Genomic DNA, 54,559 nt, shown 5'->3' with positions numbered 1-54,559 from the left:
CTGATGCCGTCGACGTGGATGCCGCGGCCGGCCACGTCGGTGGCGACCATCACGCGGATCTTGCCTTCGCGGAAGCCTTCCAGGGTCTTGATCCGCTTGTGCTGCGGCACGTCGCCGGACATCTGCGCGGCGCTGACGCCGTCACGGATCAGCTTCTCCTCGATGCGGCGCACCTCGTCGCGGCGGTTGGCGAACACCATCACCCGCTGCCAGTCGTTCTGCGTCACCAGGTTGTACAGCAGCTTGTACTTGTCCTTGCTGGACACGGCGTAGACGTGCTGTTCGACGGTATCGCTGGCGACGTTCTCCGGCTCGATCTCGACAATGGCCGGGTTCACCGTCCACTGCCGGGCCAGGTTCATTACGTCCTCGGTAAAGGTGGCGGAGAACAGCAGGGTCTGGCGATCGCCCTTCATCGGGGTCTGGCGGATGATCTGGCGGACTTGCGGGATGAAGCCCATGTCGAGCATGCGGTCGGCTTCGTCCAGCACCATCACCTCGACCATGTCGAGGTGCACTTCGCCGCGCTGGTTGAAGTCCAGCAGGCGGCCGGGAGTGGCGACCAGAATGTCGCAGTAGCGCGACTCGAGCTGCTTGAGCTGCTTGTCGAAGTCCATGCCGCCGACGAACTGCATGACGTTGAGGCCGGTGTACTTGGTCAGTGCCTCGGCGTCCTTGGCGATCTGCACCACCAGCTCACGGGTCGGCGCGATGATCAACGCGCGCGGCTCGCCCATGTAGCGCTCTTTCGGCGCCTGGGTCTGCAGCAGCTGGGTGATGGTGGAGATGAGGAAGGCGGCGGTCTTGCCGGTACCGGTCTGGGCGCGGCCGATGGCGTCTTTGCCCTTCAGGGTGTGGCCGAGGACCTGGGCCTGGATCGGCGTGCAATAGGGGAAGCCAAGGTCGTGGATGGCGTGCATCAGCTCTGGCGCCAGGCGGAAATCATGGAAGCGGGTCTTGCCTTCCTGCGGTTCGACCACGAAGTCTTCCAGCTTCCAGGTGTCCACCGGTTTGGCCGGGCGCTCGCGGCGCGGCTTGTCGGCGCGTGGCTTCTTGGCCTCGCGCGGCGCGTTGGATTCGGCATCCGCCTTTGCTTGCATATTGCGCGGGGCGCTCGGTTTGGCGGGGGCGCTGGGAGTGCTGGCGGGAGTGACGCTGGCGGGCTGTTCGGCTTCGCCCTTGCTGAAAATTTTCTTGAGTGCTTTGAGCACGGCCGTCTCGTATTGGTCAAGGAATGAACGGCCGCCAGTGTAAAGCAAGAAGCCCGCGCGGCGAAATGCTGCGCGGGCAGCGGCCGGTCAATTGGGCAGGTTGGCCAGGAGCAGGTCGCGCACATTGCTGCCCATGATCGCGGCGATATCGGCGTCGCTGAAGCCGGCGCGCTGCAGGCCCTCGGTGATCTGCGCCAGGCCGGTGCTGTCGAAGGGTGCGTGCACCGTGCCGTTGAAGTCCGACCCCAGGGCCACATGAGCGACGCCGACCTTGTCCGCGGCATAGCGGATAGCGCGAACGATGGCGCCGACCGAGGTCTCGCAAACGGCGGCGTCCCAGTAGCCGATGCCGATCACCCCGCCGGTGGCGGCGATGCGTTGCAGGTGGTCATCGGTGAGGTTGCGTGGGCCGGGGCAGGTGCCGGCGACGCCGGTGTGCGACACCAGCACGGGGCGCGTGGCTATGGCCAGCACATCGTCGATCAGCGATTTGGAGGCGTGGGCCAGGTCGATCAGCATGCGCTTCTCCTCCAGGCGGGCGATCACCTGGCGGCCCAGCGGAGTCAGGCCGCCCTTTTCCAGGCCGTGGGCCGAGCCGCCCACCTCGTTGTCGAAGAAGTGGGTCAAGCCGGCGATGCGGAAACCGGCGTCGTACAGGCGGTCGAGGTTTTCCAGTTTGCCCTCGATGGGCTGCAGGCCCTCGGTGGCCAGCACGGTGGCCAGGCGCTGCGGGTCGCGGTGCCAGGCCTGCAGGTAGGCATTCAACTCGCTGCGGTTGTGCACCACAATCAGGCGGCCATCGCTGGCCGCTGCCGCCTGCTTCAGCTTGTCGGCCTGGTACAGGGCGCGGGCCAGCAGGCTGCTCCAGGTCTCCCGCGGCCAGCGCTGAGCCATGGCCAGCAGGGTGATGTTGTCGCTGTCGGCGCCGTTGCTCTCGTAGTTGATGCCGCGTGGGGTCTTGGTGACGGTGGAGAACACCTGCAGGCCGACGCTGCCTTCGAGCAGGCGCGGCAGATCCGAATGGCCGTAGTCGTGGCGCTCCAGCAGGTCGCGCTGCCAGAGCAGGGCGTCGTCGTGCAGGTCGGCGACGAACAGGGTCTGGTGCAGCTTTTCAGCGGTGTCGCTGGCGGGGTAGGGCGCGGGCGTGGCCACGCTGTTTGCCTGACGGTCGAGCAGGGTAGGGATGGTGAAGAAGATACCCGCCCCAACCGGCACGAGGATCAGCAGGACGAGCAGCAGCTTGCGCATGGGAGCATCCGATCATTGTTGTTATGCGCCGGACTCTAACAAGACGCGCCAGCGGGTGGCGATGGGCTGGCGGTTTCGCTGGGGGATTTGGCGAGGCAGCCTGCTCAGCCGAACAGGCGATTGCGGCCCTGCTGCTTGGCCTTGTACAGAGCCGCGTCGGCCCGCGCGATCAGGCTTTCCAGGCCGTCCTTGTCCTGCATCTGGGCCATGCCGATGGACACCGTGACGCCAGGCAGGATGCCTACCGGCGAATAGAACGAGCTGATCTGCTCCAGGCTCTGGCGCAGGCGCTCGCCAATGGTGCGCGACTCGTTGGCGTCCAGTTCCGGCAGGAGAATGACGAACTCCTCGCCGCCATAACGCACCATGCTGTCCTTCGGCCGCAGCTGGTTGCGCAGGGTATGCGCCACCAGGCACAGGGCGTAGTCGCCGGCCAGATGGCCATGCTGGTCGTTGTACGCCTTGAAGTGGTCGACATCGAGCATGAGCATGCTCATCGGCTGGTTGCTGAAGGCGCAGCGGGTGCTTTCGCGCTCGTAGACGTGTTCCAGCCAGCGGCGGTTGAAGCAGCCGGTGAGGATGTCGACGTTGGCGTTCTGCTCGCTGTCGAGAATGATCCGGTTGCCCTTGCGTACCCGGTCGCAGAGCAGTTCCAGCAGGTTCTGCATCAGTTCCGGCGACTGGTCGAACAGCTTGATCAGCGACTCTCGGTGCAGGCGCAGGACCAGCGACGGCTGGGTGGCAACCACATAGGCGGAGGGGCAGTCGTTGTCGATGAAGCTGATTTCGCCGGCACAATCACCCGGGGTCAGGGTGCTCACGGCCTGGTTGTCGAGGGAGCCGAGGTAGACCTTCAGCTCACCTTCAAGCAGCAAATAGAGATGTTGATTGCGATTGAACGGCGACAGCAGGATCTCGCTGGCCTCCAATTCGCAAGCACGAAATTCCTGCAGCAGCTGTTTCAGGCTGCTGGCAGCGACGTTCTGGAACAGTCGTAATTGGCTGATCTGCTGGAGATCCTGCTGCCAGTTGGCGTTTTTCATCGCAAGAATGAATAACCTGTCTGGCTGCTGCGGGTGGGCATCGCTAAACACTCCCTGTCGTAGGGCGAACACCTAGGAGTGACCTTATGCTCCGCAATATTACCTACGCAATGCTCGGACTAGAGCGGTCCGACCAGCGGTCGCAAGCGGTGGACGGGGTTACCCCGCCCCGGCGGCTGCTTGACCTTTCGACGCCCACTTAGCGCGTTGCCGGAACTTCTCGACGGAGCCTTGACGCGTTTATCCGACTTTCAGCACCTGTTTCAGCCAGGCGCCGATGTCCTGGATTTCCTCCGCCATCACTTCGTGGCCCATCGGATACTCCCGCCAGGCAACTGGCACGCCCTGGGCCTTTAGTGCGTCGTGGGCGGTGCGGCCCATGAACGAGGGCACCACGTCGTCGTGGCTGCCGTGCAGGCACAGTACCGGCAGCTGGCGGCGCGCAGCGTCCACCTGCAGCTCCTCGGGGAAGGTTGGGGCGTAGGTGGACAGCGCCAGCAACCCGCCCAGCGGGCCCTGCCAGCGCAGGAAGGCGGTGTGATAGACCACTGCGCCGCCCTGGGAGAAACCGGCCAGGACGATCCGCGCCGGGTCGATGCCGCTGTCGCGCTGGGCTTCGATCAGTGAGATCACCGTCTGCGCCGAGGTTTCCATCTGTTCCTTGTCGATCGCCCGTGCCGGGCTCATGGCCAGAATGTCGTACCAGCTGGGCATGGCCCAGCCGCCGTTGATGGTGACCGGCCGTGTAGGCGCCTGCGGCAGCACGAAGCGCGTGGCAGGCAGTTGCTGCTGCAGCATCTTCGCCACCGGCTCAAAGTCGTAACGGTCGGCGCCCAGGCCGTGTAACCAGATGACGCAGGAATCGGCCGCGATTGCGGGCTCCAGTAGCAGGGCTTCTTGCATGTTTGCTCCATTGTGGTGCGCGTGGGCATTTTTGGTGCGCCATGCTTTTTTCGGTTCGTTGAATCACTTAATAAGATGTCGCAACGGCAAAAGTTTGCCTCTTGACCTGCAATCAATACCGTCCGGTCACGGAATTGGTACGCACCTTGCTGTAAGAAGCGGGTCCGGCGGGGGCCGTTCTAGAGCGGGAAGCCGGACAAATCTGCTGCGTCTCTTTCCCGTAAGACCTACGGAGATGAAAGGGTCATTCGCCGGTCTGCGGATCGGCATCTAGACTCCCTTCAGGTTCGCACCCCGGTTGATCCTGCCATGGTGGCGGGATCGAACGTGCCTCACAAGGGTACGGCGGCAGGACCGAGACTCGACCAAACAAGAACACTTGGAGGTTTTGATGAAGATGGTGAAATCCACCCTGGCAGTACTGACCACGGCTGCGGTGCTCGGTGTGAGCGGTTTCGCTCATGCAGGTGCGACCCTGGATGCGGTGAAGAAGAAAGGCTACGTGCAGTGCGGTATCAGCGATGGTTTGCCCGGTTTCTCCTACGCCGACGCCAAGGGTAACTACCTGGGTATCGACGTGGATATCTGCCGTGCCGTGGCTGCCGCCGTATTCGGTGACGCCTCCAAAGTGAAATTTAGCCCACTGACCGCCAAGGAGCGCTTCACCGCGCTGCAATCCGGCGAAGTCGACGTGCTGTCGCGCAACACCACCTGGACCAGCTCGCGTGATGCAGCCATGGGCCTGAACTTCACCGGCGTGACCTACTACGACGGTCAAGGCTTCCTGGTGAACAAGAAGCTCGGCGTTTCCAGCGCCAAAGAACTGGACGGCGCCACCGTGTGCATCCAGGCCGGTACCACCACCGAGCTGAACCTGGCCGACTACTTCCGCGCCAACGGCCTGAAGTACACCCCCATTACCTATGACACCTCCGACGAGAGCGCCAAGTCGCTGGAGTCCGGCCGTTGCGACGTGCTGACCTCCGACCAGTCGCAGCTGTACGCCCAGCGCATCAAGCTGGCCGCGCCGGACGATTACGTCGTACTGCCGGAAGTTATCTCCAAGGAGCCGCTCGGCCCGTCCGTACGTCAGGGTGACGAGGAGTGGTTCGACATCGTGCGCTGGAGCCTGTACGCACAGCTCAACGCCGAGGAACTGGGCGTGACTTCCGCCAACGTGGAAGAAATGGCCAAGACCACCAAGAACCCGGACATCGCTCGCCTGTTGGGCGCAGAGGGTGATTTCGGCAAGGATCTAAAGCTGCCGAAGGACTGGGCCGTACAGATCGTCAAGCAAGTCGGTAACTACGCCGAAATCTTCGATCGCAACGTCGGTGCCGGCAGCGAGCTGAAGATCGAGCGTGGTCTCAATGCCCTGTGGAACAAGGGTGGCATGCAGTACGCACCGCCGGTGCGCTGATCCCCTTTGCCATCGCCCCCTCGTGGGGCGATGGTGTTCCTGATTTCGTGAACTCCGCGCCGCAATCCACGGGCGCGGAGTTTGTATGAGGGCCGCTATGCAAAATCCCGCCAATATTTCGCGCCCACGCGGGTCGGTCTGGACCGATCCACAGGTGCGCGGCTGGCTATTCCAGATCATCGCAGTCATCGCCGTCGTGGCGATCGGCTGGTACCTGTTCCACAACACCCAGCACAACCTGGCCCAGCGCGGCATCCTGTCGGGCTTCGGCTTCCTGGAGCAGAGCGCCGGCTTCGGCATCTCCCAGCATCTGATCGATTACACGGAGAGCGACAGCTACGGCCGCGTCTTCGTCATCGGCCTGCTCAATACCCTGCTGGTCGCCGGCATCGGCATCGTGTTCGCCACCATCCTCGGCTTCATCCTCGGCGTGGCGCGACTGTCGCCCAACTGGATGATCAGCAAGCTGGCCACCGTTTATATCGAGACCTTCCGCAACATCCCGCCGTTGCTGCAGATCTTCTTCTGGTATTTCGCCGTGTTCCTGCCGCTGCCCGGCCCAAGGCAGAGCGTCAGCCTCGGTGACACCTTCTTTCTCAGCAACCGCGGTCTGAACATGCCGTCGCCAGCGATGGCCGAAGGCTTCTGGCCCTTCCTCATCGCCGTGGTCGTGGCGCTGGTCGCCGTCTGGTTCCTCGCCCGATGGGCGCGCCAGCGCTTCGAGGCCACGGGCAAGGGCTTCCCGACCCTGATTGTCAGCCTGGTCCTGATAGTGGGGCTGCCGAGCCTGGCCTCGCTGGTGTTCGGTGATCCCTTCCACTGGACGGTGCCGGAGCTCAAGGGCTTCAACTTCCGTGGAGGCTGGGTGCTGATTCCCGAACTGATGGCACTGACCCTGGCGCTGACCGTGTACACCGCGGCCTTCATCGCCGAAATCGTGCGCTCCGGGATCAAGGCGGTCAGCCACGGTCAGACCGAGGCGGCCCGGTCCCTGGGCCTGCCGGCCGGCAAGACCCTGCGTCTGGTGATCGTGCCGCAGGCACTGCGGGTGATCATTCCGCCACTGACCAGCCAGTACCTGAACATCGTGAAGAACTCGTCGCTGGCGGCCGGCATCGGCTACCCGGACATGGTCTCGCTGTTCGCCGGTACGACCCTGAATCAGACCGGCCAGGCCATCGAGGTCATCGCCATCACCATGAGTGTGTACCTGGCCATCAGCATCAGCATCTCGATACTGATGAACTGGTACAACAAGCGCATCGCGCTGATCGAGCGGTAAGGAGAAGCGCATGGAAGTTCATCAGTTTCGCCCCAGCCTGCCGCCGCCCCGCATGAGCGTGGGGGTGGTCGGTTGGCTGCGGTCCAATCTGTTCTCCAGCTGGTTCAACACCCTGTTGACCCTGCTGGCCATCTACTTGGTCTGGCTGATCGTGCCGCCGCTGCTGAAGTGGGCGGTGTTCCAGGCCGACTGGACCGGCACTACCCGTGCCGACTGCACCAGCGAGGGCGCCTGCTGGGTGTTCATCAAGGAGCGCTTCAGCCAGTTCATGTACGGCTTCTACCCGGAAGAGCTGCGCTGGCGCGTGGATCTGACCGTATGGCTGGCGGTGATCGGCGCGGCGCCGTTGTTCATCCCGGCGATGCCGCGCAAGGCCAGCTACGGGCTGCTGTTCCTGGTCGTCTACCCGCTGCTGGCTTTCTGGCTGCTGCACGGTGGCTTCCTCGGCCTGACCGAGGTGGAGACCAGCCAGTGGGGTGGCCTGATGCTGACCCTGGTGATCGCCGCCGTCGGTATCGCCGGCGCGCTGCCGCTGGGCATCTTGCTGGCCCTCGGCCGGCGCTCGAAGATGCCGGCGATCCGCGTGATCTGCGTGACCTTCATCGAGTTCTGGCGCGGCGTGCCGCTGATCACCGTGCTGTTCATGTCCTCGGTGATGCTGCCGCTGTTCCTGCCCGAAGGCCTGTCCTTCGACAAGCTGCTGCGCGCCCTGATCGGGGTGATCCTGTTCCAGTCTGCCTATATCGCCGAAGTGGTGCGTGGCGGCCTGCAGGCCATCCCCAAGGGACAGTACGAGGCGGCCGCGGCGATGGGCCTGGGCTACTGGCGGACCATGGGGCTGGTGATCCTGCCGCAGGCGCTCAAGCTGGTGATCCCGGGCATCGTCAACACCTTCATCGCCCTGTTCAAGGACACCAGCCTGGTGATCATCATCGGCCTGTTCGACCTGCTCAACAGCATCAAGCAGGCGACCACCGATCCGGCCTGGCTGGGCATGGCTACCGAGGGCTACGTGTTCGCCGCCCTGGTGTTCTGGATTTTCTGTTTCGGCATGTCCCGCTACTCCATGCGTTTGGAGCGCAAGCTGGACACCGGCCACAAGCGTTAGGAGTCATAGACCATGACCGAAGTTAAGAAAGAAACCGCTGCCGAGCCGATCATTCAGCTGCAAGGCGTGAACAAGTGGTACGGCCAGTTCCACGTGCTCAAGGACATCAACCTCAACGTGCAGCAGGGCGAGCGTATCGTCCTCTGCGGCCCGTCGGGTTCCGGCAAGTCCACCACCATCCGCTGCATCAACCGCCTGGAAGAGCACCAGCAGGGGCGCATCGTCGTCGATGGTACCGAGCTGACCAGCGACATCAAGCACATCGAGGCGATCCGCAGCGAAGTGGGCATGGTGTTCCAGCACTTCAACCTGTTCCCGCACCTGACCGTGCTGCAGAACTGCACCCTGGCGCCGATGTGGGTACGCAAGATGCCCAAGCGCAAGGCCGAAGAGATCGCCATGCACTTCCTCGAGCGCGTGCGTATTCCCGAGCAGGCGCACAAGTATCCGGGCCAGCTCTCCGGCGGCCAGCAGCAGCGCGTAGCCATCGCCCGCGCCCTGTGCATGAAGCCCAAGATCATGCTGTTCGACGAGCCGACCTCGGCCCTCGACCCGGAAATGGTCAAGGAGGTGCTGGATACCATGGTTGGCCTGGCCCAGGACGGCATGACCATGCTCTGCGTGACTCACGAGATGGGCTTTGCCCGCACCGTGGCTGATCGGGTGATCTTCATGGACCGCGGCGAGATCGTCGAACAGAACGAGCCCAATGCGTTCTTCGACAACCCGCAGAACGAGCGGACCAAGCTGTTCCTCGGCCAGATCCTGCACTGATCCGTGTCGCGCTAAAAAGAAAGGAGCCCTCGGGCTCCTTTTTCTTTGTCCGCTATTCGGCGAGCGTCTGGCGCAGGCGCTTGCGGAAGGCGCCGGGCGTCTCGCCGCACAGCTGCTTGAACAGCTTGGCGAAGGTGGCGCGGTCGGCGTAGCCGACCTGGGCGGCGACCTGTTCCAGCGAGCGCGCCGGATTACGCAGGGCGCTCTGCGCGGCGCTGATGCGCAGGCGCTGCAGGTAGTCGTTGGGCGTCAGGCCGGTGGCCGCCTTGAAGCGCCGCAGCAGGGTGCGCGTAGAGCAATTGGCGCGCTCGGCCAGCAGCGGCAGGTCGATGGCCTGGGCATGGTGCTGCTGCAGCCAGCGCAACAGCGGGGCGATCAGCGGATCGTCCTGCCCGGCCATCGGCAGCAGTGGGGCGAAGCGTCTCTGTCCGCTGCGCTCGCGCTCCACCACCAGGGCGCCGGCCACGCGCTGGGCCAGCCAGTCGCCACCATGCACGGCGATCAGGTGCAGGCACAGGTCGAGGCCGGCCTGGGCGCCGCCGGAGCAGAAGCGGTTGTCGTCTTCGGTGAACAGCTGGTCGATCTGCAGGCGCACCCTGGGGAAGCGCTGGCGGAAGTTGTCCGCCAGGGCCCAGTGGGTCGTGGCGCGGCGGCCGTCCAGCTGGCCTGCGGCGGCCAGCAGGCAGGCACTGCTGCACAGGCTGGCCAGTTGCTGGTGCTGTGGTCGGGCGGCCAGCCAGGCGAGCAAGGTGGCGTTGTGTTCCAGCGTTCGATCGAGTGCGCTGCCGGTGGCGGGGATCAGCAACAGGTCGGCCTGCTCGGCCAGGCGCAGGTCGCCATCCACGCGCAGCTGCGCATAACCCAGCTGCACCGGCTGGCCATCGGCGCTGACCCGCTGCAGCTCGAACAACTGCTCGCCGGCCAACTGGTTGGCCAGGCGGAAGGCGTCGTCGGCCATGCTCAGGCTGGAGAGCGCGGTCTGTGCGCAGGTGTAGAGGGCGATACGGATCATATGGCGATTATTGACACAAAGTTGTCTTTATCGCCAATCGCCGGTTGCAGTCTGCGCGACCATACTCTGCCCATCACAACCCGGAGCAGCGTTGCCATGGCCCACCCCAATGCCGAACTGATCGACCGTTTCTATCAGGCCTTCCAGCGCCAGGATGCCGAGGCCATGGCCGCCTGCTACGCGGACAATGTCGAGTTCTCCGACCCGGTATTCCGTGACCTCAAGGGCCGAGACGCCGGCGACATGTGGCGCATGCTCTGCGCCCGCGCCAAGCAGTTTTCCCTGACCTACGAAGTGCTCGAAGCGGACGACCAGCAGGGCCGCGCGCGTTGGGTGGCGACCTACCTGTTCAGTCAGACCGGGCGCATGGTGGAGAACCATATCGAGGCCAGCTTCCGCTTCGAGGGCGGCAATATCGTCGAGCATCGCGACCGCTTCGACCTGTGGCGCTGGTCCCGCCAGGCGCTGGGCGCCAAGGGTGTTTTGCTCGGCTGGCTGGCGCCGGTACAGAACGCCATCCGCAAGCAGGCCATGGGCGGGCTGCGCGCCTGGCAGGCCGGGCGCTGACTGGCGTAAGCTCGGCGGCCCCGCACTGCGCTGCCGAGCCATGACCGATACTCCTTCACCCAAGCCCTGGTCCGTCTACCTGGTGCGTGCCGAGAACGGCGCGCTGTACTGCGGCATCAGCGACGATCCGCGGCGGCGCTTCGAACAGCACCGCAGCGGCAAGGGCGCACGCTTCTTCCACTCCAGCCCGGCGCAGGCGCTGGTGTACATCGAGCGCTGCAAGGACAAGAGCGCTGCGCTGCGTCGCGAGCGAGCGATCAAGGCACTGGCCAAGACCGCCAAGGAGCGCCTGGTTGCCGCCTTCATCATGGAAGAAGCTGATAGCGCCCTATCAGTCTGAGTGGGTAGGCCGGCGCCGACCGTGGAGTTAAGCTGGCTCATCACATAGACACGGAGCCCGTCATGCACGAGTTGATCCTGCACCACTATCCGACCTCGCCGTTCGCCGAAAAGGGCCGCCTGCTGCTGGGCTTCAAGCAGTTGTCCTGGCGCTCGGTGATGATTCCGGCGGTGATGCCCAAGCCCGATCTGCTGGCCCTTACCGGCGGTTACCGCAAGACCCCGGTGCTGCAGATCGGCGCCGACATCTATTGCGACACCGCGCTGATCGCCCGTCGCCTGGAGGCCGAGAAGAGTGTTCCGGCGCTGTTCCCGGAGGGCCAGGAATTCGTCGTCGCCAGCTTCGCCCAGTGGGTCGACTCGGTGGTGTTCCAGCATGCGGTGAGCCTGGTGTTCCAGCCCGAATCCGTGGCACTGCGCTTCGCCAAGCTGCCGCCAGAGGCGGTCAAGGCCTTTATCGCCGACCGCGCCGGACTGTTCAGTGGCGGCACTGCGACCCGCATCCCGGCCGACGTGGCCAAGCATAACTGGCCGGGCATCATGGCCCGCGTCGAGCAGCAACTGGCGCGTGAGGAGGGTGATTTCCTGTTCGGCGAGCCGTCGCTGGCCGACTTCTCCCTGGCCCACTGCCTGTGGTTCCTCAAGGGCACCCCGGTCACCGCGCCGCTGGTCGACGCCTACCCAAATGTCAGTGCCTGGCTCGGCCGTGTACTCGGCTTCGGCCACGGTGCGGCCAGCGAGCTGAGTTCCGCCGAGGCCATCGAGATCGCCCGTGCAGCCACCCCGGCGGCTCTGCCGGATGAGCAGTTCGCCGAGCCCAACGGCTTCCAGGCTGGCCAGCGGGTGAAGATCGCCGCCACCGACTATGGTGTCGATCCGGTGGAGGGCGAGCTGTTGTTCGCCGGCGCCGAGGAGCTGATCCTGCGCCGCGAGGACGAGCGCGCGGGCGTGGTGCATGTGCACTTCCCGCGCCTGGGCTTCCGTATCGAAGCGCTCTGACTGCGCGGCAATTAAAAGCCCGGCATTGGCCGGGCTTTTTCATGGGCGGCGATTAGTCCTTGCGCCGTTTCAACTGATCCTTCAGCTGCGTCGGCACCTGGCGAATGATCAGCATGTCGCGCGCCTCGTCGTACTCGATCTTCGAGCCCAGCAGGTGGGCCTCGAAGCTGATCGACAGGCCCTCGGCGCGGCCGGTGAAGCGGCGGAACTGGTTGAGGGTGCGCTTGTCCGCCGGGAATTCCGGGGCCATGCCGTAATCCTTGTTGCGGATGTGCTCGAAGAAGGCGCGCGGGCGGTCCTCGTCGATCAGTCCGGAAAGCTCGTCGAGGGTGATCGGCTCGCCGATCTTGGCCTGACTGGTGGCGTAGTCGACCAGTGTCTCGGTCTTGGCGCGGGCCTGCTCCTCGGCCATGTCCTCACTCTCGACGAAGTCGCTGAAGGCCTTGAGCAGGGTGCGGGTCTCGCTCGGCGCATCGACGCCTTCCTGGCAGCCGATGAAGTCGCGGAAATAGTCCGAGACCTTCTTGCCGTTCTTACCCTTGATGAACGAGATGTACTGCTTGGAGTTGGCGTTGTTGCGCCACTCGGAGATGTTGATGCGCGCGGCCAGGTGCAGCTGGCTCAGGTCCAGGTGCTTGGCCGGTGCCACGTCCAGCGCCTCGGTCACAGTCACGCCTTCGCTGTGGTGCAGCAGGGCGATGGCCAGGTAGTCGGTCATGCCCTGCTGGTAGTGGGCCAGCAGCACGTGGCCGCCGGTGGACAGGTTGGACTCCTCCATCAGCTTCTGCAGCTGCTCCACGGCCTGGCGGCTGAAGGCGGTGAAGTCGCGCTCGCCATCCAGGTAGGCCTTCAGCCAGCCGCTGAACGGGTAGGCGCCGGATTCCTCGTGGAACAGGCCCCAGGCCTTGCCCTGCTTGGCGTTGTAGCTCTCGTTGAGATCAGCCAGCAGATTCTCCATGGCCTGCGACGCGGCGAGCTCGGAGTCGCGTGCGTGCAGCACGGCCGGCGAGCCGTCGGGCTTCTTGTCGATCAGGTGGACGATGCAGTGGCGGATCGGCATGGGTATCGGTCTTCGGTGGTTCGGAACAGGGCGAGGAGTCTACCCGACAACGGCCCGTGGCGGGTCTCTGGCCAGTCGGGTGATGGCTTAGTGCCGCTATCTTCGGTGATCCACCGCAATATTTCGGATAAAAGTCGCTACCCCGCTTCGCTTCCCAGGAAATGTACGTCTACTGTTTTTTCGTCCACACGACGCAGTAAAGGGACGGCCCGCGGCGGCGCCACAAGCGCCGCCGCATCCATTTGCTCCAAATACGGATTGGAGAAAGACCCATGCATTACAAGAAAAAGCTGCTGTTTGCTTCTCTTCTGGCCTCCGCGGCCGCCCCGGCGCTCGCCGCCGGACCTCAGGATCTCTCGCAAGTCTTCGACAAACTCTGGAGCCCGACTCGCCTCGGCCCGCTGGAGTGCCGCGCCGGCCTCCTCAACAGCTCACCGCTGTTGCTGCCGCGCTGCATGCAGGCGGAAAACACCCAGCAGCACCTGCAGATGCTGCACGACGTGGCCCTGGCCAACGGCGGCAATCGTGCCGCCGGCCTGCCGGGTTACGACGGCTCGCTGAACTATGTGAAGGAAACCCTGGAGCGCGCCGGATACCGGGTCACGCTGCAGGCCTTCCCGTTCAGCGCCTTCTACCCGCAAGGGCCGGGCACGCTGCAGGCCGTGGCGCCGAGCCCGGAAACCTTCGAATGGGAGGTGGACTTCACCTACCTGTCGCAGACCGATGCCGGTGATGTCACCAGCACCGTGGTGCCGGTGGACATCGCACTCGGTGCCGGCAACACGTCCAGCAGCGGCTGCGAGGAGGCCGACTTCACCGGCTTCCCGGCGGGCTCCATCGCCCTGCTGCAACGCGGTAGCTGCAACTTCGCGATCAAGGCCGAGAACGCTGCCAACGCCGGCGCCGTCGGCGTGGTGGTGTTCAACCAGGGCGACACCGAGGACCGCAAGGGTCTGATCAACGCCACCCTGGGCGACGCCTATGCCGGTGGCATTCCGGTGCTGTTCACCACCTATGACGTGGGTGTTGGCCTGGCCCAGACGGCCGAGCTTCAGCTGCGCATGGTCACCGACGTGGTGCGCGAGCGCACCCAGACCCAGAACCTGGTGGCCGAATCGAAGCATGGCAACCCGAACAACGTGGTGATGGCCGGTGCGCACCTGGACTCGGTATTCGAGGGTGCGGGCATCAACGACAACGGTTCGGGCAGCGCGGCGCTGCTGGAGCTGGCCGTGCAGCTGCGCAAGGTGCGGCCGACCAACAAGCTGCGCTTCGCCTGGTGGGGTGCCGAGGAGTCGGGGCTGGTGGGTTCGACCTACTATGTGACCCAGCTGCCGCCGGAGGAGAAGGCGAAGATCAAGGCCTACCTGAACTTCGACATGATCGCCTCGCCGAACTTCGGCTACTTCATCTATGACGGTGACGGTTCCGCCTTCGGCCTGGAAGGCCCACCCGGTTCCGCGGCCATCGAGAAGCTGTTCGAGGAGTACTACAAGCTGCGGGGCCTGCCATTCGAGGGTGACGAAATCACCTTCCGCTCCGACTACGCGCAGTTCTTCACCGACGGCATCGCCTTCGGCGGCCTGTTCACCGGCGCCGAGGAGCTGAAGACCGAGGAGCAGGCCGCGCGTTACGGCGGCACTGCCGGCATCGCCCTCGACCCTTGCTACCACGCGGCTTGCGACAACCTGGGCAACATCGACATGCGTGCGCTGGAGATCAACGGCGACGCCATGGCGTTCGTCACCAGCTGGCTGTCGCATTCCACCAAGGCGATCGATGACGAGATCGAGGCCGGCAAGGCAGCGGGCCCGAGCCTGAAGCGCGCCGCCCAGGCCTACGACATCACCCACTGGGGCAAGCACTGGATCAAGTGATCCACGCCTGCTGACAAGAGCCCCGCCACGGTTCGCCGCGGCGGGGCTTTTTATTGCACCGCTGCTGACGCCTGACGGTGCTGCACTGCATGCAGGCGCTCGATCATGTAGCGCAGGTGCATGTGCAGCTCGTACAGTTCGCTGGAGTAGGACAGCGGCACTTCCACCCGCGCCAGCTCGTCCTCCAGCTTCTCCAGGCGCTCGATCTCGGCGCCGATATCGCCATTGAGCTTGCCCTTGTACAGCTGCTGGTCGATCTCGCGCAGGTGCTTGTACCAGCGGTAGATGCGCGCGCGGATGCGCCACTGGTAGATCGGGCCGATGGCCTTGAACAGCGGGAACAGCAGTACCAGCAGCGGGATGGCCAGGATGATGTAGCGGTCGGCCAGCGAGGCGATGCGGAACGGCAGGTAGCGCTGCAGGATCGGCAGGCCCTTGTCGTAGTAATAGTCGGCCTCGCTCAGGGTCTGCAGTGACAGCGGCGGGCGCACCGGATAGCTGCCGGCCGGGTCGAGCAGGCTGCCGTTCTTCAGCACCGTCTTGGCTGCTTCCAGGATCAGCGGGGTCAGCGAGGGATGGAAGCTCTCGCCGGCCACCAGGGTGGCCACAGGGCCGAGGGTGACGATGTCGCGCTCCGGGGTGTTGCGCGCCATGTCCAGCATGCCTTCGCCGACTTCCAGGCGGCTCAGGTAGGGCAGGCGCGCCAGGTAGGCCTCGGTGCGGCGCAGGCTGACCAGGCGCAGCTTGGGCTCGGCGGCCAGGCGTTGGATCAGCGGGTTCTCCGCCGGGCCGACGAAGAACGCGGCGTCCAGCTCACCCTTCACCAGCGCATCGGCGGCGCGGCTGCCGCCCAGTGCCTGCCACTGTTTGGGATAGGCGCCAGGCTCGATGCGGTTGGCGGCGAACAGGGCGGCGGTCACCGCCTGGGTGCCGCTGTCTTCCGAGCCGATGGCCAGGCGCAGCTTCATCAGGTCGGCCAGGCGCTCGAACTTCACTTTGCGCCCGGTGAACAGCCACAGCGGCTCGCGGTACATCACCCCGAGGCCGGCCAGCTTGTCCCGCTCCTCCTGGTCCAGCGCAAGCTCCTGGCCGCTCTGCACCAGGGCCAGTTCGACGGAGCCTTCGCCCAACTTGGCCAGGTTGTCGCGCGAGCCCTGGCTCTGCACCAGCTCCAGCTCGAAGCCCTGCTGCTCCAGCTCGGCCCGCAGGCGTTCGGCGAAGGCGTGGTAGCCGCCACCCGGCGCACCGGTGGCCATGCGCGCATGCATGGGCGGCGGCGGGGCGACGAAATAGAACAGCGCGCCGACCAGGCCGGCGAGTACCGGCACTATCCACAGGTTGGCGAGGATGAGGATTTTCAGGTCGCGGAGAATGCGGCGCATGGTCGGTCCTTGTGGCTATCCCTGGCAGAGGATAGCCGGCCCGGGCCACTCGCTCACCGTTCAGCCGCGCGAGGCGAGAACCGATCCGCGGCGATCGTGCCAGTAACCCAGCGCGGCCAGCAGCACCAGCAAGCCGAGGGCATACAGCGCCTCCACGCCCAGGGCCACCAGCACCAGGCAGCAGAGCAGCGTGCTGAAACCGGCGATCCAGCGCCAGAGGCCGCGCAGCAGCACCCAGCCGGCGGCCATGCTGAGCAGGTAGACGACGATGAAGTTGCCGTTGGCGTAGCGGATCAGGTCGTCCACCGACAGCTGCATTACCGCGGCCAGGGTGGCGCACAGGCAGCAGATCAGCACCACCACCAGCAGGGCGCGCGCCGGTACGCCGTGACGGTTGAGCGGGGCGAGGGAGGAGGGCAGCTTGCCTTCGTCGGCCAGGCTCCAGATCAACCGGGCGAAGCCCTGCACATAGACGTTCATCGAGGCGAAGCAGGCCAGGTAGCCCACCGCCGCCACCAGCCAGCGCGCCTCATCACCGAGCAGCATGTGCATCAGCCGCGGCAGCGAGGTGGCGTCGCTGTGCACGTCGCCGTACACCCCAAAGCTCAGTACCGCCACCGAGAAGCCCCAGTACACCAGGCCGGCCAGCAGCACGCCGAGCAGCAGGGCCAGGGGGAAGTCGCGCTGCGGGTGCTTGAACTCCTCGCCCAGGTGGGTGAAGGCCTCGATGCCGACGAAGCACCAGAACATCACGCCCAGCGCTGCAGGGATCAGCTGCCAGGAACCGTCGATCTCTGGCAGCAGCGGCTGGCTGGCCAGCGGCAGGTCGCCGACCCACCACACCAGGCCGACCGTGCCAAGGATCGCCAGGGCGATCAGCCCCTGCACAACGCCGCTGGCGCGGGCCGGGCGCTGGCCGAGCAGGAGCATGGCGCCGAGGGTGACGAACTGGATCAGCAGCGCCTCGCCCTTGCCAATCGGCAACACCGCCTGCCAGAAGCCGGTGGCGATGTTCAGCGCGGCGGGCAGGCCGACCGGCAGCACGGCGAGGAACAGGAAGGCGATCAGCCGCTCCATGCGCCCGCCGAAGGCGCGTCCGATCAGGTGCGGCGCGCCGCCAGCATGGGGGAAGCGCTTGCCCAACTGGGCGAAGGTGAAGGCTACCGGCAGCACCAGGGCGATCAGGATCAGCCAGGCCCAGAGCGAGGCGCTGCCGGCGGCGGTGGCGGCCAGCGCCGGCACCACGAAGATGCCGGTGCCCAGCAGCGAGGTACTGAGCAGGGCGATGCCCTGCAGCAGGCCCAGTTCCTTGTTCAGCCGGCTCATGATGTATGCTCGCTCCTTCCTTTCGATCCCGCCATGTTAAGCGCGCCGCCTCGGGCAGGTCGCCGCCGTTCACCGGCAAACTGGCGGAATCCACCGTCAAACTGCCTGCTGCCGAGAACCACCGTGGACAAGTTCGATCGCCAGATCATCGCCCTGCTGCGCCAGGATGCGCGTACCTCCGTCAGCCAGATCGCCCGCGAAATCAGCCTGTCCCGTTCGGCCGTCGGCGAGCGCATTCGCCAGCTGGAGCAGAGCGGGGTGATCCGCGGCTACCACGCCCAGGTGGCCGAGTCTGGCGACGGCGGGGTCAAGGCCTTCCTCGAGCTGTTCTACAAGGACGGCCGCTGCCAGGACTACGTCGAGCGCATGCGTGCCTACCCGGAGATCCGCCAGTGCTGCGGCATCAGCGGCGAGACCGACATGCTGGTGCAGGTGGAAGCGGCGAGCATGGCGCGTCTGGCCGAGATCCGCGGGGTGATCGAGAGCTTCCCCGGCATGCAGCGGGTGAAGACGCACATGGTGGTCAACGAGTGGGCGATGTAGCGCGCAAGCTGCCGCCTATTCGGTCGACGCCTGAGTCGCCTCTTCCTCGGTGAGCATGTACTTGCCTGCCTGCAGGTCCTGGAAGTAACGGTCGTAGCGCCCGCTGTCGCGGAACGCCTGCAGGCGCTGGTTGAAGCGCAGCAGCAGGTCCTCGCTGCCGGCCAGGCTCCTGGGCAGCATCAGGTAGCTGCGGTTGATCAGCAGCGGCCGAGGGTGGTGAGTGACCCGGGCGCGTTCCGCCGGGGTGAAGTGGCGGCTCAGCGCGGCGTAGCCGACGTTGATCTCCTGGGGGTAGAGCACCACCCGCTCCTTGAGCAGTTTCTCGAAGTTCTGCTGGTCGCTGGAGACCCGCTCCATGTGCACCTTGCCCTTGGCCAGGAAGGCGTCGAAGTCGGGGCCGTAGCTGTATTCCAGACCGCCGCCCAGGGTCATGCCGGCGAGGTCGTCGAAACTGTGCCAGTCGAAAGGTTGCGACTTGAGGTGGAAGAACACGAAGCGTTCGTCCAGCAGTGGTGCGCTGAACAGGAAGTCCGCCTCGCGCTCGCCCTTGTGCATCCACACGCCGGTAGCGTCGAACTTGCCGGCGGCGGCCGCCGAGTAGGCGCGTGGCCAGGGCAGGAAACGAAAGCTGACCTTGTAGCCTTCTTCGGCGAACAGGTCGCTGATGATGTGGGCGATCACGCCGCTGTGGCGCAATTCCTGGGACAGGTAGGGTGGCCAGTCGCCGACGCTGATCTGCAGCTCGCGCGGTTCCGCCTGGGTGGTCAGGCACCAGGACAGACAGCAGATCGTCAGCAGGGTTTTCCAGCGCATGGGGACTCCCGGACTCCCGGAGGCTGTTGCCCCTTCAGCATAGTCAGTTGGCGCTGTCGGCGATGCTACCGTTCAGCCAGGCGCGTCGCGCCCCGACCTCATGGAAGGTCCAGGCGACGAAGCGGCTCTGCTTGTTGCCCTGGGCCATGTCCAGCTGGCGCACTTCCAGCGCGCCGGCCTTCTTCAGCGCCGCTTCCAGGCCGGGCAGGTTGCTGGCCTTGGACACCAGGCTGCTGAACCACAGCACCTGGCCGGCCACCTCCGCGCTCTCGCGCGCCATGCGCCGCAGGAAGGCCGCCTCGCCACCCTCGCACCACAGCTCGTTGCTCTGCCCGCCGAAGTTCAGCACCGGCAGCTTGCGCTTGGGATCGAGCTTGCCGAGGTTCTTCCACTTGCGCGTGCTGCCGCTCACCGCCTCGGCGGCGGAAGCGTGGAAGGGTGGATTGCACAGGGTCAGGGTGAAGCGCTCGCCGCTGGCCAGCAGGCCTTGGAAGATGTGCTGCGGCTCGCTCTGCTGGCGCAGTTCGATGACCTCGGCCAGGCCGTTGGCCTGGACGATGACGCGGGCGGCGGCCAGGGCCACCGGGTCGATGTCCGAACCGAGGAAGCGCCAGCCATAGTCGCTGTGGCCGAGCAGCGGGTAGATGCAGTTGGCGCCGGTGCCGACGTCCAACGAGCGCACCGCCTTTCCGCGCGGAATGGCGCCGTCGTTACTCTCGGCTAGCAGGTCGGCCAGGCCGTGCAGATAGTCGGCGCGGCCGGGAATCGGCGGGCACAGGTAACCCGGCGGAATGTCCCAGTGGGCGATGCCGTACAGCTGGCGCATCAACGCGCGGTTGAACACCTTCACCGCCTCGGGATCGGCGAAGTCGATGCTCTGCTTGCCGTAGGGGTTGAGGATGACGAAGCGGCCCAGCTCGGGGCTGGCCTCGATCAGCTTGGGAAAGTCGTAGCGCCCTTGGTGGCGGTTGCGTGGGTGCAATTGGCCTTTGACGACGGCTTTGGGCTGGCGGGGCGGGTGAGCTTTCTGGCGCATGGTGGAGGTTTCGGCGGGTGGGGGCGGCATTGTCCCACAGGGGCTATATCCAGCCCATCTGCCAGTGCTCGCCATCTTCTAGCTGGTGCCAGTCGATGCGCTCGCTGCGCCGCGTCAGCACGGCCTGCAGCTCCACGGCCAGCACGTTGCCTTCCTCGTCGCGGTGCAGTTCGATCACGAGGAAATGCTTCTCGCGCTGGCGTGGCTGGCGCGCGGTCCATTTCGACAGCAGCAGCTTGCGCGGGTTGATGCGCTCGGGCGTCACTGTCGGTGCTCCAGCAGCCGTCGCGCCACCTCCTGGCCGCTGAGCCAGGCGCCTTCCACCCGGCCGGACAGGCACCAGTCGCCGCAGGCGTACAGGCCCAGGTCGGCGTAGGCCAGGGCGCCCCACTCGTGGGCGCTGGCCGGGCGTGCATAGAGCCAGCGATGGGCCAGGGAGACGGTCGGGGCGGGCAGGGCGCAGCCGATCAGCTCGGCGAAGGCGCCGTGCAGCTGCTCGATCACCGCCTCCTTAGGCAGGTCCAGGTGCTGCTTGCTCCAGACGCTGCTGGCGTGCAGCACCCAGGTGTCGACGCTGCCATCGCGGCCTGGCTTGCTGCGGCTGCGGGCCAGCCAGTCCAGCGCGCCGCCCTGCACGAAGCAGGCCTCGACGCGGGTATCCAGAGGCTGCTCGAAGCCCAGGGCCACGGCCCAGGTCGGTTCCATGATCACGCTGGCGGCGGCGCCGGCCAGCTTGGGCGCGGCGGCCAGCAGGTTGGTGGCCTGCGGCGCCGGGGTGGCGATGATCACACTGCTGTAGGGGCCGTGGCTGTTGCCCTCGGCGTCCTGCAGGCTCCAGTGCTGCTCGCCGCGGAACACCTCGGTGATACGGCAGGCGAAGTGCACCGGCAGGGCGCCGAGCAGCGCGCGGCTGACGGCGCTCATGCGCGGCGTACCGACCCAGCGCACCTGCTCGTCCGGCGAGGGCCGCAGACCGTTCTCGTTGTAGTGGTAGAGCTGCGGGTTCCACTCGGCGACCCAGCCTCGGGCCTGCCACTGCTGTACCACTTCGACGAAGCGGCGGTCGCGGGCGGTGAAGTACTGGGCGCCGAGGTCCAGCGAGCCGGCGTCGCTGCGCTTGCTGGCCATGCGTCCGCCGCTGCCGCGGCTCTTGTCGAACAGCTCGACCTCCAGCCCTGCCGCATGCAGGGCCTGGGCGGCGGAGAGGCCCGCCAGGCCGGTACCGATAATCGCGATGGGTGCGTTCATTGTGAGCCTCGTTTCCTAACCGGTCGCTTCTCGGAGCGATGTTACTGCCGGCTACATGTTGGACACGGGTGGACGAATATTGGTTGTAACCGTCTCACGCAATTCGCTGCGTGAGCCTGCTGAAACTGGGACGGCGGCCTCGGTGAAAAAAGGCACGTTGCGGCGTCATGATTCAGACTAGGGCGTGACAGGTGGTTAACGCCATGCGAGGAGGATGCCATGCACATATTGCTGACCGGCGGTACAGGTCTGATCGGACGTGCCCTGTGTCGCCAGTGGTTGCGGCAGGGACACCAGCTGACGGTGTGGAGTCGCACGCCGGACAGGGTCGCCGCGCTGTGCGGCGCCGCCGTGCGTGGCATCGGCCGGCTAGAGGACTACGGCGACGGTCCGCTGGATGCGGTGATCAACCTGGCCGGCGCGCCCATCGCCGACCGGCCCTGGACGCACAGGCGCAAGGCGTTGCTGTGGGCCAGCCGCGTGACGCTGACCGAGCAGCTGCTGGCCTGGCTGGAGAGCCGCGACCATAAACCGCGGCTGCTGATCTCCGGTTCCGCCGTAGGCTGGTATGGCGATGGCGGCGAGCGAGAGTTGCACGAGGACAGCCCGCCGGTGGTCGAGGACTTCGCCGCTCAGCTGTGCGGCGCCTGGGAGGAGACGGCGCAGCGCGCCGAGGAGCAGGGCACCCGCGTGGTGCTGCTGCGCACCGGGCTGGTCCTGGCCGGCGACGGTGGCTTCCTCAAACGCATGCTGCCGCCGTTCCGCCTGGGGCTGGGTGGGCCGATCGGCAATGGTCGGCAGTGGATGCCGTGGATCCATCTGCAGGATGAAATCGGCCTGATCGATTTTCTCTTGCAGCGGGAAGACGCCCGCGGTCCCTATAATGCCTGCGCGCCGCAGCCGGCCAGGAACAAGGCCTTCGCCCGCGCCCTCGGCCGTGCGCTGGGTCGCCCGGCACTGTTGCCGCTGCCCGGTCCGCTGCTCAGGCTGGGCCTGGGCGAGATGTCCGGGCTGCTGCTCGGCGGGCAGAAGGCGCTGCCGCAGCGCGCCCTGGCCGCCGGCTACGAATTCCGTTTCACCGATCTCGACTCGGCCCTGGCCGACCTGTTCAAGGACACCGCATGACCGATCATGCCCTGCTGTTGATCAATCTGGGTTCGCCGGCCTCCACGGAGGTTGCCGACGTGCGTCGCTATCTCAACCAGTTCCTCATGGACCCCTATGTGGTCGACCTGCCCTGGCCGCTGCGCCGGCTGCTGGTGTCGCTGATCCTGATCAAGCGCCCCGAGCAATCGGCCCATGCCTACTCGTCGATCTGGTGGGAGGGCGGTTCGCCGCTGATCGTGCTCAGTCGTCGCCTGCAGCAGGCCATGCAGCCGCACTGGTCGCACGGCCCGGTGGAGCTCGCCATGCGCTACGGCGAGCCGTCCATCGAGACGACGCTCAAGCGGCTGGTGGCCCAGGGTGTGCGCAAGGTGACCCTGGCGCCGCTCTACCCGCAGTTCGCCGACAGCACCACCACCACCGCGCTGGAGGAAGTGCGCCGGGTAGTGCGCGAACAGAACCTGTCGCTGCAGTTCGCCGAGCTGCCACCGTTCTACGCCGAGCCGGAATACCTCGACGCCCTGGTGGCCAGCGCCAGGCCGCACCTGCAGCAGGATTTCGATCATCTGCTGCTGAGCTTCCACGGTCTGCCCGAGCGCCATCTGCACAAGCTCGACCCGAGCGGCCATTGCCTGAAGGGCGCCGACTGCTGCCGTACCGCTTCGCCCCAGGTGCTCGCTCACTGCTATCGCGCTCAGTGCCTGCGCAGTGCCGAGCTGTTCGCCGAACGCGCCGGGCTGCCGGCGGGCAAGTGGTCGGTGTCGTTCCAGTCACGCCTGGGCCGCGCCAAGTGGATCGAGCCCTACACCGAGACGCGGCTGGACGAACTGGCCAAGGCCGGGGTGAAGAAGCTGCTGGTGATGTGCCCGGCCTTCGTCGCCGACTGTATCGAGACCCTGGAGGAGATCGGCGATCGCGGCCGTGAACAGTTCCAGGAAGCAGGTGGCGAACAGCTGGTGCTGGTGCCGTGCCTGAACGATCACCCGCAGTGGGTCGAGGCGCTGAAAATCCTCTGCGAGCGTGCACCGCAGGAGCTGTGACCGTGACTCCGTCGCGCTGGCTGCTGACCGCTCTGTTGCTCTGCGGCAGCCTGCAGGCGGCCGAGCTGCGCGTCTGCCAGCATGATGCCAGCCGTTATGCTTACCGCCTCGAGCTGACTCGACTGATTCTCGAGCGCACGGAAGTGACCCACGGCGCGCTGCACGTGGCTCCGGCGGATGGCGTGGACCCGCCGCAGGAGCGTTGCCTGGCGCAACTGCGCGCCGGCATGGTCGACCTGGCCTATGTGCCGCCCAATGCCGAGCGTCTTCGCGACCTGCGCATGATCCCCTTCGATCTGCATGCCGGCATGCTCGGCTACCGCTTGCTGCTGATCCATCGCCAAGATGCACCGCGCTTCGCCCGGGTCAAAACCCTGGACGACCTGCGTCGCCTGCGAGGTGGTTTCGGCAGCCAGTGGAGCGACTATCCGTTGTTCGCCCTCAATCGTCTGCCGGTGGTCGGTAGCGCGCACCCGGAAAACCTTCTGGCCATGCTTGCCGAGCGCCGGTTCGACTATTACCACCGTGCGCTGCACGAGGCCTGGGACGAGGTGGGCGACCATCCCGAGCGGTACCCCGAGCTGATGGTGGAGCCTGGCCTGGCGCTGGTCTACCCGCTGCCGGTGTATTTCACCTTCAACCGCGCTGAGCCGGAGCTGCGTCAGCGTTTCGAGGAAGGCCTGACGCTGATCCAGGCCGATGGCAGCTTTCGCGAGTTGTTCCTGCGCCATTTCGGCGAGCAGCTGCGGCGCAGCAAGCTGGCGCAGCGGCGTCTGCTGATTCTGCAGAGCGATCTGCCGGAAGGCCTTCCGGCTACGGACAACCGCTTCTGGTTGCGCCCCTGAGACGACATACCCGTTGGTAAATCCAATCGGTCGGCGCAGCCTCTATGGCCGCTGATAAGCCGTGCATGTCGCGCTTGACCTTAAAGTTAAGTTTAAAGTTAGGGTTTCCGTGCCCCGCCCCTCGAGGTCCTGACCCAGAGGCGCAAACCCGGGTTCAGCAGGCAAGAACCCCACCACGACACGGAGAACCAACAGACATGAAATTCACCAGGGTTGCATTAGCGGCAGGAGTCTTCCTGAATGCCATCGCAATTTCTTCATGGGCGGCGGATGCGCCGTCTACCCAGCAGGCAGAGACCGCAACCACCGTTATCGCCGGCCACAGCATCCCGGTGCCGGCGGGCGGGTTGTACGACCGCTACCACTCCAATCCCCCGCTCTCCGTTATCGCGGCCGAAGCGCCGGATATCGACCTGAGCTGGTTCAGGGAACTCAAGAAGACCAAGGTCGACATGGGCTTCGAGTCCTATTCGCCCAACTTCTATTACAAGAACAGCAAGGTCACGGCGGTCTTCACCGCTGACCTGGACAAGCTGAAGTCGCTGATGCCCGCGCAGGTGCTGGAGCAGGTGCAGCCGCTGCAGGTGTGGCCGGGCAGGGGCCTGGTCGCGTTGACCGGCTACGTCTATGAATACTGCGACAACGACAGCTACAACGAGATCTCGCTGTCCATCGTTACCAACAAGCCCGGAGACTCCAACCTGGGTCCGATCTCCCTGGTCGGCCAGTCGATGTCGAAGGACTTCTGGGGCTATGTGCTCAAACTTCCGGTCAACACGGAACTCGCCAGGGTCAGGGGCGTGGTCGGCTACAACCTGCCCAAGTGGCTGACCGGGATCCACTTCAAGGAAAACGACCAATCGGTGGTCTTCGAGATCATCGACAGCCAGACGGGGAAAGTCGACGTCACGCTGGAGACGGACAAGCTGAGCGAGCTTTCCGATGAAGCCGATCTGATCACCAACAGCTTCACCAATATCGGCCACAACGGCGAGCTGACCTATGGCTACGCGCTGTCACGCCAGTTGAGCCACGCCTCCAGCACCGATGAAGATTCGGTGAAGCTGGGACTCAGCGATGGCAGCCTGTCGACTTACATCAAGGCCCTGGATCTGGGCGAGATGGTGAAGTACGAATACGTGCCGAATTTCCAGAGCGCGCTATATGCCCCAGCGCCGCTGCAATCGCTGCTGGAGAGCGACTGACTCGGCAGAGCAGGGCAAATACAAACAAGAACGGAGGCCGTAGCCTCCGTTCATAACCGGCGAATGCATTTGAGGGTAGGGGATATTTCCTGGTCCGATCAGCTGGCGGTATTCATGAGCTCGGCCATCAGTTTGGCGACCGGAGCTTCGCTGTCCACGCTAATCGGGGACGAAACGCGGAACTTGAGAATGTTGTCGCCCAAGTCGAAGAGATAGAGCGTGGAATTGATCTTTTGCACTTCACCCTGGAAGGGCTCTTGGAATTCATAGTCAACCCGGAGACCGGACACGCTTTGGCCTCGGTATGGAAGTGTTACGGCGCTTTCGGCTATGAGCTGTCCACCAGGGTGGGCTAGGAGAATCTCCTGTTTTTGCTGCTCCTGATGATCGCTCCATAGCTTCTGCCGCGCGGTAGCGATCACTTCAGGAGGCGAACCGAAGGAGCTGATCGCCGGCCCAGGGTAAACGTATGCCGATACGGTAATGGGTTGGGCAATCAGTTCGGAGTTGTAGCCAACATACATGTGGCTAGCTTGCTGGTTGAAACTGACCAACTGAACACGTCGGAAGATGCCGGAAGAGGGAGGGAAGGTAATTCCGGTGCCGACCTGGGTATAGGCACCACCGACTTCTATGTTCTGGGGCTTGTAGGACGGTGTAATGCAGCCAGCAATCATGAAAGCTAGCAGCACGATGAAAAGATGTTTCATTTAACGTTCCTTGTAGTCGGCGCACTGGTGGCACTGGCGACGGGAACATACTGACCGGTATATGGGCTGTCTATGCCTTTTTTACGTGGTTGAACTGTCCTAGACGAAAAGAGAAACGGAGGCCGAAGCCTCCGTTCTCAACCTGCGAACAACCAGGGCTTTACAGTACTTCGAACAGCCCCGCCGCACCCATACCGCCGCCGACGCACATGGTGATCACCACGTACTTCACGCCGCGACGCTTACCTTCCAGCAGGGCGTGGCCGACCATGCGAGCGCCGCTCATGCCGTAGGGGTGGCCGATGGAGATGGCGCCGCCGTTGACGTTGAGTTTGGCCGGGTCGATGCCGAGCTTCTGTGCGCTGTACAGCACCTGGCAGGCGAAGGCTTCGTTGAGTTCCCACAGGCCGATGTCGTCGACGGTGAGGCCGTGCTGCTTGAGCAGCTTGGGCACGGCGAACACCGGGCCGATGCCCATCTCTTCCGGGGCCAGGCCGGCCACGGCGATGCCGCGGTACAGGCCCAGGGGCTGGATGCCGCGCTGGGCGGCCAGGGTGCCGCTCATCAGCACGCTGGCGCTGGCGCCGTCGGACAGCTGGCTGGCGTTGCCGGCGGTGATGCAGCCGCCCTCGATGACCGGCTTGAGCTTGGTCAGGTCGTCCAGCACGGTCTGCGGGCGGTTGCCCTCGTCCAGGCTGAGGGTGACGTCCTCGAAGCTGACCGCGCCGGTTTCTTTATCCACCAGCTTCTTGCGGGCAGTGACCGGGACGATCTCGCCCGCGAACAGGCCGGCGGCCTGGGCCGCGGCGGTGCGCTGCTGCGACTGCAGGGAGTAGGCGTCCTGCGCTTCGCGGCTGATGCCGTAGCGCTTGGCGACCAGCTCGGCGGTCTGCAGCATCGGCATGTAGGCGTGCTCGGCCATCTTCACCACGGCCGGGTCGTAGTCGGTGGCGGTCCACTTCATGTGGGTGTTCTGCACCAGGCTGATCTGCTCCTGGCCGGCGCCGATAGTGACGGCCATGCCGTCGACCATGATCTGCTTGGCGGCGATGGAGATGGCCATCAGGCCCGAGGCGCACTGACGGTCGATGGTCTGGCCGCTGACCGACAGCGGCAGGCCGGCGGCCAGCAGCGACAGGCGGCCGAGGTTGGTAGAGGCGGTGCCGCCCTGCATGGCGGTACCCATCACCACGTCCTCGATCTCGGCAGCCTCGATGCCGGCACGCTCGACGGCGGCGCGCAGGGCGACGGCGGCCATGGACGGCGACTTGAGGTCGTTGAAGGCGCCGCGGAAGGCCTTGGCGATCGGCGTGCGGGCGGTGGAGACGATGACGGCGTCTTGCATGGCGGAATCCTCTGTTGTGGCTCTTTATCAGTCGCGCAGCAGGCGGGCGAGCGCCGTACGCAGGTTTTCGGGAATCGGCACCGGCCGGTTGCTGGCGCGGTCGACGAACACATGGACGAAGCGTCCGGCGGCGCAGGCTTCGTCTTCGCCGGCCTTGAAGATGGCCAGCTCGTACTGCACCGAGCTGTTGCCCAGCTTGCCGACGCGCAGGCCGACTTCGATGCGCTCGGGGAAGGCGATGGAGGCAAAGTAGTCGCACGACGAGCTGACCACGAAGCCGATCACCTCGCCCTCGTGGATATCCAGGCCACCGACCTCGATCAGGTAGGTGTTCACCGCGCTGTCGAAGAAGCCGTAGTAGACGACGTTGTTGACGTGACCGTAGACGTCGTTGTCGTGCCAGCGCGTGGTGATCGGCTGGAAGTGGGCGTAGTCGCCGCGCAGGTGCTGCGGTGGGTTCATGCTCGGTCCTCGTGCTTGCGTACCACCCTAAGGCCTGGGTGGTGCGCGGGATACTTTGATTCGTGGGCTGTATTGGCCCTTATCGATGGTGAGTCGTCATTCGTAGGGTGGATCGCGCTTTATCGATCCACCGGGTGGGGCCGATGGTGGATGTACAAAGCGACCGCTACGCGCGCCGATCCACCCTACAACTGCCCCGAGTCGCCTGCAGCACCCTCACCCCAGCCCTCTCCCGGAGAGAGAGGGAGCCATTCAATACGCCGCCTGGTAGATGGCCAGCGCATCGGCCTCGCTGACCTCGCGCGGATTGTTCACCAGCAGGCGCTGCTGCAGCATGGCGTCGCTGGCCAGGGTCGGCAGCATGGCCTCCGGCACGCCGGCATCACGCAGGCGGCTGGGCAACCCGCAGCGCTGGTTCAGCGCGGCCAGTTCGTTGATGAACTCGGCGGCGCACTGTTCGGCACTGCCGCCCTTGAAGCGCTCGCCGAGCAGCAGTGGCGCCAGTTCGGCGTATAGCGGCGTGGCCGCCGGCGCGTTGAAGCGCAGCACATGCGGCAACACCAGGGCGTTGGACAGGCCATGGGGAATATGGAAATGCCCGCCCAACGGATAAGCCAGGGCGTGTACCGCCGCCACCGGCGCGTTGGCGAAGGCCTGGCCGGCCAGGCAGGCGCCCAGCAGCATGGCCTGGCGCGCCTCGCGGTTCTGCCCGTTGTGCACCGCCTGATCGAGGTTGGCGGCCAGCAGGCGCAGGGCCTCGCGGGCCAGCAGATCGGACAGCGGGTTCTTCTTCAGCTTGGTGGTGTAGGCCTCGATGGCGTGGACCATGGCGTCGATGCCGGTGGCAGCGGTTACTGCCGGCGGCAGGCCGAGGGTCAGCTCGGCGTCGAGCAGCGCCAGGTCCGGCAGCAGCAGCGGCGAGACCACGCCCATCTTGGTGGTTTCACCGGTGGTGACGATGGAGATCGGCGTGACCTCCGAACCGGTGCCGGCGGTGGTCGGCACCTGGATCAGCGGCAGACGCTGGCCGCGGGCGTTGCCCACGCCGTAGATGTCCTTCAGCGCCTGCTGGCAGTTGGGGTGGGCGAGCAGGGCGACCAGCTTGGCCACGTCCATCGAGCTGCCGCCGCCGAAGCCGACCACCAGGTCGGCGCCCAGTGCGCGTGCGCGCTCCACGGCATTGAGCACGATGGCCTCGGGTGGGTCGGCGATCACCTGGTCGAACACTTCCACGGCCACGCCGGCCTGGGCGAAGCCGGGCAGTACGCCGTCGAGCAGGCCGAAGCGGGTGATGCCGGGGTCGGTGACCAGCATCACGCGTTGGGCACCGCGCTCCTGGCACAGGCTGGCGAGGCGCGCGGCGGCGCCGGATTCGCAGAGGATCTGCGCGGTGGTGGCGAAGCTGAAGGGTTGCATGACGAATCCTCCGAAGGTCAGGGCTGCGCCGGCGTCGGGCGCTGGCGGGCGAAGAAGTCCCAGATGGCGCGCGGGCCGTCGAAACCGGAAAGGGTGGGGCCGAGCAGGCGTGGCGCGCGGAAGCCGGCCTGGGGCAGCAGATGGCCGCCGCCGATCACCCCGTACAGGGCGACCTCGGCGCGACCCTCGGCCTGCCACTGGTCGAGGCTGACGCGCTGCGCCGGATCGGTTGGATCGTTCCAGGCCGTGCTGCTGCGCACGGCATCGCGCGGGTAGCCAGCGAGATTGGCGAAGTACAGCGCCGACTCGTAGGCCGAGCGCACGTTGCCACGGTCACCGAAGCCGAACAGGCTGACCGGGCCGCCGTTGTAAGGGTTGATCGGATCGCGGGTACCGTTCATCAGCAGCACCGATACGGCCTGGCCGGAGGGCGCGCAATCCAGGTTGGCGTCGGTCGGCAGGTTGGCCGCCACGGCGGCGACACCAGCCAGCAGTTGCGGACGCTCCAGCGCCGCGCGCAGGCCCAGCTGGCCACCGTTGGAGTAGCCGACCAGGAAGGCGCGCTGCGGGTCGGCGCCGTGCTCGGCGGCGAAGCGCTGCACCAGGGCGGCGAGCAGGCCGAGATCGTCGATGTTGCGGGTGCGCGCCGGGTAGTCGGCGGCGCGGCGGCAGTCGTTCCAGTTGTTCTTGAAGCCCTGGGGGTAGACCACGATGAAGCCGTGCTCATCGGCCAGTCGCTCGAATGCGTAGGCGCTGTAGGTGCGGATGTCGGCGATGCTCTGCAGCGAACCGTGCAGCACGAACAGCAGTGGCGCCTTGGCCGGCAGCTTGGCTGGGCGGTAGAAGGCGAAGTCGCGCTGGCGCTCGCCAACGGCAATACGGTCGTGGCGAAGTTCGCTGCTCAGCTCCGGCACGGTCGGCGCCGGCGTGTAGAGGAAGTACAGATACAGCCCGGCCAGCAGCGCGGCGAGCGGTAGCAGAATCAGGGTCAGCACTCTTGTTGTTTTTCTCATGCGTGCCTCTTGGTGGAATCAAGGTTGGGGTGAGCGCGGGGATGCCCATGCAGAAACCCGCAGGGCAGCGCCGCGCGCAACGCCAATTTCACAGCGGCTTCAGAACGCGAAGCTCTCTTCGGCCATCGCCATCAGGCAGTCCGCGCCGCCCAGCAGGGCCTCGCGGTGGCTGCTGGCGCGTGGCAGCACGCGGCGCAGGTAGAAGTCCGCGCTGTGCAGCTTGGCCTGGTAGAAGGCCGCCTCGCCAGTGCCAGCGTCCAGCGCCTGCTGCGCGGTGGCGGCGGCCTGCAGCCAGAAGCCGGCCAGCAACACATAGGCCGAGTACTGCAGGAAGTCCACCGAAGCCGCGCCGATTTCCTGGGCATCGGCCTGGCTGTTGGCGATCACCTGGGCAGCCAGCTCGCGCCATTGCTGCAGGCGCTGCTCGACCAGGCGTGCGGATTCGGTCAAGGCCGGTTGTGCGGCGGCGTCGCGGGCGTGGGCGGCCAGTTCGTCGATCAGCGCGTTGAGTTCGGCGCCGCCGTCGCCCAGCAGCTTGCGGCGGATCAGGTCGAGGGCCTGGATGCCGTTGGTGCCTTCATAGAGCTGGGTGATGCGGCTGTCGCGCATCAGCTGTTCCATGCCCCACTCGCGGATGAAACCGTGGCCGCCGTAGACCTGCACCGCATGGCTTGCGACTTCCTGGCCCATGTCGGTGAAGAAGGCTTTGACGATCGGGATCAACAGCGCGGCGCGTTTGCCGGCGGCCTTGCGCGCGGCTGGTTCTTCGGCGCCATGCTCCAGGTCGAGCTGGCGCGCGGTGTAGGCGGCGAGCATGCGGCAGCCTTCGACCAGGGTCTTCTGGGTCAGCAGCATGCGCCGCACGTCCGGGTGCACGATGATCGGGTCGGCCGCCTTCTCGGGCGCGACGGCGCCGGTCAGGCCACGCGACTGCAGGCGTTCGCGGGCATAGCGCAGGGCACCCTGGAAGGCCGCCTCGCCGATGCCCAGGCCCTGCAGGCCGACCTGGAAGCGCGCGTCGTTCATCATGGTGAACATGCACGCCAGGCCCTGGTTGGCCTCGCCAACCAGCCAGCCGGTGGCGCCGTCGAAGTTCATCACGCAGGTGGAGGCGCCCTTGATGCCCATCTTGTGCTCGATGGCGCCGCAGCTCAGCGCGTTCTTCGCCCCCGGCGTGCCGTCGGCGTTGGCGATGAACTTGGGTACCAGTAGCAGGCTGATGCCCTTCACCCCGGCCGGGGCATCCGGCAGGCGCGCCAGCACCAGGTGCACGATGTTCTCGGAGAAATCCTGCTCGCCGCCGCTGATGAAGATCTTGTTGCCGGTGACGCGATAGCTACCGTCGGCCTGGGGTTCGGCGCGGGTGCGCAGCAGGGCCAGGTCGGTGCCGGCCTGGGGCTCGGTCAGGCACATGGTGCCGGTCCACTGGCCGCTGACCATCTTGCCCAGGTAGTCACGCTTGAGCTCGTCGCTGCCGTGCTTGTCGAGCGCCAGCACCGCGCCCTCGGTGAGGCCGGAATAGATGCGGAAGGATAGCGAGGCGCCCATCAGCATCTCGTGGAAGGCGAAGGCCACCAGCTGCGGGAAGCCCTGGCCGCCGAAATCGGTCGGCCCGGTCATGCTCGCCCAGCCGTTGTCCACGTACTGCTGGTAGGCGGCGCGGAAGCCCTTGGGCGTGGTGACCTTGCCGTTTTCCAGGCGGCAGCCTTCCTCGTCGCTGTTGCGGTTGAGCGGGGCGATCTCGTTGCCGGTGAAGGCCGCGGCCTCTTCCAGCACGCCGTCGATCAGCTCGCGGTCGAGGCCGTTGCCCAGGCGCTCGCAGTGGCCGGCGACATCGAACAGTTCATGCAGGACGAAGCGCATGTCGCGCAGGGGGGCTTGATAGCTCATGCGCGGCCCTCCTGTACGTCGGCGAAGCGCTTGCCGTCCGCCACCAGGCGGTCGATCAGCCCGGCCGGCTGCCAGTGCGCGCCGAAGCGCTCGGTCAGTTGCAGCAGGTGCTCGCGGATGGCGGCCACACCCTGGGCGTCGGCCCAGGCCATCGGCCCGCCCTTGTCGGCGGGGAAGCCGTAGCCGTTCAGATACACCAGGTCGATGTCATGGGCGTTGGCGGCGATGTTCTCCTCGAGGATTTTCGCGCCCTCGTTGACCAGGGCCAGCAGGCAGCGCTCGAGGATTTCCTCGGGGCCGACATTGCGGCGCTGATAGCCGAGACGCTCGGCCTCGCGCTGCACCAGGGCGTCCACTTCCGGGTCATGCTCGGCCTGGCGGCTGCCCGGCGCGTAGCTGTAGTAGCCCTTGCCGGCCTTCTGGCCGAAGCGGCCGAGTTCGCACAGGCGGTTGTCGACCTGTACCTGGGCCACGTCCTGGCCCTTGCCGGCCAGTTCGCGGGCGCGCCATTCCAGGTCGATGCCGACCACGTCGTACATGCGGAACGGGCCCATGGCGAAGCCGAAGCCCTGCAGGGCGCTGTCGACCTGGTGCGGGTAGGCGCCTTCGAGGAGCATGCTGCGCGCCTCGAATACGTAGGTGTGCAGCATGCGGTTGCCGATGAAGCCGTCGCAGTTGCCGGCCACCACGCTGATCTTGCCGATGCGCTGGCCCAGGGCCACGGCGGCATCCAGCACGGCCGGCGCGGTCTGCGCGCCACGCACGATCTCCAGCAGCTTCATGATGTGCGCCGGGCTGAAGAAGTGCAGGCCGAGCACGTCCTGCGGGCGGGCGGTGACGGCGGCGATGGCGTCGATGTCCAGCGCCGAGGTGTTGCTGGCGAGGATGGCTCCCTGCTTCACGATGCGGTCGAGGGTGCGGAAGATTTCCTGCTTGAGCTCGAGGTTCTCGTAGACGGCCTCGATCACCAGATCGACCTCGGCCAGGTCGGCGTAGTCGTTCACCGCCTGGATGCGCGACAGGCGCAGGCTGGCTTCACCGGTGCTGATGCGGCCCTTGGCGACGTTCTGCGCCCAAGTGTCCTCGGCCATCTTCAGGCCGGCCTCGACCATCTCCGGGTTGTTGTCCAGCCAGAGCACCGGGATGCCCGCGTTGGCCAGGCTGATGACGATGCCGCGGCCCATGGTGCCGGCGCCGATCACGGCGGCCTGCTCGATCTTGTAGTTATTGCTCATAGCCTTTCCTCGAACGCGATAGCGAAAACTGACGCACCTTAAGTACCGCTGTACTATTTGAGAAATTTTGACTTGTGATAAGTTGAATTCCGCTCGTGAATATATCGACCTTCGACCTCAACCTGCTGCGCGTACTCGATGCCCTGCTGCGCGAGCGCAACGTGTCGCGTGCCGCCGAGCACCTGGCGCTCAGCCAGCCGGCGGTGAGCAATGCGCTGGGGCGCCTGCGCGACCTGCTCGACGACCCGCTGCTGGTGCGCGTCGGTCGCGCCATGCAGCCCACGCCACGGGCCCTGGAGCTGGAGGCACCGATCCGTGCCGCGCTGCGGCAGATCGAGGAGAGCCTCAGTGAGGGCAGCCGCTTCGACCCGGCGCGCAGCCGTCAGCGCTTCACCATCGCCCTGACCGACTACGCCGAGATGCTGCTGATGCCGCGTCTGCTGGCGCGCCTGGCCGAGCAGGCGCCGGGCATCCGCATCGACGTGCGCCACCTGTCGCCACGGCTGCCGGCCGAGGCGCTGGAGAAGGGCGAGATCGACCTCGCCCTGGGCCGCTTCGAGGCCTTGCCGCCGCGCTTCAATGGCGTGCGCTGGATGAGCGAGACCCTGCAGCTGGTGGCGCGTCGCGACCATCCGCTGCTGGCGCGTGGGCTGGATCTGCAGGCGTTCCTCAAGCTGCGCCACCTCTGGGTGCACGGCGGGCAGACCCGCGGCATGGTCGAGCAGTGGCTGGGCGAGCAGGGCCTGAGCCGCGAGATCGTCTACACCACGCCGAACTATCTGCAGGCTGCGCACATCGCCGCCAGTGGCGAGCTGGTGGCGGTACTGCCCACGCGACTGGCGCGCTATTTCGCCGGATTGCTGCCGCTGCAGCTGTTCGACCTGCCGTTCGAGCTGGGGCCGTTCCATCTGGAGATCGTCAGCCTCGATCTGCGCCGCCGCGACACGTCCCTGCAGTGGCTGGTCGAGCAGATCCAGGCCCTGGACCAGGCCTGAATCCTACCGTTCGTCGTGTTCTCTTCCACTCAGGCGATGTGCAAGCGAGGCGCGAAGGCTCTAGGTCGGGCATTGCGCAGGCGCAGCGGTGCACCGTGCGCCAGCGCCTCTGCCATGGGCGCTGGCGATGGCTGAAGCGGATTGCCCATTAGCGGCGCGACCGACAACGCCGAAAAAAGTGCTAGAACATCTGCGCTCGCGCCTTATGTCCCATCCGCCTAAAGCCAGCGCTGGCGAGGCCATAGAATAAGGTTCCCAGGCCGAAATCCAGGGAGCACCCTATGGCTATCGCCATCAACCCCATTGGCAGCAATCTCTACGAGCCGCGCCCGTTGCGGGCGATCGATGACAGCGAGACCGCATTGGGCCCCGTGCGTAACCGGTTCGACACGGAGCTGAACCCCATCAGCAGCGAGCGGCTGCAGGACCGTCTGGCGTTGGTGCGGGAACGGGCCGCCGAGCGTTCCGCGCGCCAGCAGGAGCTGGCCGAGGAGCGGCGGCAGCTGCTGCGTGAAGAGCTTGCCGAGCAGGCTCGGCTGGCCGCAGACGAAGCCACCAGCAACCTGCAGGATCGACTGCGTCAGCAGCAGGTGGAGCGGGTACTGGAGGCCCAACGGGCCGATCAGCTGCAGCAGCCTGCTGAGCAGGACGATCCGCTGACGCCGCAGAACCTGACCCAGCAGCGGGCCGAGGCCAACCAGCTGACCTTCGGCCCGCAGCAGACGGTGACCACGCGGACAGCCATCGAGGCCATCACCACCTATCAGGAAACTCGGGACCTGATCGCCTGACGCGCCATGTAGGTAGGTGAGAAACGATCTGTGGTGATTTCGCCGCCGATGGCGGTTGCGTGCTGGTAGTGTTGTGCCGAATCGACAAGCGGAATCCCCGCAGCAGGCGGTGGTCAACGCCAGAGCACAACAACAAAGGAAGTACGCCATGCACGCACGTTCACTTCTGCCCGGCCTGCTGGTAGCGGTTTCGCTTGCCGGCTGTAGCGATGGTTCGAACCTGGCGATTGAGCAGGGCTACGGCCCGAAACCGCAACTGCCGGCGCCGAGCGAGGGGCTGCTGCCCACCGTCAATATCGCCCCTGCCGTGGGCTGGCCCGATGGTGGCAAGCCTGTGGCTGCCCCCGGCACGCAGGTCAACGCGTTCGCCTCTGGCCTGGACCATCCGCGCTGGCTGTATGTGCTGCCCAACGGCGATGTGCTGGTGGCCGAGAGCAATGCGCCGGCGCGTGAAAGTAGCGGTCTGAAAGACTGGATCGCCGGCAAGGTGATGGCGAAGGCAGGCGCCGGGGTGCCCAGCGCGGATCGCATCAGCCTGCTGCGCGATGCCGACCACGATGGCGTCGCCGAGATGCGCACCGTGTTCCTCGACCAGCTGCACTCGCCATTCGGCATGGCGCTGGTGGGCGATCAGCTGTATGTGGCCAATGCCGATGCCTTGCTGCGCTTCCCTTATAAGGCCGGCCAGACAAGTATCGAGGCCGACGGCGAAAAGGTCACCGACTTGCCGGCCGGGATCAATCACCACTGGACCAAGAACGTCATCGCCAACCGCGATGGCAGCAAGCTGTACGTCACCGTCGGCTCCAACAGCAATGTCGGCGAGAACGGCATGGAGATCGAGAAGGGGCGTGCGGCGATCTGGGAAGTCGACCCGGCCAACGGCCACAAGCGCCTGTTCGCCAGCGGCCTGCGCAACCCCAACGGCCTGGCCTGGGAGCCGGTGAGCGGCAAGCTGTGGACCTCGGTCAACGAGCGCGACGAGATCGGCGATGACCTGGTGCCGGACTACATCACCTCGGTGCAGGACGGCGGCTTCTATGGCTGGCCCTACAGCTACTTCGGCCAGCATGTCGATGCCCGGGTGCAACCGCAGAAGCCCGAGCTGGTGGCCCAGGCCATCGTTCCCGATTACGCCCTCGGCGCGCACACCGCCTCGCTGGGCATCGCCTTTGCCGACCAGGCAAAGCTGCCACCCTTCAAGGAGGGCATGTTCATCGGTCAGCACGGCTCGTGGAACCGCAAGCCGCACAGCGGTTACAAGGTGATCTTCGTACCCTTCAAGGACGGCAAACCCAGTGGCATGCCGCAGGATGTGCTGAGCGGCTTCCTCGATGGCGAGGAACAGGCCATGGGCCGCCCGGTGGGCGTGGTGGTCGATGACCGGGGCGCGCTACTGGTGGCGGACGATGTCGGCAACCTGATCTGGCGCGTCAGCGCCAAGGCGAGTGAGTAGGCGGGTGTCGCGGCGCCTCCCCGCACTGTTCGCGCTGCTGCTGCCCGGCCCGCTGCTGGCCGGTGAGACCGTGCAGCTCGATCCCTCGGTGATCAGTGGCTCGCGCAGCGCCGAGCGCAGCTTCGACCTGCCGTTCTCGGTCGATAGCCTGGATCGGCGCACCATCAGCGAGGGGCAGCTGGGCATCAATGCCTCCGAGGTGCTGCAGCGGGTGCCGGGGCTGGTGGTGCAGAACCGGCAGAACTACGCCCAGGACCTGCAGGTGTCGTCGCGTGGTTTCGGCTCCCGTGCCACCTTCGGCGTGCGCGGCATCAAGCTGCTGGTTGACGGCATTCCGGCCAGCACGCCGGATGGCCAGGGCCAGCTGGCCACCTTCGATCTCGACAGCGCCGAGCGCATCGAGGTGCTGCGCGGGCCGATGGCAACCCTGTACGGCAGCAACGCGGGCGGCGTGATCCAGCTGTTCTCCCGTGACGGCGAGGGGCCGCCACAGGTGTCTGCCGGTTCGGCCTGGGGCAGCGACCAGCTGAGCCGGCAGCGGCTGAGCGCCGAGGGCGGCACTCAGTGGGGCGGCTTCCTCGTCGACAGCTCACGGCTGGATACCGACGGCTACCGCGACCACAGCGCGGCCCTGCGCGAACAGACCTTCGCCAAGCTCAGCCTGCATCCGGACGACGACACGCGCCTGGCCCTGAGCTTCAGCGACTTCAACCAGCAGAGCGACGATCCGCTGGGGCTGACCTGGGACGCCTACCGGGCCGATCCGCGCTCGGCGCCGGCGGTGGCCGAGCTGTTCGACACACGCAAGAGCATCGATCAGCAGCAGCTGGGCCTGAACGTCGAGCGTCAGTTCGGCGCGGCCAGCCTGCAGGCCACTCTGTATGCGGGAACGCGGCGGGTGGTGCAGTATCAGTCGATTCCCGTCGCCGTGCAGGGCAACCCGAAACAAGCCGGCGGGGTGATCGACTTCGACCGCGAGTTCCACGGCGGCAGCCTGCGCTGGCTGCAACCGGTGGAGGCGTTGCCCGGCGAGTTCGAGTGGGTGCTCGGGCTCGATTACGACCAGAGTGAGGATGACCGTCAGGGCTACGAGAATTTCGTCGGCAGCCAGTTGGGCGTGAAGGGCCAGCTGCGTCGCGACGAGCTCGACCGGGTCACCAGCCTCGATCCCTATCTGCAGGCCAACTGGCGCCTGGGTGATTGGACCCTGCAGGCGGGCGTGCGGCACAACCGCGTCGAGGTGGAGGTCGACGATCACTACCGCAGCAATGGCGACGACAGCGGCAGCCGCACCTACCAGCAGAGCACGCCGGCCTTTGGCGTGCTGTATGCCTTCAGCCCCGAGCTGCACGGCTATTTCAGCGTCGGTCAGGGCTTCGAAACGCCAACCCTGAGCGAACTGGCCTATTCGCCCGCTGCCGGCGGCTTCAACCTGCAGCTCGATGCGGCAACCAGCATCCAGTACGAGCTGGGCCTCAAGGCCCTGCTGGGCGAAGGGGCGCGGCTGAATGCCGCGCTGTTCCAGATCGAGACTGACGACGAACTGGTCGTGGCCGGCTCATCCTCCGGGCGCAGCACCTACCAGAATGCCGCCCAGACCTTGCGCCGTGGCGTCGAGCTGAGTCTGGAACAGCAGTGGGGCGAGCAGTGGCAGGCCAGCTTGGCCTACACCTACCTGCAGGCGACCTACGACCAGCACTTCAGCAGCGCCGGGCGGCAGATCGAGGCGGGCAATCGATTGCCTGGTGTGCCGGCCACGACCCTGTACGGCGAGCTGCTCTGGCGCCCCAGCGACAGGCTATCCACGGCCATCGAGGGCCTGTATCGCAGCAAGGTGTATGTCGAGGACAGCAACCAGCAACGCCCGGCACCGGGCTATGCCGTGTTCAACTGGCGCGTGCGCCATGAGCAGACCTTGCAGCAATGGACCTTCGGCCAGACCCTGCGCCTGGATAACCTGCTGGATCGCGACTACATCGGCTCGGTCATCGTGGCCGAGGGCAATGGCCGCTATTACGAACCGGCGCCGGGGCGTAACTGGTACCTCGGCGCCGATCTCGCCTTCAATTTCTGACGGCCCGATCGGCATGCCTGCAAGGCCAGTGCTTTGGCCTTGCAGGCAAGGCTGTCGGTTGGCCCATGAAAGTAGGCTGCCAACAAGATCAACAGGGATTCTCCTCATGCGTAGAGCGCTGCTATTTCTCGTGCTGGCTGGCTGCTTCTATCTGCTGTTCTGGCCCACAGAGTTGCAGCCGCGGGCCTGGCAGCCCGGCCCGCTGCCCAGGGCCGAAGGCGTGTGGGCACCCAACACACGGCTGGATGGCGCGGTGCTGGAGCAGTCAGGCCTGGACGGCCCGGACACGGTGGTAGTGGATGGCCAGGGTCGCCGCTACAGCGGCATCGGCGATGGGCGCATCCTGCGTTGGGCTGCCGGGGCGGCGGCACAGACCTTTGTCACTCTGGATGGGCGCCCGGTAGGCATGAACTTCGGTCCGGACGGCAGCCTGTACGCGGCCGACGAGGCCAATGCCAAGGTCTGGCGCATCACGCCCGACGGCCAGGCGCAGGTGCTGGTGCAGAGCGCTGCGCAGCAGCGCTTCACCTTCCTCAACGACGTGTTCATGGCCCGCGATGGCCGCCTGTTCTTCACCGAGGCTTCCAGCCGCTGGGGCCTGGCCGACAACAAGCGCTCGCTGCTGGAGCACGGCGGTGACGGTGGCGTTTTCGTGCGTTACCCGGACGGGCGCATCGAACGGGTGATGGACGGCCTGCAGTTCGCCAATGGTGTGGTGCTGAGTCCCGACGAGTCCTACCTGCTGGTGGCGGAAACCGGTGCCTATCGCATCACTCGCCTGTGGATAGGCGGGGCACGGGCCGGCCAGCGCGAGGTGCTGGTGGACAACCTGCCGGGTTTCCCTGGCGACCTGTCCATCGCCCCGGATGGCAGTTACTGGTGCTCGTTCTTCTCGCCACGCAAGGCCGTGCTCGATGCCTTGGGGCCCTGGCCGTTCCTGCGCAAGGTCGCCTCGCGCCTGCCGCCGGCGCTGCTGGCGCGGCCCAGCCGTTATCCGCACGTGTTCCGCTTCGATGGCGAGGGCCGGGTGCTGGAAAGCCTGCAGGCCTCGCCGGGCAGCACACTGCCCAGCTTCAGCAGCGTGGTGCAGGTGGGCAATGAGCTGCTGCTCGGCACGCCCGGCGGGGTAGGGGAGATCGATGCGGATGGGGCCTATCGGGTGAGCCTGTCGCGCTAGGCGTGGCGCTCGGCCCAATCGCGTACCTCGGCGTACGGATAGTCCTCCAGCGCGGCGAAACCGGGAATCTGCCGCGCCTTGAGCTTGGTGAACAGCGGCACGCTGATGCCGCAGAGAAAGCGCGTCAGGCATTCGCTGCTCGGCGCTTCGCCGCTGTATTCCCGATGGCGCTGACTGAAGCTGGCGCACAGGGCGTTCAGGTTCTGCTCGGCCAGTGGGCGCAGCGTCGGTGCTGCAGGCAAGCGGGCGACCTGGCCGTGGCACACCGAGCAATGTCCGCAGCGCTGCGGTGCGTTGCTGTCGCCGAAGTAGGCGGCCAGACGCTGGCTCAGGCACTGGTCGGTGGCGAACAGATCGAGCATGGCGTGGATGCGGCGGATCTCGCTGGCTTCTTGCTGCTTGAAGTAGGCGTGCAGTTCGGCGCTCAGCTGCTGCGCATCGAAGCGCGGGTCGAGCAGCGCGTAGACCTCGGTCATCTGCTTGCTTTCCAGCTCGATCCAGCCGCGCTCCTGGAAGAAGTCCAGCGCCTTGACCACCCGGCCGCGCTCGGCCTGGTGCTGGTTGTACAGGGCGTCGAAATCCACGGTGCACCAGGTGCGCGCCCGGCTGGAGCTGGCGACTATGGCCTCGACGAACTGCCGGCGCTCGCCCTCGAACTTGGCCAGCAGCACCTCGGGCTCGACCAGGTACTTGAAGCGATACTCGGCGAAGTAGGCGTAGCGCGGGGCGATGATGCCGCGCAGCTCCAGCTGCACCAGCAGCGTTTTGAGTGGCAGCTGGCGGATGTTGCTGTGCTCGGAGAGCTGGTTGAGCATCAGCTCCCACTGGCCATCCGCCGCGCTGGCCAGCAACTCGTCGAGCACGCGGCGGATGCCGCCCAGCTCGGGCGTGTCGCCGTAGACGAAGTTCTCCAGCACGTTGAGGCTGTCGCGGTTGGCCAGCACCAGGCAGTCGGACGGCTGGCCGTCGCGCCCGGCGCGGCCGATTTCCTGGCTGTAGTTTTCTATCGACTTGGGCAGGTCGAAGTGCACCACGTTGCGGATGTCGCTCTTGTCGATGCCCATGCCGAAGGCGATGGTGGCGACGATGCAGTTGATCCGCCCATCCATGAACTGGCGCTGGATCGCCTCGCGAGCCTCATGCGGCATGCCGGCGTGGTAGGCGCTGGCGGCGATGCCTCGTTGGCTGAGCTGCTCGGCCACCTGTTCAGAGGTCTTTTGTTGAGTGACGTAGACGATGCTCGGCTCACCGGCCTTGGCGCCCAGCCATTCGACCAGGCGAAGCGGCTTGTCGCGCCCGGCCACCGGCTCCACCAGCAGGTTGAGGTTGGGCCGGTAGAAGCCGGTGGTGACCACATCGTCCGCGGCGATGGCGAACTTCTTCTGCATGTCGGCGATCACCGGCGGCGTTGCCGTGGCGGTGAGCAGCAGCACCTGGGGAATGCCGAACTGGCGCTGGTAGTCGGGTAGCTTGAGGTAGTCGGGACGGAAGTTGTGGCCCCACTCTGAGATGCAGTGTGCCTCGTCGACCACCAGCAGGGAGATCGGCACCTGGCTGATGAAATTGCGGAAGCGCTCGTTCTTCAGGCGCTCGACCGAGATCATCAGGATCTTCAGTTCGCCGCTCTTGGCGCGGGCCATGGTCTCGGCGCTCTGCTCGCGGCTCTGCGCCGAATCGATGCTCGCCGCGCTGATGCCGCGGGCGTGGAGGAAGGCCAGCTGATCCTGCATCAGCGCCAGCAGCGGCGACACCACCAGGGTCAGGTGCGGCAGGTGCAGGGCCGGCAACTGGTAGCACAGCGACTTGCCCGAGCCGGTGGGGAAGATCGCTGCCGCCGAGCGCCCGCCGAGCACGGCATTGACCACGCGCTCCTGGCCGGGACGCAGCTGGGAGAAGCCGAAGACGCGGGAAAGTGTGTCGAACATGGCTGTCATCCGCTGGCGGCTTTGAGTGGCTGCAGACCATAGCGCGCACTGCCACGCACTGCTAGCGGCCGTGGTGTGTGCTCGGCACGTGGCAAGCCTGCGTATGGCGATCTAGGCTCGTCGGAGGTAGTCATCAACAACGGGTTCGACATGAGCAAACAGAAGAAGTCAGCACAGGGAAAGGCCGAGGTCTCCGCCAAGGCAGCGGACGCAAAACTCTCGCGCAAGGACTATGAGGAGCAACTGCACAAGCTGCACGTCGAACTGGTCAAGCTGCAGCAGTGGGTGGTGGCCAGCGGCGCCAAGGTGGTGATCGTGTTCGAGGGGCGAGATGGCGCCGGCAAGGGCGGCACCATCAAGGCGCTGACCGAGCGGGTCAGCCCGCGGGTGTTCCGCGTGGTGGCGCTGCCGGCGCCCACCGAGCGGGAGAAGAGCCAGATGTATATCCAGCGCTACCTGACGCAGATGCCGGCGGCGGGTGAGGTCGTGATCTTCGACCGCAGCTGGTACAACCGCGCCGGGGTGGAGCGGGTGATGGGCTTCTGCAGCGAGAGCCAGGTGCAGAAGTTTCTCGCCCAGGCGCCGATGTTCGAGCGCACTGTGGTGGAGTCGGGCGTCATCCTGCTCAAGTACTGGCTGGAGGTCAGCCCGGAAGAACAGGAGCGGCGCCTGCACGCGCGCATCGACGATGGGCGCAAGACCTGGAAGCTGTCGCCGATGGACATCAAGTCCTTCAACCGCTGGGACGACTACACCCAGGCCCGCGACGAGATGTTCGAGTCCACCGACACGCCCTGGGCGCCCTGGTTCGTGGCGCGTTCGGAAGACAAGAAGCGGGTGAGGCTGAACCTGATCAGCCACCTGCTAGGGCAGATTCCCTACCAGCCGGTGGAACAGCCCAAGGTCAAGCTACCGAAGCGCAAGATTGGCAAGTACAAGGCGGCCAACTATCCGTTCAAGTACATCGCCGAGCCGTTCTAATAGTCCTGCATGAGCTACATGAAAAAGCCCCGCCAGTGCGGGGCTTTTTCATTCAGATCTCCGGATCGATCGGCGGATGCTTGTGCCAAGCGCTGCCGCCCGGCAGCAGCAGATTCAGCGCCAGGGCGCTGATGGCGCACAGGGAGATGCCGGAGAGGGCGAACTCCTTGCCGCCGATGACCATGCCGCCGATGCCGAACACCAGGGTCACCGAGACGATGATCAGGTTGCGCGCCTCGGACAGGTCCACCTGGTGGCGGATCAGGGTGTTCAGGCCAACCACCGCGATGGAGCCGAACAGCAGACAGAGGATGCCGCCCATTACCGGTACCGGGATGGCCTGCAGCGCCGCGCCGAACTTGCCGATGAAGGCCAGGGTGATGGCGAAGATCGCCGCCCAGGTCATCACCTTGGGGTTGAAACTCTTGGTCAGCATCACCGCGCCGGTGACTTCAGCGTAGGTGGTGTTGGGCGGGCCGCCGAACAGGCCGGCGGCCGAGGTGGCCAGGCCGTCGCCGAGCAGAGTGCGGTGCAGGCCCGGTTTGCGCACGAAGTCCTTGCCGGTGACGGTACCGACCGCGATCACCCCGCCGATGTGTTCGATGGCCGGCGCCAGGGCGACCGGCACCATGTACAGGATGGCGCCCAGGTGGAACTCGGGGGCGACGAAGTTGGGCAGGGCCAGCCACGGCGCCGCGGCGATGCCGGCGGTAGCGAACACGCCGAAGAAGGCCGAGAGGGTGCAGCCCACGGCGATGCCGGCGAGGATCGGCACCAGGCGGAACAGCCCGCGGCCCAGCACCGCCACCAGCAGGGTGGTGACCAGCGCGGGCATGGAGATGAACATGGCTGTCTGGTAGGGCACCAGCTCGGCGGCGCCATCGCCGGTCTTGCCCATGGCCATGTTCACCGCGACCGGCGACAGGGCCAGGCCGATGGCGATGATCACCGGTCCGATCACCACCGGCGGCAGGACGCGGTCGATGAAGCCCGGGCCCTTCAGCTTCACGGCCAGGCCGAGGAAGGTGTAGACGAAGCCGGCGGCGACCACGCCGCCGAGCACCGCCGGCAGGCCGAACTCACCCTTGGCGGCGATGATCGGCGCGATGAAGGCGAAGCTCGATGCCAGGAACACCGGCACCTGGCGCCCGGTGGCCAGCTGGAACAGCAGGGTGCCGACGCCGGCGGTGAACAGCGCCACGTTCGGGTCCATGCCGGTGATCAGCGGCATCAGCACCAGCGCGCCGAAGGCGACGAAGAGCATTTGCGCGCCGGACAGCACCTGGCGGTAGAGCGGGTCGTTGAACTGCTGGCTCATGCTCAGGCGTCCTTCTGCTTGGTGCCGAAGATCTTGTCGCCGGCATCACCCAGGCCGGGAATGATATAGCCGTGTTCGTTGAGGCGCTGGTCTATGGAGGCGGTGAAGATGGTCACGTCCGGATGGGCGTCCTCGACCTTCTTGATGCCCTCGGGGGCGGCGACCAGCACCATGGCGCGGATTTCTTTGCAGCCGGCCTTCTTCAGCAGGTCGATGGTGGCGACCATGGAGCCGCCGGTGGCGAGCATCGGGTCGACGATCAGCGCCAGGCGCTCGTCGATTTCCGGCGCCAGCTTCTCCAGGTAGGTGTGCGCCTGAAGAGTCTCTTCGTTACGCGCGATGCCCACCGCGCTGACCTTGGCGCCCGGCACCAGGCTGAGCACGCCGTCGAGCATGCCGATGCCGGCGCGCAGGATCGGCACTACGGTGATCTTCTTGCCGGCGATCTTCTCCACCTGCACCGGCCCGGCCCAGCCCTGGATTTCGTAGTTTTCCAGCGGCAGGTCGTTGGTTGCCTCATAGGTGAGCAGGGCGCCCACTTCCTGGGCCAGTTCGCGGAAGTTCTTGGTGCTGATGTCGGCGCGGCGCATCAGACCGATCTTGTGGCGGATCAGCGGATGGCGGATCTCACGAATGGGCATGCAGGGGTCTCCGGGGCGGGCAAAAAATTCTGGCTAGAGTAAAGCACTGGTAATGCCGTCTAGAAGCCGCGCAGTTTAACGGTTTAGCTGTTCGATTGGTCAGAAAATATGCTGCCGGACTTGCCCTCCTGCGCCCATCTGAGTACCTTTGCCGGCCATTTTTTATGACCTACCATCCTTGGCGGTCGCCCTTCGGGCCGTCGCTGGCGCGACGTGAAAAATTGCTCCCGGCAATTTTTTACCAGCCCTCTTTCTACTTATCCGGAGCACGCCATGTCCGCCGATCTCGCCCACATCCGCCAAGTCATGGCTGAAGCCGATTGCCTGTTCAACGAGGCCCAAGTGGAGGCCGCCATCGACCAGGTGGCCGCGGCCATCAACGGCGAACTGGCCGAGCGCAACCCGGTGGTGTTCTGTGTGATGAACGGCGGCCTGATCTTCGCCGGCAAGCTGCTGCCCAAGCTGGGCTTCCCGCTGGAGCTGTCCTACCTGCACGCCACCCGCTACCGCAGCGAGACTACCGGCGGAGAGCTGTTCTGGAAGGCCAAGCCGGAAATCTCCTTCATCGACCGCGAAGTGCTGATCATCGATGACATCCTCGACGAGGGGCACACCCTCTCGGCCATCATCGAGTTCTGCAAGCACGCCGGCGCCAGCGCCGTGCACACCGCCGTACTGATCGACAAGACCCACGACCGCAAGGCCCGCCCGGACCTCAAGGCCGATTACGTCGGCCTGCCGTGCGAGGACCGCTTCATCTTCGGCTACGGCATGGACTACAAGGGCTACTGGCGCAACGCCGCGGGCATCTACGCGGTAAAAGGCCTGTAAGTGCGCGTGCCGGTCTTTCTCGATCGTGCCCTGTTCGCCGAGCTGGCGGGCAAGGCGGCCGAGGCCCCACGCCGGCGCGCCCACCACAACCTGCATGACATGAGCGAGCCCTGCCATCGCCTGGCGGTGGGGCTGCAGCCCGATACCTATATTCCTCCCCATCGTCATCTCTGCGCCGACAAGGCCGAGACCCTGCTGGTGTTGCAGGGGCGCATCGGCCTGCTGCTGTTCACCGAGGATGGCGGTCTGCAGCAGACCCGCCTGCTCGAAGCCGGCGGCGACTGTCAGGGCGTCGATCTCGCCCCTGGCCAGTTCCACGCCCTGGTTGTGCTGAGCGCCGACAGCATCCTCTTCGAGTGCAAGGCCGGGCCCTATCGCCCGTTGGTTGAGGCCGAGCAGGCCGCCTGGGCGCCGCGCGAGGGCGAGCCAGGGGTAGTCGATTACCTGGCCTGGATGCGTGCGCAGTTCCAGCCGCTCGGCGACTCACCGGTCTAGTCGCGGTCCGCGGGACTCCCGTCTGCAGTCTTTAGTCGCGTTGAGCGGCGCACGGGGCAAGGGTAAACTGCCGGCCCCCGTGATGCCCGCTGCTGGAGTGCGTGATGCGTAAAGACAAGAAACAGGTGATTGGCGAAGAGATCAGCGACGACTCGATCAAGCTGTTCCTCGACGTCGAGCCGGCGGATGACACCCCGCCGTCCCTGCACAAGCTGGTCAAGGCCTACCGCGGCCTGCGCATCGACGACTTCGAGAAATTCCTGACCTTCTTCAAGGCTGCCGGCTACGACCTCGACGCCAAGGACGCCCAGGGCCAGGATTTCATCGCCCTGATTCAGGATCAGCGCCTGGCCGAGCCCTATGTGGAAGCCGTTAAAGCGGCAAAAGCCTGACAGCCGTAGAAAAAATGACCGTCCGCCGGGGTTCGTGCATTTTTTGCGACTGAGCCCGCGGCAATAGTGGTATTGTGCGCGCCGTAAATCTCCCGAGCCGGCGCGGCAGCTGGTCTGGCGCGTGTCTTGCGCGCTCCGCTGAAGGTCGTTGCAGAGCGTTAGAGCTCTGCCGGGAAGTGAAGAATTGAACGCGCGGATCGCCCACAGGCGGTGCGCGCCGGACGAGGTTGCTCGGGATCGGTCAGGCCAAATCATCGGCCACGGTGCGAGCCCTCCGAAGCTCCAGACACCCGTCTGGCTGCCAGTGATTAGACGTCGGTGCGCGGCTCAAAAGGCCGATGTCAGCGGCTTGGTACTGCAGATCTTGGAGAAGCGTTAATGACGCAAGTCAATCACGAAACTGTGGATGTGCTGCTGGTCGGGGCCGGCATCATGAGCGCCACCCTGGCGGTGCTGCTCAAGGAGCTGGACCCCACCCTCAAGCTGGAGATCGCCGAACTGCGTTCCTCCGGCGCCATCGAAAGCTCCAACCCGTGGAACAACGCGGGTACCGGCCACGCCGGCCTCTGTGAGCTGAACTACACGCCGCAGGCGGCGGATGGTTCGGTGGACATCAAGAAGGCGGTGCAAATCAACACCCAGTTCGAGGTTTCCAAGCAGTTCTGGTCGTACCTGTGCGGCAAGAGCGCCTTCGGCTCGCCGAAGAACTTCATCAATCCAGTGCCGCACCTGAGCTTCGTACGCGGCGAGAAGGATGTCGTCTTCCTCAAGACCCGCCATGCCGCGCTGACCCAGCACCATGCGTTCGCCAGCATGGAGTACACCGAAGACAAGGCCGCCATGGCCGAGTGGATGCCGCTGATGATGCAGGGCCGCGATGCCAACGAGCGCATCGCCGCGACCCGCTCGCTGAACGGCACCGACGTCAACTTCGGCGCCCTGACCAACCAGCTGCTGCAATACCTGGCCCAGCAGGGTGGTACCACCGTCAGCTACAGCCAGAAAGTCACCGGCCTCAAGCGCACTGCCGACGGCTGGAGTGCCGAGGTCAAGAACACCAAGAGCGGCGAGCAGCGCGAGATCAAGGCCAAGTTCGTGTTCCTCGGCGCCGGTGGCGGCGCACTGCCGCTGCTGCAGATGTCCGGCATTCCGGAAGGCAAGGGCTTCGGCGGCTTCCCGGTGAGCGGCCAGTGGCTGCGTTGCGACAACCCGGAAGTGGTCAAGCAGCACCAGGCCAAGGTCTACAGCCAGGCCGAAGTGGGCGCACCGCCCATGTCCGTGCCGCACCTGGACACCCGCGTGGTAGACGGCAAGACCTCGCTGCTGTTCGGCCCCTACGCCGGCTTCACCACCAAGTTCCTCAAGTACGGCTCGTTCCTCGACCTGCCGCTGTCGGTACGTCCGAGCAACATCGGCCCGATGCTCGCCGTGGCTCGCGACAACTTCGACCTGACCCGCTACCTGATCAAGGAAGTGCTGCAGTCGCCGGAACAACGCCTGGAATCGCTGCGCAAGTTCTACCCGAACCTGAATCCGGCCGACTGGCGCCTCGAGATCGCCGGCCAGCGCGTGCAGATCATCAAGAAGGACGCCAAGAAGGGCGGCATCCTGCAGTTCGGTACCGAACTGGTAGCGGCCGAGGACGGCACCATCGCAGCCCTGCTGGGCGCCTCGCCGGGTGCTTCGGTCACCGTATCGATCATGCTCAACCTGATCGAGCGCTGTTTCGCCGCACAGGCCGGTAGCGATGCCTGGGCTGCCAAGCTCAAGGAGATCTTCCCGGCCCGCGAGAAGGTGCTGGAAGAAGATGCCGCGCTGTACCGGTCGGTCAGTGAGCAGAGCGACAAGGCCCTGCAGCTCGCCTGATGCTGTAGCGCTAACGAAAAAGCCGCCCCTCGGGCGGCTTTTTTCATGCCTGGGATCAGGCGGCGAGGGCAGGGCGCGGGCGCATGCCGATGTGTCGCGGCGCGACCATGGCCTCCAGCGGTAGCATCTGGCCCAGCCACTGATTGCGCAGTTCGCGCACTTCCACCCAGCCGGCCTCGGCTGGCATTTCGCGTGCCTTGCGCAAGGCGCGGCAGGTGCCAGTGGCATCCAGCAGCGCGAACCGGCGCATCCTGGCGCGCGGGGTAAGCAGGGACCATAGACTCATCATCGAGCGATTCTCCTTCGGGTGCCGGAGTCTTATCGCATGTGGCGGTGACAGGGCGATGACAGGAACCGCCCGGCCTCGGCGGCGGTCTGAAACACAGCTGTCGGCCCAGCGGAGCGGTGGGTATACTGCCGGCCATTTTCCGCAGCCACCTTCTGGAGATCGCTCATGAAGAAACACCTGTTGTTCGGTCTGCTAGGCGCTCTCGGCGTCGCCCTCGTCGGCTGCGCCCACAGCCCGCAGCAGCTGCGCCCGCAGCCCAAACTCAACGCCGCGCTGGTGGCCGTCGGCCAGGGCCAGCCGGTCGTGGTGCGCGTTGCGGACGGTCGCCCGTCGCCGGTACTCGGCACTCGTGGCGGCCTGTATCCGGAAACCAGCGCCATCAGCGTGCAAGGCCAGGACATCCTGCCGCGCCTGCAGGCCGAGGCCGAGGCGGCCGTCCGCCTGCTCGGCTTCACGCCGAGCCAGAACGCCTACAACGCGCCGCAGCTGACCCTGACCCTGGCCGAGCTGAAGTACCAGTCGCCGAAGGAAGGCATGTACGTCACCGAGGCCGACATCAGCGCCACCTTCCGCGCCGATGTGCAGAACAGCGCCCGTCGCTACAGCGGCCGCTACGGTGCCTCGCTGAACCAGCGCTTCGGTATGGCGCCGAACCAGGAAACCAACACCAAGCTGATCAGCGACGTACTCAGCGACGCCCTGACCCGTACCTTCAAGGACCCGACCATCGGCCAGATGCTCGGCCAGCAATAAGGCACTCTGCGCAACGAAAAAGCCCGGCAATGCCGGGCTTTTTCATGTTCGGGTCAGGCCGTCTGGTCAGGCCGCTTCGGCATACAGCTCCGGCAGGCTGAAGCCGGTGCGTTCGTCGATGTCAGGCAGATCGTAGTGCTCGTGGCCGCCGAGGGCGCAATACACCAGCCAGTGGTAGTCCTGCACATTGAAGGAGAGTTCATCTACCACGGCTTCCACTTCGTCCAGCGAGTCGATGAGATAGTCGCGATCAACAGGTTGCGGGTTGAGCATGGCGGGTCCTCCGCTGTTATGGATTTCGCTCCGTCACCACTGTGACTGGATGGTCACGGATGGAGAAACAAACCCTAGGCCAGTTCGATGACCGTTTTCAGACAATTTGGTGATAAGCACCAACGTTCGTCGGAACGTAGTTCATAACCAGACGGGTTCCAGTAGACTGCCGCCCGCCAAATGCGGGCCCTGTAGCCTTGCCGACGACGGCTTCGCCTGTTTCTGGTGCTCCGACGAATGGCCACGAGGCTCACGCCAGAGCCGGGCGAGCCACCTTGCCCGCTTCTGGTGCCTGTATCTCCTGCCGATGGTGCATCTTTCTCCTGCTGAGGTGATTCGCGTGTCCCTGCAGTACCTCTGGACCCTGTTCTCGACCTATCCCGGGCAAGTGCTCAACGGCCTGGCGCTATTCTTTGCCTTCGCCGGCAGCTGGCTGCTGTTGGCCACCCGTCTGCGTGAGCAGCGTGCGGTTGCCCACCTGGCGGCCGACAGCGAACTGGACGAGATCGACGGGGAGACCTCGTTGCTGGACGAGCCGACCCAGCGTATCAACCGCTTCTTCTACGGTTTTGGTGGCGCCGCTCTGGGTGCGGCGCTGGTGCTGTCGTGGATTAGCACCGGTTTTTGAAACCCTTCCGCGTAAACAAAAACGGCAGCCTGATGGCTGCCGTTTTGCTTCGGAGACTCGCTTACAGCGGCAAACCAGCCTTGATCCGGTACTGGTTGCGCACCGGCGTGGCGTACTGGCGGATAAGCCAGGGGCGCTGCTCGGCGGGGCAGGCATCCAGGCGGCGCTGCCATTCGGCGCGGGCCTTGGCCAGCTCGGCAGCGGGGAACAGCTGCTCGGCCGCAGGCACCTGCAAGTCGGCATCGCGCTCGTCCCACTGGGCGTAGGCCAGGTAGTGCACCGGGAACAGCCGGTAGCCGCCGAGGATATGTTGATCAATCAGTGCCGCCAGCTGCTTGGCATCCTCGAAGCCTGTGCGCACCGGCTCGCCGAACTGCACATGCACGCGGCCCTTGTAGCCGGTAATGCCCAGGGCAATGCTGGCATCGTCCTCGCCTGGCGCCTTCTCGTAGCTGCCGGTGCTGGCGCGCAGTTGCAGTTCACGGGCCTTGGCCTGGTCGCAGGGGTCGTACTCGTAACTGATCGACACCGGCACCAGGTTCAGTGCGGCCAGGGCCTCGGCGAACGGCTCGTCCTTGCGGCTCATGTGGAACATCTTGAGGATCGCCGAATCGGTACGGTCGTCGCCGTCCTTGGCCCGGCCCTCGGCCTGGGCGATCCAGATCGACTGGCCTTCCTCGCGAATCGAATGATTGATGTACGCCGACAGCAGCTGGAAGGCCGCCAGCTTCTCGCGCCGACCGGTCACGCTGCGGTGCACGATGAAGCTCTTGTTCAGACGCATCAGGTCGCTGACGAAGGGGCGCTGCAGCAGGTTGTCGCCGATGGCGATGCGCGGCGTCGGCAGCTCGGCATGGAACACCGCGTAGTTGACGAAGGCCGGGTCCATCACGATATCGCGATGGTTGGCCAGGAACAGATAAGGCGTGCCCGCCTGCAGCCGTTCCAGCCCGGCGAAGCTAATGCCATCGGTGGCGCGCTCCACGGTACGGTCGATATACGGCTCGATGCGCGCCTGCAGGGCATCCACCGAATCGATGCCGGCCGTCTCGTGGCGCAGGCGATAGGCAATGAGCGGCTTGAGCAGCCAGCCAAATGGCCCGGCGAGGCGCGGGAAGCGAAAGCGGGTAAGAGCGCCGAGAAAGGTGTCGTCGCTCAGCAAGCGTGCCAGCACGGCAGGGACTTCGTGGTCGGCGTAGGGTCGGATGGAATCGAATTCGCCCATCATGTTCTCGTGGTTAGGCTGCTCGGAATGCCCGTGCGCGGGCCTGCAATAGACCGGCGATTATAACGGCAAGTCACATGGAGGCGGCGAAAGGCCCGAGTGCCGGACTCGTTAGGCGTGATCGAGTCATCGATTGACTATCTAATGCCTACACAATGACTACTGGCCCCGCCTCCCTGTGATTCATCGCGCAGGGCTAAACGGGTTGCGGGGACTCTTTTACAAGCTTGGCAGGAAGCGGCTTTATGCGGTTGGCAATGATAAAAGAGAGATACAGCGCTAAGAAATACCAGCCGTAAATCCACAGATCAGCCCAGATGGCCAAGCCAATGTTCTTCTGCATTATCGCCAGTTGCTCGGCATAGGTGCTGGCAGCGTCAGATGCCTGAAGATAGCCCATAACAAAATCGGCCAAGGGCAGCCAAAGTGCCGAATAGCAAAAGACACGCTTGAATCTGAGCTTTCGGACCATCACCCCTGCTACAGCACCAATCACAACGCTGTAAGCAAAAGCGCGAAGGGGAATGGCGATCAACATACCTCCCTCACTACCATGCATAGATAGAGCAAGCTTTCCGAGCGGTGACTCCAGGATGAACATGAATAGGTGTGTCATGGGCAGCACGCCAGGCAGGATGAAGCCCGTTTTAACTGCAGCCGCCAATGCCGCACCCAGGAGCGCCGCGCCAAGGAAAGATAGAAAGGTTCTGTAATGCATATGAGCGCCATCCATGTCGTAGCTCAGCGATTTCCGCTAGACGAGAGTGATAGGGTATTGAGAGATGAGGCCTTATCCAAGTGCTCAGGCGCAAGATGCGCATAGATCATCGTGGTGGTGATATCGGCGTGGCCGAGATGTCTTTGAGGGTACGAAGGTCACCGCCCGCCATGACGAAGTGAGAGGCGAAGGTATGGCGCAGGATATGGGTGAGCTGAATTACTTGGAAAGAGTCAGTAGATGCAGGGCGACAAAAAAAAGAGTCAGTTCGCAGCCAAAATTCTAAAGGGGATCAGCTATTTCTTGATCTAATGCGCTAACAAATTTTTCAATTTTCTCTAGCGCGTTATCGACAAAAGAAAAGGTGATTTCTATTTGTGCGCCATCTTTGTTCTTTCCATTTCGATGAACTACGTCGTGGCGGATGCTTGTAATGAGGCACACATCCGCAGATGCTACATTGATTTTTCTGTCTAATATTCCGCTCAGTGTGTTTAAGGCTTTAGGAATGTTGTGAAATAAATTATCCGACATCTTGTTTATTACAAATTTTTTTATTCCATCGGCCTCAAGTGCGATTTCGCTTAATTTAAATGTGGAGTCTGAGAACGGCTTGACGTTTTTTATTGTGTTTGAAAGATAGGTATTGCTGGAAAGTATCAGGGATTTGGTGGCGTCTTCCAGGTATACTTCTAGAATTGTTACTGCATGAGCAAAAACCATTTTTAAGAAGGTTTGGTTGTATGTCATGTTGCTAATGCTATTGAGCATGACCTTAAGTTCTAATATGTCTCTATAGAATGTCGCGTCAGCCTCTTTCGAATTCATGAATAAGTAATATTCATATTCTTCTCGTGAGAGATCATCTTCGTGCTGTTGCTGCATGTTGTCGCAGTATTCCTCATAAGCGCGTGCGGCTTCGCTCCATTCTTTTGACCCTTCTTCTATTGCGCCTTCGCCGTAGTTTTCGTCAATCCATTCGTGCATGTCTTGCAGTGCTTCACGAGTCATCCAGTCTTCTTTGGATCTTCCCATTACTGTTTTCCTGATCGGAATGGTCTGTTGTTTTAAATGAATTATGAGCTGCCATTTATAGTGAATGAGACTGCATCGTTTGTGCAGTCTCTTGGTGTTATTGGTGTATGTTAAAGCCCATTTTCTTTGCGAGCTTTTCTAACAAGCTAGGTACGTTGAAGTAGTCAGTTGTACCTACAACTGCGCCACAGCTTGTGCATTGAATGAACATTATCTTGTATGCAGCGTTGCGGACGCTTCCATTTTCCTTCATTTCAAAAGTGGTGCCGGTGCATTTAGGGCAAGTGGAAGTGGCCATTGGTGCGCCTCATATTAGTTGATTGTCTAGTGCTTTTACTGGTGTGGTATTTCAGTGGCTTGCATCATTTTATGGTGATTGAATGAATGGACACTCATCGGCAATATGCATATGCCTGTGCTATTTTTTGTGCGCCTGGCGATGGGTTACCTGAGTTCATCGCATCTACATCTTCAGCAGTGAGGCTGTTCGCTGCGTTTTCCGAAGTGCAATCGCAGTACTGATGGATTACCGCCAGCGGTACGTCACCATTTTCTGGGGCGTTAATTTGAGATTTTAGGCAGCCATCCTTAATTTCTTGGATGACTGAAAATCTATCCTGAGTAGGAATAGGTGTGGCATTAAGTGTCGTGGATAATACTATTAATAATAGTGGGTACTTTTGCATAGTGGCTTCCCTGTCAACTTGGATGGTGGAGAGAGTTTCGGCCTTAACAGAACGACTATTGTGCAGCTAACACCATATAAAGAAGCACATGGGGTGGCATCGTGCCACTGCGTTGTCAAAGGAAGACGAGCTAGCATCAAGAGGGATGACTACAGCGGATTAAATTCCTTGAGTCATTGTTAGGTTTTCTGGGGTTTTGGATTCATAAGGCGTTGAAAATTGAGAGATTTTTAGACTTTATGGCGGCCAAGGCCCCATAACGGCAAGTCATTTGGAGGCCGCAATGCTGGAATCACAGCTGTACCAGTGCCCCTATTGCTGGGAACAGGCCGAGGCCTTGCTCGACCTCTCCGCCGGGGACCAGGAGTATGTCGAGGATTGCCCGGTGTGTTGCCGGCCGATTGTTTTCGACCTGCGCACCGATGGTGAGGAATGGTCGCTGGATGTGCGCACGGAGAACGACTGATGCAGCGAATCTACGAGCCGCAGGATTTGCTAGAAGCCGAGCTGCTGGTCGGAGTGCTGGCCAGCGAGGGGGTGGAGGCGCATCTGGC

General features: G+C 64.7%; 55 protein-coding genes and 1 pseudogene (2 of these 56 cut by a window edge). 27 read left to right on the top strand and 29 right to left on the bottom strand.

Annotation, left to right across the window (positions count from 1 at the left end):
• The 4 genes from rhlB to IB232_RS07795 all read right to left on the bottom strand — a co-directional run.
• Window positions 1–1,211, bottom strand: the 5' portion of a protein-coding gene (gene rhlB, locus IB232_RS07810; RefSeq protein WP_192397940.1) for an ATP-dependent RNA helicase RhlB. 214 nt of this gene lie to the left of the window's left edge; the window shows 1,211 of its 1,425 coding nt (coding positions 1–1,211); the start codon lies at window positions 1,209–1,211; its stop codon lies off the left edge, out of view.
• An 87-nt stretch (window positions 1,212–1,298) separates the two neighbouring features.
• Complete coding sequence (locus tag IB232_RS07805; RefSeq protein ID WP_192397939.1) at window positions 1,299–2,459, bottom strand: dipeptidase; 1,161 nt, start codon at window positions 2,457–2,459, stop codon at window positions 1,299–1,301.
• A gap of 104 nt (window positions 2,460–2,563) precedes the next feature.
• The gene (locus IB232_RS07800) at window positions 2,564–3,502 is read right to left on the bottom strand and encodes a GGDEF domain-containing protein (RefSeq protein WP_192397938.1); all 939 of its coding nucleotides are present in this window, start codon (window positions 3,500–3,502) and stop codon (window positions 2,564–2,566) included.
• Between the two features lie 240 nt (window positions 3,503–3,742).
• The gene (locus IB232_RS07795) at window positions 3,743–4,405 is read right to left on the bottom strand and encodes an alpha/beta hydrolase (protein WP_192397937.1); all 663 of its coding nucleotides are present in this window, start codon (window positions 4,403–4,405) and stop codon (window positions 3,743–3,745) included.
• A gap of 391 nt (window positions 4,406–4,796) precedes the next feature.
• Between IB232_RS07795 and IB232_RS07790 the strand changes: the two genes are divergently transcribed.
• From IB232_RS07790 to IB232_RS07775, 4 genes are all read left to right on the top strand, one after another.
• Entirely contained in the window at window positions 4,797–5,825 is a 1,029-nt protein-coding gene (locus IB232_RS07790; RefSeq protein ID WP_192397936.1) for an amino acid ABC transporter substrate-binding protein, read from the top strand.
• 97 nt (window positions 5,826–5,922) lie between these two features.
• Window positions 5,923–7,107 carry an amino acid ABC transporter permease gene (locus IB232_RS07785; protein WP_192397935.1) on the top strand — a complete coding sequence of 395 codons (1,185 nt, stop codon included), beginning with the start codon at window positions 5,923–5,925 and terminating at the stop codon, window positions 7,105–7,107.
• 10 nt (window positions 7,108–7,117) lie between these two features.
• The gene (locus tag IB232_RS07780) at window positions 7,118–8,215 is read left to right on the top strand and encodes an amino acid ABC transporter permease (RefSeq protein ID WP_192397934.1); all 1,098 of its coding nucleotides are present in this window, start codon (window positions 7,118–7,120) and stop codon (window positions 8,213–8,215) included.
• A 12-nt stretch (window positions 8,216–8,227) separates the two neighbouring features.
• Window positions 8,228–8,989, top strand: a complete 762-nt coding sequence (locus tag IB232_RS07775) for an amino acid ABC transporter ATP-binding protein (protein WP_192397933.1) — start codon at window positions 8,228–8,230, stop codon at window positions 8,987–8,989.
• Window positions 8,990–9,041: 52 nt separating this feature from the next.
• Here the strand turns inward: IB232_RS07775 and IB232_RS07770 are convergent, their stop codons facing one another.
• On the bottom strand, window positions 9,042–10,001 hold the full coding sequence (locus tag IB232_RS07770; RefSeq protein WP_192397932.1) for a GlxA family transcriptional regulator: 960 nt from the start codon (window positions 9,999–10,001) through the stop codon (window positions 9,042–9,044).
• Between the two features lie 96 nt (window positions 10,002–10,097).
• Between IB232_RS07770 and IB232_RS07765 the strand changes: the two genes are divergently transcribed.
• From IB232_RS07765 to IB232_RS07755, 3 genes are all read left to right on the top strand, one after another.
• Window positions 10,098–10,568, top strand: a complete 471-nt coding sequence (locus tag IB232_RS07765) for a nuclear transport factor 2 family protein (protein ID WP_192397931.1) — start codon at window positions 10,098–10,100, stop codon at window positions 10,566–10,568.
• Window positions 10,569–10,608: 40 nt separating this feature from the next.
• The gene (locus IB232_RS07760; protein WP_192397930.1) at window positions 10,609–10,908 is read left to right on the top strand and encodes a GIY-YIG nuclease family protein; all 300 of its coding nucleotides are present in this window, start codon (window positions 10,609–10,611) and stop codon (window positions 10,906–10,908) included.
• A 62-nt stretch (window positions 10,909–10,970) separates the two neighbouring features.
• The gene (locus IB232_RS07755) at window positions 10,971–11,906 is read left to right on the top strand and encodes a glutathione S-transferase family protein (RefSeq protein ID WP_192397929.1); all 936 of its coding nucleotides are present in this window, start codon (window positions 10,971–10,973) and stop codon (window positions 11,904–11,906) included.
• Window positions 11,907–11,958: 52 nt separating this feature from the next.
• Here IB232_RS07755 and yejK read toward each other — a convergent pair whose 3' ends face one another.
• The gene (yejK, locus tag IB232_RS07750; protein ID WP_192397928.1) at window positions 11,959–12,966 is read right to left on the bottom strand and encodes a nucleoid-associated protein YejK; all 1,008 of its coding nucleotides are present in this window, start codon (window positions 12,964–12,966) and stop codon (window positions 11,959–11,961) included.
• A gap of 272 nt (window positions 12,967–13,238) precedes the next feature.
• Between yejK and IB232_RS07745 the strand changes: the two genes are divergently transcribed.
• The gene (locus IB232_RS07745; protein ID WP_192397927.1) at window positions 13,239–14,843 is read left to right on the top strand and encodes a M28 family metallopeptidase; all 1,605 of its coding nucleotides are present in this window, start codon (window positions 13,239–13,241) and stop codon (window positions 14,841–14,843) included.
• Window positions 14,844–14,893: 50 nt separating this feature from the next.
• Here the strand turns inward: IB232_RS07745 and IB232_RS07740 are convergent, their stop codons facing one another.
• Both IB232_RS07740 and yjeH read right to left on the bottom strand, forming a co-directional pair.
• A complete protein-coding gene (locus IB232_RS07740) occupies window positions 14,894–16,225 on the bottom strand; it encodes a TAXI family TRAP transporter solute-binding subunit (RefSeq protein ID WP_192397926.1) in 1,332 nt (443 codons plus the stop codon).
• 60 nt (window positions 16,226–16,285) lie between these two features.
• The gene (gene yjeH, locus IB232_RS07735; RefSeq protein ID WP_192397925.1) at window positions 16,286–17,551 is read right to left on the bottom strand and encodes an L-methionine/branched-chain amino acid transporter; all 1,266 of its coding nucleotides are present in this window, start codon (window positions 17,549–17,551) and stop codon (window positions 16,286–16,288) included.
• 123 nt (window positions 17,552–17,674) lie between these two features.
• Here yjeH and IB232_RS07730 point away from each other — a divergent pair, with 123 nt between their 5' ends.
• Window positions 17,675–18,094 carry an Lrp/AsnC family transcriptional regulator gene (locus IB232_RS07730; protein ID WP_192397924.1) on the top strand — a complete coding sequence of 140 codons (420 nt, stop codon included), beginning with the start codon at window positions 17,675–17,677 and terminating at the stop codon, window positions 18,092–18,094.
• A gap of 15 nt (window positions 18,095–18,109) precedes the next feature.
• Here the strand turns inward: IB232_RS07730 and IB232_RS07725 are convergent, their stop codons facing one another.
• Genes IB232_RS07725 through IB232_RS07710 form a run of 4 tightly spaced genes read right to left on the bottom strand, consistent with a single transcriptional unit; the run spans window position 18,110 to window position 21,191 of the window.
• Complete coding sequence (locus IB232_RS07725; RefSeq protein WP_192397923.1) at window positions 18,110–18,907, bottom strand: substrate-binding periplasmic protein; 798 nt, start codon at window positions 18,905–18,907, stop codon at window positions 18,110–18,112.
• Window positions 18,908–18,950: 43 nt separating this feature from the next.
• Window positions 18,951–19,943 (bottom strand): 23S rRNA (adenine(1618)-N(6))-methyltransferase RlmF, encoded by a 993-nt coding sequence (gene rlmF, locus IB232_RS07720; RefSeq protein ID WP_192397922.1) that lies wholly within the window; start codon window positions 19,941–19,943, stop codon window positions 18,951–18,953.
• A gap of 43 nt (window positions 19,944–19,986) precedes the next feature.
• On the bottom strand, window positions 19,987–20,208 hold the full coding sequence (locus IB232_RS07715) for a TIGR02450 family Trp-rich protein (RefSeq protein ID WP_192397921.1): 222 nt from the start codon (window positions 20,206–20,208) through the stop codon (window positions 19,987–19,989).
• Complete coding sequence (locus IB232_RS07710; RefSeq protein WP_192397920.1) at window positions 20,205–21,191, bottom strand: NAD(P)/FAD-dependent oxidoreductase; 987 nt, start codon at window positions 21,189–21,191, stop codon at window positions 20,205–20,207. Before IB232_RS07710 ends, IB232_RS07715 begins: the two co-directional genes overlap by 4 nt.
• A 219-nt stretch (window positions 21,192–21,410) precedes the next feature.
• Here IB232_RS07710 and IB232_RS07705 point away from each other — a divergent pair, with 219 nt between their 5' ends.
• The 4 genes from IB232_RS07705 to IB232_RS07690 all read left to right on the top strand — a co-directional run bounded on the left by IB232_RS07705 (window position 21,411) and on the right by IB232_RS07690 (window position 25,385).
• On the top strand, window positions 21,411–22,316 hold the full coding sequence (locus tag IB232_RS07705) for a TIGR01777 family oxidoreductase (RefSeq protein WP_192397919.1): 906 nt from the start codon (window positions 21,411–21,413) through the stop codon (window positions 22,314–22,316).
• The gene (hemH, locus tag IB232_RS07700) at window positions 22,313–23,335 is read left to right on the top strand and encodes a ferrochelatase (RefSeq protein WP_192397918.1); all 1,023 of its coding nucleotides are present in this window, start codon (window positions 22,313–22,315) and stop codon (window positions 23,333–23,335) included. Before IB232_RS07705 ends, hemH begins: the two co-directional genes overlap by 4 nt.
• Window positions 23,336–23,337: 2 nt before the next feature.
• Window positions 23,338–24,180, top strand: a complete 843-nt coding sequence (locus tag IB232_RS07695) for a substrate-binding periplasmic protein (protein WP_192397917.1) — start codon at window positions 23,338–23,340, stop codon at window positions 24,178–24,180.
• A gap of 197 nt (window positions 24,181–24,377) precedes the next feature.
• Entirely contained in the window at window positions 24,378–25,385 is a 1,008-nt protein-coding gene (locus IB232_RS07690; RefSeq protein WP_192397916.1) for an acetoacetate decarboxylase (ADC), read from the top strand.
• Between the two features lie 98 nt (window positions 25,386–25,483).
• Here the strand turns inward: IB232_RS07690 and IB232_RS07685 are convergent, their stop codons facing one another.
• From IB232_RS07685 to IB232_RS07655, 7 genes are all read right to left on the bottom strand, one after another.
• The gene (locus IB232_RS07685) at window positions 25,484–26,095 is read right to left on the bottom strand and encodes a hypothetical protein (RefSeq protein WP_192397915.1); all 612 of its coding nucleotides are present in this window, start codon (window positions 26,093–26,095) and stop codon (window positions 25,484–25,486) included.
• A 160-nt stretch (window positions 26,096–26,255) separates the two neighbouring features.
• Entirely contained in the window at window positions 26,256–27,440 is a 1,185-nt protein-coding gene (locus IB232_RS07680; protein ID WP_192397914.1) for an acetyl-CoA C-acyltransferase, read from the bottom strand.
• A gap of 27 nt (window positions 27,441–27,467) precedes the next feature.
• Window positions 27,468–27,902, bottom strand: a complete 435-nt coding sequence (locus IB232_RS07675; RefSeq protein WP_192397913.1) for an acyl-CoA thioesterase — start codon at window positions 27,900–27,902, stop codon at window positions 27,468–27,470.
• A gap of 252 nt (window positions 27,903–28,154) precedes the next feature.
• On the bottom strand, window positions 28,155–29,318 hold the full coding sequence (locus tag IB232_RS07670) for an iron-containing alcohol dehydrogenase (protein WP_192397912.1): 1,164 nt from the start codon (window positions 29,316–29,318) through the stop codon (window positions 28,155–28,157).
• A 17-nt stretch (window positions 29,319–29,335) separates the two neighbouring features.
• Window positions 29,336–30,331, bottom strand: coding sequence for an alpha/beta hydrolase family esterase (locus IB232_RS07665; RefSeq protein WP_192397911.1), 996 nt, complete (start codon window positions 30,329–30,331; stop codon window positions 29,336–29,338).
• Between the two features lie 99 nt (window positions 30,332–30,430).
• The gene (locus tag IB232_RS07660) at window positions 30,431–32,221 is read right to left on the bottom strand and encodes an acyl-CoA dehydrogenase C-terminal domain-containing protein (RefSeq protein WP_192397910.1); all 1,791 of its coding nucleotides are present in this window, start codon (window positions 32,219–32,221) and stop codon (window positions 30,431–30,433) included.
• The gene (locus IB232_RS07655; RefSeq protein ID WP_192397909.1) at window positions 32,218–33,456 is read right to left on the bottom strand and encodes a 3-hydroxyacyl-CoA dehydrogenase; all 1,239 of its coding nucleotides are present in this window, start codon (window positions 33,454–33,456) and stop codon (window positions 32,218–32,220) included. Before IB232_RS07655 ends, IB232_RS07660 begins: the two co-directional genes overlap by 4 nt.
• Before the next feature lie 95 nt (window positions 33,457–33,551).
• Between IB232_RS07655 and IB232_RS07650 the strand changes: the two genes are divergently transcribed.
• The 5 genes from IB232_RS07650 (at window position 33,552) to IB232_RS07630 (ending at window position 39,949) form a co-directional block, all read left to right on the top strand.
• Window positions 33,552–34,451, top strand: coding sequence for a LysR substrate-binding domain-containing protein (locus tag IB232_RS07650; protein WP_192397908.1), 900 nt, complete (start codon window positions 33,552–33,554; stop codon window positions 34,449–34,451).
• Window positions 34,452–34,732: 281 nt separating this feature from the next.
• A complete protein-coding gene (locus tag IB232_RS07645; protein WP_192397907.1) occupies window positions 34,733–35,242 on the top strand; it encodes a hypothetical protein in 510 nt (169 codons plus the stop codon).
• 148 nt (window positions 35,243–35,390) lie between these two features.
• Window positions 35,391–36,698: a PQQ-dependent sugar dehydrogenase gene (locus IB232_RS07640; protein ID WP_192397906.1), complete on the top strand. Its 1,308-nt coding sequence runs from the start codon at window positions 35,391–35,393 to the stop codon at window positions 36,696–36,698.
• 4 nt (window positions 36,699–36,702) lie between these two features.
• Window positions 36,703–38,772: a TonB-dependent receptor gene (locus IB232_RS07635; protein WP_192397905.1), complete on the top strand. Its 2,070-nt coding sequence runs from the start codon at window positions 36,703–36,705 to the stop codon at window positions 38,770–38,772.
• Between the two features lie 106 nt (window positions 38,773–38,878).
• Window positions 38,879–39,949, top strand: a complete 1,071-nt coding sequence (locus tag IB232_RS07630) for an SMP-30/gluconolactonase/LRE family protein (protein ID WP_192397904.1) — start codon at window positions 38,879–38,881, stop codon at window positions 39,947–39,949.
• On the opposite strand, the gene IB232_RS07625 is transcribed toward IB232_RS07630, so the two are convergent.
• Window positions 39,946–41,874, bottom strand: a complete 1,929-nt coding sequence (locus IB232_RS07625; protein WP_192397903.1) for an ATP-dependent DNA helicase RecQ — start codon at window positions 41,872–41,874, stop codon at window positions 39,946–39,948. The two genes, IB232_RS07630 and IB232_RS07625, sit on opposite strands and share 4 nt — an antisense overlap.
• A gap of 150 nt (window positions 41,875–42,024) precedes the next feature.
• On the opposite strand from IB232_RS07625, the gene ppk2 reads away from it, so the two are divergent.
• Complete coding sequence (gene ppk2 / locus IB232_RS07620) at window positions 42,025–42,855, top strand: polyphosphate kinase 2 (protein WP_192397902.1); 831 nt, start codon at window positions 42,025–42,027, stop codon at window positions 42,853–42,855.
• A 52-nt stretch (window positions 42,856–42,907) separates the two neighbouring features.
• Here ppk2 and IB232_RS07615 read toward each other — a convergent pair whose 3' ends face one another.
• Together IB232_RS07615 and upp are read right to left on the bottom strand one after the other, a co-directional pair.
• Complete coding sequence (locus IB232_RS07615; protein WP_192397901.1) at window positions 42,908–44,173, bottom strand: uracil-xanthine permease family protein; 1,266 nt, start codon at window positions 44,171–44,173, stop codon at window positions 42,908–42,910.
• Window positions 44,174–44,175: 2 nt separating this feature from the next.
• Window positions 44,176–44,814 carry a uracil phosphoribosyltransferase gene (upp, locus tag IB232_RS07610; protein WP_192397900.1) on the bottom strand — a complete coding sequence of 213 codons (639 nt, stop codon included), beginning with the start codon at window positions 44,812–44,814 and terminating at the stop codon, window positions 44,176–44,178.
• Window positions 44,815–45,087: 273 nt separating this feature from the next.
• Here upp and IB232_RS07605 point away from each other — a divergent pair, with 273 nt between their 5' ends.
• The 4 genes from IB232_RS07605 (at window position 45,088) to mqo (ending at window position 48,398) form a co-directional block, all read left to right on the top strand.
• Window positions 45,088–45,645 carry a hypoxanthine-guanine phosphoribosyltransferase gene (locus tag IB232_RS07605; protein WP_192397899.1) on the top strand — a complete coding sequence of 186 codons (558 nt, stop codon included), beginning with the start codon at window positions 45,088–45,090 and terminating at the stop codon, window positions 45,643–45,645.
• Window positions 45,646–46,140, top strand: a complete 495-nt coding sequence (locus tag IB232_RS07600) for a WbuC family cupin fold metalloprotein (RefSeq protein ID WP_192397898.1) — start codon at window positions 45,646–45,648, stop codon at window positions 46,138–46,140. It begins immediately after the preceding gene.
• Window positions 46,141–46,244: 104 nt separating this feature from the next.
• The gene (locus IB232_RS07595; protein ID WP_192397897.1) at window positions 46,245–46,532 is read left to right on the top strand and encodes a PA4642 family protein; all 288 of its coding nucleotides are present in this window, start codon (window positions 46,245–46,247) and stop codon (window positions 46,530–46,532) included.
• Between the two features lie 378 nt (window positions 46,533–46,910).
• A complete protein-coding gene (mqo, locus tag IB232_RS07590) occupies window positions 46,911–48,398 on the top strand; it encodes a malate dehydrogenase (quinone) (protein ID WP_192397896.1) in 1,488 nt (495 codons plus the stop codon).
• Window positions 48,399–48,453: 55 nt separating this feature from the next.
• Here mqo and IB232_RS07585 read toward each other — a convergent pair whose 3' ends face one another.
• A complete protein-coding gene (locus IB232_RS07585) occupies window positions 48,454–48,687 on the bottom strand; it encodes a hypothetical protein (RefSeq protein WP_192397895.1) in 234 nt (77 codons plus the stop codon).
• Between the two features lie 165 nt (window positions 48,688–48,852).
• Between IB232_RS07585 and IB232_RS07580 the strand changes: the two genes are divergently transcribed.
• Window positions 48,853–49,440: a YajG family lipoprotein gene (locus IB232_RS07580; protein WP_137971200.1), complete on the top strand. Its 588-nt coding sequence runs from the start codon at window positions 48,853–48,855 to the stop codon at window positions 49,438–49,440.
• Window positions 49,441–49,506: 66 nt separating this feature from the next.
• Here IB232_RS07580 and IB232_RS07575 read toward each other — a convergent pair whose 3' ends face one another.
• Window positions 49,507–49,713 carry a hypothetical protein gene (locus IB232_RS07575; protein WP_137971201.1) on the bottom strand — a complete coding sequence of 69 codons (207 nt, stop codon included), beginning with the start codon at window positions 49,711–49,713 and terminating at the stop codon, window positions 49,507–49,509.
• A gap of 340 nt (window positions 49,714–50,053) precedes the next feature.
• On the opposite strand from IB232_RS07575, the gene IB232_RS07570 reads away from it, so the two are divergent.
• A complete protein-coding gene (locus IB232_RS07570) occupies window positions 50,054–50,341 on the top strand; it encodes a hypothetical protein (protein WP_192397894.1) in 288 nt (95 codons plus the stop codon).
• A 61-nt stretch (window positions 50,342–50,402) separates the two neighbouring features.
• On the opposite strand, the gene IB232_RS07565 is transcribed toward IB232_RS07570, so the two are convergent.
• The 5 genes and pseudogenes from IB232_RS07565 to IB232_RS07550 all read right to left on the bottom strand — a co-directional run bounded on the left by IB232_RS07565 (window position 50,403) and on the right by IB232_RS07550 (window position 54,005).
• A complete protein-coding gene (locus IB232_RS07565; protein WP_192397893.1) occupies window positions 50,403–51,569 on the bottom strand; it encodes a 1-acyl-sn-glycerol-3-phosphate acyltransferase in 1,167 nt (388 codons plus the stop codon).
• Between the two features lie 193 nt (window positions 51,570–51,762).
• Window positions 51,763–52,284 (bottom strand): hypothetical protein, encoded by a 522-nt coding sequence (locus IB232_RS07560; RefSeq protein ID WP_192397892.1) that lies wholly within the window; start codon window positions 52,282–52,284, stop codon window positions 51,763–51,765.
• A gap of 23 nt (window positions 52,285–52,307) precedes the next feature.
• Window positions 52,308–52,501, bottom strand: a pseudogene (locus tag IB232_RS23475) (tyrosine-type recombinase/integrase); the annotation flags it as partial.
• Window positions 52,502–52,566: 65 nt separating this feature from the next.
• Entirely contained in the window at window positions 52,567–53,319 is a 753-nt protein-coding gene (locus IB232_RS07555) for a HEPN domain-containing protein (protein WP_192397891.1), read from the bottom strand.
• Window positions 53,320–53,711: 392 nt separating this feature from the next.
• Window positions 53,712–54,005 carry a hypothetical protein gene (locus IB232_RS07550; RefSeq protein WP_192397890.1) on the bottom strand — a complete coding sequence of 98 codons (294 nt, stop codon included), beginning with the start codon at window positions 54,003–54,005 and terminating at the stop codon, window positions 53,712–53,714.
• Between the two features lie 283 nt (window positions 54,006–54,288).
• Here IB232_RS07550 and IB232_RS07545 point away from each other — a divergent pair, with 283 nt between their 5' ends.
• The gene (locus IB232_RS07545; protein ID WP_192397889.1) at window positions 54,289–54,471 is read left to right on the top strand and encodes a CPXCG motif-containing cysteine-rich protein; all 183 of its coding nucleotides are present in this window, start codon (window positions 54,289–54,291) and stop codon (window positions 54,469–54,471) included.
• Window positions 54,471–54,559 carry the beginning of a putative signal transducing protein gene (locus IB232_RS07540; RefSeq protein WP_043308586.1) on the top strand. It continues 172 nt past the right edge of the window, so only the first 89 of its 261 coding nucleotides appear in the window; it begins with the start codon at window positions 54,471–54,473; its stop codon lies beyond the right edge, outside the window. Before IB232_RS07545 ends, IB232_RS07540 begins: the two co-directional genes overlap by 1 nt.

It is taken from the genome of Pseudomonas sp. PDM15, assembly GCF_014851565.1.
In the GTDB taxonomy this organism is placed as follows: Bacteria; Pseudomonadota; Gammaproteobacteria; order Pseudomonadales; family Pseudomonadaceae; genus Aquipseudomonas.
This window is presented reverse-complemented; position numbering and strand designations above follow the sequence as displayed.

What these genes read in the sequence shown, in the direction of transcription:
- IB232_RS07745 (WP_192397927.1), top strand. Translation starts at nt 13,239, where the DNA reads ATGCATTACAAGAAAAAGCTGCTGTTTGCTTCTCTTCTGGCCTCCGCG.
- IB232_RS07555 (WP_192397891.1), bottom strand. Translation starts at nt 53,319, where the DNA reads ATGGGAAGATCCAAAGAAGACTGGATGACTCGTGAAGCACTGCAAGAC.
- IB232_RS07655 (WP_192397909.1), bottom strand. Translation starts at nt 33,456, where the DNA reads ATGAGCAATAACTACAAGATCGAGCAGGCCGCCGTGATCGGCGCCGGC.
- IB232_RS07705 (WP_192397919.1), top strand. Translation starts at nt 21,411, where the DNA reads ATGCACATATTGCTGACCGGCGGTACAGGTCTGATCGGACGTGCCCTG.
- IB232_RS07670 (WP_192397912.1), bottom strand. Translation starts at nt 29,318, where the DNA reads ATGCAACCCTTCAGCTTCGCCACCACCGCGCAGATCCTCTGCGAATCC.
- IB232_RS07585 (WP_192397895.1), bottom strand. Translation starts at nt 48,687, where the DNA reads ATGATGAGTCTATGGTCCCTGCTTACCCCGCGCGCCAGGATGCGCCGG.
- IB232_RS07755 (WP_192397929.1), top strand. Translation starts at nt 10,971, where the DNA reads ATGCACGAGTTGATCCTGCACCACTATCCGACCTCGCCGTTCGCCGAA.
- IB232_RS07775 (WP_192397933.1), top strand. Translation starts at nt 8,228, where the DNA reads ATGACCGAAGTTAAGAAAGAAACCGCTGCCGAGCCGATCATTCAGCTG.
- IB232_RS07545 (WP_192397889.1), top strand. Translation starts at nt 54,289, where the DNA reads ATGCTGGAATCACAGCTGTACCAGTGCCCCTATTGCTGGGAACAGGCC.
- IB232_RS07795 (WP_192397937.1), bottom strand. Translation starts at nt 4,405, where the DNA reads ATGCAAGAAGCCCTGCTACTGGAGCCCGCAATCGCGGCCGATTCCTGC.
- IB232_RS07690 (WP_192397916.1), top strand. Translation starts at nt 24,378, where the DNA reads ATGAAATTCACCAGGGTTGCATTAGCGGCAGGAGTCTTCCTGAATGCC.
- IB232_RS07710 (WP_192397920.1), bottom strand. Translation starts at nt 21,191, where the DNA reads ATGAACGCACCCATCGCGATTATCGGTACCGGCCTGGCGGGCCTCTCC.
- rlmF (WP_192397922.1), bottom strand. Translation starts at nt 19,943, where the DNA reads ATGCGCCAGAAAGCTCACCCGCCCCGCCAGCCCAAAGCCGTCGTCAAA.
- ppk2 (WP_192397902.1), top strand. Translation starts at nt 42,025, where the DNA reads ATGAGCAAACAGAAGAAGTCAGCACAGGGAAAGGCCGAGGTCTCCGCC.
- IB232_RS07615 (WP_192397901.1), bottom strand. Translation starts at nt 44,173, where the DNA reads ATGAGCCAGCAGTTCAACGACCCGCTCTACCGCCAGGTGCTGTCCGGC.
- IB232_RS07640 (WP_192397906.1), top strand. Translation starts at nt 35,391, where the DNA reads ATGCACGCACGTTCACTTCTGCCCGGCCTGCTGGTAGCGGTTTCGCTT.
- IB232_RS07580 (WP_137971200.1), top strand. Translation starts at nt 48,853, where the DNA reads ATGAAGAAACACCTGTTGTTCGGTCTGCTAGGCGCTCTCGGCGTCGCC.
- IB232_RS07605 (WP_192397899.1), top strand. Translation starts at nt 45,088, where the DNA reads ATGTCCGCCGATCTCGCCCACATCCGCCAAGTCATGGCTGAAGCCGAT.
- IB232_RS07565 (WP_192397893.1), bottom strand. Translation starts at nt 51,569, where the DNA reads ATGATGGGCGAATTCGATTCCATCCGACCCTACGCCGACCACGAAGTC.
- IB232_RS07665 (WP_192397911.1), bottom strand. Translation starts at nt 30,331, where the DNA reads ATGAGAAAAACAACAAGAGTGCTGACCCTGATTCTGCTACCGCTCGCC.
- IB232_RS07770 (WP_192397932.1), bottom strand. Translation starts at nt 10,001, where the DNA reads ATGATCCGTATCGCCCTCTACACCTGCGCACAGACCGCGCTCTCCAGC.
- IB232_RS07560 (WP_192397892.1), bottom strand. Translation starts at nt 52,284, where the DNA reads ATGCATTACAGAACCTTTCTATCTTTCCTTGGCGCGGCGCTCCTGGGT.
- IB232_RS07780 (WP_192397934.1), top strand. Translation starts at nt 7,118, where the DNA reads ATGGAAGTTCATCAGTTTCGCCCCAGCCTGCCGCCGCCCCGCATGAGC.
- IB232_RS07645 (WP_192397907.1), top strand. Translation starts at nt 34,733, where the DNA reads ATGGCTATCGCCATCAACCCCATTGGCAGCAATCTCTACGAGCCGCGC.
- IB232_RS07805 (WP_192397939.1), bottom strand. Translation starts at nt 2,459, where the DNA reads ATGCGCAAGCTGCTGCTCGTCCTGCTGATCCTCGTGCCGGTTGGGGCG.
- IB232_RS07575 (WP_137971201.1), bottom strand. Translation starts at nt 49,713, where the DNA reads ATGCTCAACCCGCAACCTGTTGATCGCGACTATCTCATCGACTCGCTG.
- yjeH (WP_192397925.1), bottom strand. Translation starts at nt 17,551, where the DNA reads ATGAGCCGGCTGAACAAGGAACTGGGCCTGCTGCAGGGCATCGCCCTG.
- IB232_RS07680 (WP_192397914.1), bottom strand. Translation starts at nt 27,440, where the DNA reads ATGCAAGACGCCGTCATCGTCTCCACCGCCCGCACGCCGATCGCCAAG.
- IB232_RS07785 (WP_192397935.1), top strand. Translation starts at nt 5,923, where the DNA reads ATGCAAAATCCCGCCAATATTTCGCGCCCACGCGGGTCGGTCTGGACC.
- mqo (WP_192397896.1), top strand. Translation starts at nt 46,911, where the DNA reads ATGACGCAAGTCAATCACGAAACTGTGGATGTGCTGCTGGTCGGGGCC.
- IB232_RS07625 (WP_192397903.1), bottom strand. Translation starts at nt 41,874, where the DNA reads ATGTTCGACACACTTTCCCGCGTCTTCGGCTTCTCCCAGCTGCGTCCC.
- hemH (WP_192397918.1), top strand. Translation starts at nt 22,313, where the DNA reads ATGACCGATCATGCCCTGCTGTTGATCAATCTGGGTTCGCCGGCCTCC.
- IB232_RS07685 (WP_192397915.1), bottom strand. Translation starts at nt 26,095, where the DNA reads ATGAAACATCTTTTCATCGTGCTGCTAGCTTTCATGATTGCTGGCTGC.
- IB232_RS07800 (WP_192397938.1), bottom strand. Translation starts at nt 3,502, where the DNA reads ATGAAAAACGCCAACTGGCAGCAGGATCTCCAGCAGATCAGCCAATTA.
- upp (WP_192397900.1), bottom strand. Translation starts at nt 44,814, where the DNA reads ATGCCCATTCGTGAGATCCGCCATCCGCTGATCCGCCACAAGATCGGT.
- IB232_RS07760 (WP_192397930.1), top strand. Translation starts at nt 10,609, where the DNA reads ATGACCGATACTCCTTCACCCAAGCCCTGGTCCGTCTACCTGGTGCGT.
- IB232_RS07725 (WP_192397923.1), bottom strand. Translation starts at nt 18,907, where the DNA reads ATGCGCTGGAAAACCCTGCTGACGATCTGCTGTCTGTCCTGGTGCCTG.
- yejK (WP_192397928.1), bottom strand. Translation starts at nt 12,966, where the DNA reads ATGCCGATCCGCCACTGCATCGTCCACCTGATCGACAAGAAGCCCGAC.
- IB232_RS07630 (WP_192397904.1), top strand. Translation starts at nt 38,879, where the DNA reads ATGCGTAGAGCGCTGCTATTTCTCGTGCTGGCTGGCTGCTTCTATCTG.
- IB232_RS07675 (WP_192397913.1), bottom strand. Translation starts at nt 27,902, where the DNA reads ATGAACCCACCGCAGCACCTGCGCGGCGACTACGCCCACTTCCAGCCG.
- IB232_RS07550 (WP_192397890.1), bottom strand. Translation starts at nt 54,005, where the DNA reads ATGCAAAAGTACCCACTATTATTAATAGTATTATCCACGACACTTAAT.
- IB232_RS07595 (WP_192397897.1), top strand. Translation starts at nt 46,245, where the DNA reads ATGCGTAAAGACAAGAAACAGGTGATTGGCGAAGAGATCAGCGACGAC.
- IB232_RS07660 (WP_192397910.1), bottom strand. Translation starts at nt 32,221, where the DNA reads ATGAGCTATCAAGCCCCCCTGCGCGACATGCGCTTCGTCCTGCATGAA.
- IB232_RS07790 (WP_192397936.1), top strand. Translation starts at nt 4,797, where the DNA reads ATGAAGATGGTGAAATCCACCCTGGCAGTACTGACCACGGCTGCGGTG.
- IB232_RS07740 (WP_192397926.1), bottom strand. Translation starts at nt 16,225, where the DNA reads ATGCGCCGCATTCTCCGCGACCTGAAAATCCTCATCCTCGCCAACCTG.
- IB232_RS07765 (WP_192397931.1), top strand. Translation starts at nt 10,098, where the DNA reads ATGGCCCACCCCAATGCCGAACTGATCGACCGTTTCTATCAGGCCTTC.